Genomic DNA, 56,475 nt, shown 5'->3' on the forward strand with positions numbered 1-56,475 from the left:
CCGTCTTCATATTCCTCGATCCCACCATCCCAGAGGAAGCGAAAGAAGTAGTTGAACAGCGTCACCAAGTCTTTCTCCAGCCGGTCGGGTTGGATGACGATGACGTTGTAGAGATATTCATACTTGTTCAGCAGGCGGGAGAACTTTGCCAGGTTGCGGGCCGGGCGGCTATCCCGCACACCCGCATGGGCTACATCCTCTCCCAGAAAGCCGCTGAACGTGGGGAACTGGATCAACTGATAGAACAGCCCGGCGAAGGAGTAGTTGGTGTTCTCCCTCAATGTCAGATGGGCCTTTGCCTTATCTTTTAGCCAGGCAGCTATCTGGTCATCCGATCCGGACTTCAAATGGGCGATGAAATCCCCGAGGCAGCTATCGTAATAGGACCAGACGGCTAGGTTCATCCCAGGCGTGGTGACTCTGACCTGCCCATATTGCGGAAACAGGAACATATAAGCCCCGATCAACAGCCTGATCTCCTCCCGGTCAAAATACATATTTGAGCGGGGGGCGAAGATCGGGATTCCCGCCGCCTCTAGGTCGTTGGCGAAGGCCACCACCTTGTCATTGCGGACAGAGCGGAACAGGAAGGCGACTTGGTTCCAATCCTTGATGATGCCGTCACCCCGCAGCTTAGTCAGGAAGTCGACCGTTTCACTGGCCCAGTTATCCTGCCCGTCCTGGCCAGATACTTTGAATACGACCGGGCGCTCGGCACGATCATCGCCCGCCGCTTCGATGGTCTTGGGAAAGCGATAGTTCCGCTCTGCCCCCGTCCAATCGGCCAGCCCCATCCAATCGTTGTAGAAGTGCACAATGTCGGGGTGGGAGCGGTAGTTCTTAGTCAGGTAAATCTGCTTGCAGGCACCTGTCGGGAAGCGGGCGGGGAACTCCAGGATGTTGCGGATCGATGCGCCACGAAACCGATAGAGAGCCTGATCGTCGTCCCCCACCACACAGATATTGTTGTGCCGGGAGGCGAGCTTCAAAACGATCTTTTCCTGAATGGTGTTGGTGTCTTGGTATTCATCGATCATCAGGTAATCGAAGCGGGAGGTGAGTTGCTTCGCCACCTCCGGGAGATCGAGCAATCGCAGAATCTCGACCTGGATGGTCGAAAAATCGATGTAATTATATTGCTTGAGAAGCTCCTGGTAGCAGACATAGGCTTTACTGAGGAGCTGCAATTCTTCCGATGTAGCCTTGGCCAACGCCTCCGGGGTGACGGCCTCTTCCGAAATCTTGTTCAGATAGCCGCACAGCGTTTCCGCCGTCCTCCATGAAGATTGGGTGGCAGATTGCCTGAGGTAAGCCTCCAGGCCCTCTATTGCCCGGAACTCGCCAAGGCGCTGGAAGATGAAATACTGCTGATCGAACTGATCCAGGATCGTATAGTTACGCCGGATGGTCGAAAAGGCCCGGAACTCGTCAATGATATCGATAAAGATGGAGTGCAGAGTGCCGACCGTGAGATCAAGCGGATTGACCTTGATGCTAGTTCGCTGAAGCCGGTCTGTGATGCGGGTCTTCAATTCCTTCGCCGCCTTTTCAGTGAAGGTAGAGACTAGCACTCGCTCAGGCTGCACATCCCGAGAGGTCAGCAGATGCGCCGTCCGTTCAACCAATGAAAAGGTCTTGCCAGACCCAGGCCCTGCCACGATCAAGACCGGGCCGTCCAGGGAGTTGACAGCTTGTTGTTGTTCAGTGTTTGCAGCCACCTACCGCCCCCTCGGACCCAGCGGACTCAAATTTTCGAGTTGGTCCTGCCGGTCCAGCGGCGTCCGTAGCCTGATCAATTCAAAGTTCCCCATTAAGGGGACGATAACTTGCATGGCGCTCGAACAAAAGAGGTAAGTTTTCGGACCTGCGGCAGGTGAGGAAAGAGCAAGCAAGCCTGCGCCGCCGATGTAGTCGCGTTTTCGGCACACTGGCGGCTCACAGAGCGATCGCCATGCGAGCTGCCACCCGCCCCGTTCATCGCTATGTAGCGCACCGCACCGCCATGGTGCCGACCAGATTGACCGGAGAGGTGGCTGAGTGGTCGAAAGCACCGCACTCGAAATGCGGCATACGGGCAACCGTATCGTGGGTTCGAATCCCACCCTCTCCGCCATCATGTCCCTTTGGGGTTCACGAGGTTCTGGACGAGATCTTGTAACCTGCATCAAGCTCTGAGTCTGCGCCGAGGCAGGCTGTGCCCGCGCTTGAGGCACTCGTTTCCCGTCCCCGCACGGCATGAACTTCCGCTGATCCGCGTGCCGTTGACCCTGAAAATTAGGTTCATATTTGGGACGGAGATCCGGACAGAAGAGCCTGTCTGGTTGGAAGTAGCTTCGGAGTGGCGAGCCGATCGATCTCGCTCTCACTTCAAGCCTCGATGATGACAATCTCAGGCTGGCCATCGACCTCCAGTCTCAGCCGTCCGCGCTCCATGCTGATCAACCGGATCGGGCCACCTTTTTCTGCAAGCCGCCGTCGCAGGAGAATGAGGCGCGTTTCCAGATTGTCCTTGATATCGGGCAGCATCAGGCTTGCCTCGCGGCGAATCTCGCGGTTGCGGAATTCCTGTTTTCCCGATTTCAGGTACTCTTCGATCAGATGTTTGAGCAGGCGGCCTGGTACGCCGCGGATCAGGTAATCGTCTCCAAGAAACAGCGACCCGTCACGGGGGTAAAAGCGCAGCTGAAACAGACCGGCCGTGGCAACGCGTTCCGGCGGATGGAGGGGCACAATCTCGCCCGCATGCGGACGGTCCCGATCCTGTTCAGCCAGCCTCAGGGCCTGGGCAAGCTGTGCGCCAATCAGGCTCAGCGCCTGCTCATCGCGGTGGCGAAAGGCGAAACGCGCCTCGGATTCGGCAAACAGAAGGCCGACCAGCCGTCCCTGGGCAATCATCGGGAGGGCGATCTGGCTGAAGGGAAGCGCAAGGGACGGAAGCGGGATGCTGCCAGGACCTTCCATTCCGGCCATGGAGCGGACCGCCTCGACATAGCGCCGGCCACGGCTAAGGTCGGTGATGCGCACGGTCTGCCGCGTCGCCGCAGCAATGCCGATGATACCGTCGCCAAAGTCCACTTCAGCACCAATGCCGAAGCGCTCATAGCCGATAGTCGCAATCGTGATCATGCGTTTTCCGCTGTCGTCCGGCACCAGCACCATCGCGTGGCGAATGCCGAACAGCCGGGCAAGGCCGTCAAGGGTGGTATCCAGCAGGCTCTCCGTATCACCGGCTTCAGCCAACATCCGCGAGAGCTGCGCCGTGGGTTCCATCAAATCCGGAGCCTTGAGCGCGGTTGCAGCCTCCAGCGGGTGAGGGGCTGGCACCGCCCGGCAGTCGCGCACGCGATATATGTCCGCAGCCTTCAGCCGCATGATTCCTGCCATGTTTTGCTCAAGGATTGAAAGATGTGCCGAGAGCCGCTCGAACAACGGCCCCTCGGTCTCAGAGCGCTCGAAGGTGAGATCCAAAATGTGCTGGGCACCGGTCAAGCCATCGACAACCATCACCGTCGCCAGCCCGTTTGCCGCCACATTAACGGCAGTTTTTGAAAGAAACTGGTTGGAGAGTGCCACGTGGGTATCATCAATGATGTGCACGTGGCTGAGATAGGAGACATTCGGCAGTCCATCCGCATCGGTCGTTGCGATGACCGAGGGAATGACGCCTTCAAAACTGTCGCGCAGGTGAGCAAGCGGGATCACGCAACAGCCTCCGTCGTCTGGAAACGTCGCCCGGCACCTGGCCCCGGCGTCTGCTCGAAGATGTCGCTCGGGCGAAAGGTAATATGCCAGAGATCCCGATCACTCAGCGTGCTCGACAGTTGCAGGCGCGTGACGCCGAGCTGTGCCATCAGCGCGAGCTGTGTCTCTACATAGTGACGGCCCCAGGCGGTGGCTGCGTCGTCTGCCGGTCCGCTCGCGGTGATCTGGCCCTTGATCTGGAAAGACCGGTAGTTGTCGGGCTGCACGAAGGTGGTGGCAATCGGTCGGCCGGGCAGGGCATGCTCTACAGCCAGCGGCCACTGGCTCTGCGACACCAGCACGTGAACGAGCCCGGAGGCGCGGTCGTGCCGTGCGCCAGAGCCGCGCCCGATCATCGGTCGATGACCCTCGTCGCGCGTCGCCACCAGGATCATGACCTGCCCTTCAATGAACGCGGCGACCTCGGCTGCCAGCACTGCCCGTCCTCCCAAACCACGCTCGACGATAAAAGCTTAGGAAAGTCTTAGCAATCGGGGCGTGTGCTTAGGATGGATTTAGGAAGCTCCTCCTTTGGGCTTGGTTTATCCCGCTCCCATTCGCGCCGGATGAGGGTTCCGGCGGACTAACGAGAGGGACAAGATCATGACGCATACCCCCACTTCCATCACCGCGATCCCGGATTTGAACGGGCGCTTCGATCTCTACGGCGCCGTGCACAAGGGGCTGCGCAAGGCCGGTTGCGAACTTCTGGTTCGGCTCGGCTCAACGGATTTCGACCAAAGCGAAGACACCGAAGAGGTGCTGGCCTTGCTGCGCACCTATCTGACGCTCGCCGCCTCCCACGTATGCCATGAAGACGAGCACATTCACGCAGCCCTTGCCGCCCGCGGCGCTTCCACCGATACCGTCGATCACCAGCACGATGACCACCGCGAGGCCTTCGGTCAACTGGAAGCACTTGCCCGCGCGGTCGAAACGGCCTGGCCCATGCATCGCCGCGCCACCGGTCGCAAGCTCTACCTCGCCTTCGCCGCCTATCTCGCCGAGGATTTGGCTCATATGCACGAGGAAGAAACGGTTACCGCCCGGGCCCTCTGGAACCGCTTTACCGATGACGAGCTTTCGGCGATCGAAATGCGGATCGTCTCGTCGCTCTCGCCGGAGACGAATATGGCCTTCATGCGCATCATGATCCCGGCGATGAACCCGCTGGAACGCGCCGATATGCTCGGCGCAATGCAAAAGCTTGCCCCGCCGGAAATCTTTGACGCGGTCATCGAATTTGCCGTCCGTCCCGCGCTCGACACCAAAGCCTTCGGCGATCTCGCCGGCCGGCTGAAACGCGCCGCTTAAGGAGAAGAGCAATGCAACGGCTCGCACTCGCTTTTTTTCTCCTTGCCCCGGTTTCGCCTGTTCTCGCCGCCCAGGAAGCCACTACGCCGACCGGGGTCTATGTAACGGATCCTGCCCATACCAGCCTCACCTGGAAGATCAGCCATTTCGGCCTCTCCAACTACACCGCCCGCTTCACCGGGGTGGAGGCACGCCTCGACTGAATGCCGAGAAGCCGGAGACGTCGGACCTGACGGTGAAGGTCGATCCGCTCTCGGTGAAGAGGGATTTCCCCTTTCCTGACGTCGAGGATTTCGACGGCAAGATCGGCCGCGGCGAGGATTTCCTCGCGGCAAAGCCGATCGCCTTCCAAACTCGGGCGATTACGATCACGGGGCAGGGGCGGGCAACCGTCACCGGTGACCTCACCTTCCGGGGCAAAACACATCCGACAAGCCTCGACGTGCACTTCAATGGCTCGGTCGCCGAACACCCAATGGACAAGAAGCCCCGCCTGGGCTTCTCAGCCACAGGCGTCGTCCATCGCACAGATTGGGGCCTCGGTATTGCCGTGCCCGCGCTCGGCGAAGATGTCGATCTGCTGATCGAAGCGGAATTCGTCCCGCCCCAGCTCTAACCTATCCGCTGGTCAACTGTCGGCACGCCTTCTTCCCGCAGGAGAGACGATCCGTCCTGCGGGAAGAAAACCGGCTTCTTGATCGCGCACCGCTTTTACTGACCCCCTTCGAAAGTCATCAAGCTGCTGCCGGATGCGCGTCTGGCGAGGTATCGTGCATTGCCTCTCAACACATAACGGTTACACTCCGGATGGTGAGTGACGCAGAGCTTTGGGAGGAGCAAACCGTGAGACGGATGTGGCCAGATGAATATGCCGTTCTGCTGGATGAGGCGGAGGAGGTGGAGCTTCATATCCAGCCGGTGGCTGAGGACGGTTATCCGCCGGAAAAGGCGATCCCGCGCAAGGGCTTGAAAGTTCGGCTGCGGCAGCAGGATTTTGAGAGCATCTGGCCGCTGGCGGAAGCCCGGTATCGCCTCGGCGGGCGGTTTTCGGGCAAGGCGATCACGCTGATTACCACCAATCCGCATTACCGCAGCTGGCATCCCTCCGATGGTGGCAGCGTGGAAAGCGTATCCGATAGCGGTAAGCACTACACGACGCGCTATGTGATCGTGCATTTCCTGCTGGATGATGTGCGCGAAACCGTCGAGGCGTAAGCTAGTCTCGTCTCTATCGGCCGGTCCGTGAAACCACAGACCGGCCAATCGAGATGGTTCAGAAGGCGGCCCGCTTGTCGCGTTGGGCCAGCCGGGCGATGAGGTAGTCCACTTCGGCGCGGGCCGTCTCTGAGAGCGCCAGGCCCGGTTTGCGCTGCGCATCCGAGGTGATGACGCCGCGGCGTTTCAGCACGTATTTGCGCACGGCAAGGCCGATGCCGAGCTGCTGTTCGTAGCGGATCAACGGCAGATGCGCGTCAAAGAGATCATGCGCGGCGTCGCGCTTGCCGGCGGCAGAGAGATCGATGAGTTCGGTCAGCATATCGGGGAAACCGTAGCCGGTCATCGCCCCATCGGCACCGCGTTCCGGCTCGAAATCGAGGAACATGCCGCCATTGCCGCAGAGGATCGAGAAGGGCCGGAGATCGCCGGCCTTCTGCATTGCCCTGAGCTTCGAGATTTTCTCCAGCCCCGGCCAGTCCTCGTGCTTCAGCATCAGGCAGGAGGGGTGGTTGGAAATGATTTTTGCCACGACACCGACCGACATCACGACGTTGAGGGTCAGCGGGTAATCCTGCAGCACCCAGGGCACGTCGTCACCGACCGCCTCGATCGCCTGGCCGAAATAGGTGACGATCTGATCGTCGGTGCGCAACGAGGGTGTGGGCGCAATCATCACGCCGGCCGCGCCGAGATCCATCGCATCGCGGGCAAGCGAGCGCATGGCGGCAAAGCCCGGCGCCGACACGCCGACGATCACCGGAATGCGTGCGCGGGAAACGACCTGCTTGATGATCGCCCGGCTTTCAGCCGGCTCAAGCTTCGGCGCTTCCCCCATGATGCCGAGGATGGTGATGCCGCTGCAGCCGCTGTCCTGGTAGAAATCGGTCAGCCGGTCGATCGAGGCCGTGTCGAGCGACCCGTCCTGCAGGAAGGGGGTGGTGGCGATGGCATAAACGCCCCGGGAACTGGTGGAGAATGTCATGGTGTGTTGTCCTCACGCGCTTTTTCTTGTGCCGAGGCCTTAAGGCGCCGGTATTCGTCAACGGTCTGGGTCTTGATCTCGAACTGGTCCTGCGTTCTGGTATAGAGCGCGCCGCCCAGGCGGCCAACGGCATCCATCAGTCCCTGGTCCACATAAAACGTCTTTTCATCGACTGCATCGCTGCGGATGAAGGCACCGACGACCTCGCCAATCACGATGTCGCGGGCGGGGCTGACCTTGAGCACCGTATGGAGCCGGCATTCGAGGGCCGCCGGGGCCGCCACGATGCGCGGGCTCTTGACCATCCGGCCCGGCACGGTCGTCAGGCCAGCCTCCTGAAGTTCATCGACCTCGGGACCGAACTTGATGGCGCAGATTTCCATCTGCCGCATCAGCGGCATATCGGCGATGTGCACGGTGAATTCGCCGGTCTCGGCAATGTTGCGGGCCGTGTCCTTCGGCCGTCCGTCCGGATGATGTTCGATGCCGATCGCCAAAAGCGCCGGATCATGCGTCAACACATTGAAGAAGCTGAACGGACCGCCATTGGCGTGGCCATCTTGGCTGACGGTCGTCACGAGCGCGATCGGGCGGGGAATGACGGTGCCGATCAAAAGCTTGTAGCGCTCGCGTTCGGACAGCGCCTGAAAATCGAAATGGGTATGGGTCTCTGTCATGGATCTACCGGGGGCCAAAGATCGTCTGCATGCCGCCGGCGGCAAAATCCGTCAACGCCTTGCGCATTTCCGATATGAAGGCATGCTGCAGCCTGGAGCGGGGAATGCCCTTGCGGGTGATGAGGACCGCCGCCACTTCGATCGGCGGCAGGAAACCGCGTTCGATCACGCCAAGCCCGGCATTGAAGGCGGCCGTATAGGGATCGATGACGGCAGAGCCGATGCCCGCGCTGGCAAGAACCGCTGCGGTGGCGCAGTAGCGCACCTCGACGCGGGGTTTGTAGGCCACACCATCGCGCTCGAAGGCGGCCCGCACCTTCTGGCCGAGGTTCGATTCGATCTCCAGCCCGACAAAGTCACCTTTCGCCAGCGTCTCCGCACTCACCGTGCTGCCGGACACCTTCTCCGTCTTCGGCAGGACGGCAACCATGTGCGTGCGCGCCAGAACCTCGACATTGACGGCGGGATGCCGTTCCAGTGCAAGGGCAAGGCCAAGATCGGCATGGCCGCTCTGCACGGCCTCTACCACGTGTTCCAGCCGCCGCACATCATAGGCAACGGAGACATCCTTGCGCTCCTTGAGGAACCGCCGCATGGCAAGCGGCGCAACCGTATGCCCAAGCGGCGGCGTCGAGATCACCCGCAGCCTTCCGGACACACCCTGGCGCATATCCTGCGCGCGCGATGCAAACCCTCTGAGGAGACCGAAGACAGGCTTGATATCCTCATGCAGGGCAACGGCCTCTTCCGTCGGCTGCAGGCGGCGATGCAGACGCTCGAACAGGGTCACACCCGTCTGGGCCTCCAGCTGCCGGATGCCGTTGGAGACGGCCGGCTGGGAGATCCCCAGCTGCTCGGCGGCCTCCACGGTCGTGCCGCAGCGCATGATCGCATCGAAGATCTCGAGAAGCCGAAGCGACACGTCGGGTTTTGTCGGTGAATCGGTCATGCGGCTCCCGTGACGAGGTTGCCGAAGGCCATGGCGACCGCCGCCTGGGTGGGATCGATGACGGCACAGCCGACCTCTTCCTCCAGCCGCCGCCGATGACCGGACATGCCGGCACATCCCATCACAATGGCGCCAGCGCCAAGACCCTTCAGCTTCTGCGCCGCCTTCAAGAGAAGTCCGTAGCTTTCCTCGCCATGACCGCTCTCGGCAACGCTGACGGAACCCTCCAGCGCAACCTCGCCCGCCAGCCGCTGATCGACGCCGAGACGGCGCAGATTGCGCAGGTGGCGGGGAATGGAGGCTTCCGCAACGGCAATGACTCCGAACAGATCCGCCAGCGCCAGGGCCGACAGAACGCCGGCATCCTGGATGCCGTAGACAGGCCGGCTGGTGATCGAGCGGGCGAGATCGAGGCCCGGCTGCGAATAACAGGCAAGCACATAGGCCGCCGCATCCGGACGCGATTCGATCACCGCCGCGGTATGCAGCGCCGCCTCATCCACATGCCGTTGTGTCACGACACCGGGCGGCCCGTGCGCGATGGTCAGGCATTCGATGACCGGGCCACCGGGAAAGGAAAAGCCGGAAAGCGCCGTCCGCAGCCCTTCGGTGACGGTTTCGGAACTGTTCGGGTTGATCACCAGGATGGTCGGGGGGACGCTCTTCATCATGGTGCAATCTCCTGGCCGAATTCTGCCGCGATCTTGAACTCGACGGCACGATGGCCGGGCATGGCGCCGGTATCGACCGGCTTGCGGGCCACGAAACGTCCATCCCCCGCCTGCCCCTTGAGCGTGCCCTTCTCCACGACGATGCGGCCACGGTTCATCACCAATTCCGGCCAGCCGGTGATCTCGTTACCCTCGAAGGGCGTGTAGTCCATGTTGTCGTGCTGCATGTCGAGCGTGACCTTGCGGGTTTCCTCCGGGTTCCAAATGGCGATATCCGCATCGAAACCGGGGGCAATCGACCCCTTGCGGTCCAGCCCGAAGACGCGCGCAGCGTTGGAACTGGAGAGCTTGACGAAGTCACCGAGCGTGATCCGGCCTTTGGCTACGCCCTCGGAAAACAGATAGGGAAGCCGCATGGCAATGCCGGGCATGCCGTTGGCGATTTTCGGATAGGGCGCATCCATGCCGTTGAGAAATTTGCCGGAGGCATCTGCCCGGTAGGGAGCGTGGTCGGAAGAGACGCTTTCGAATGTGCCTGACCGGATATGCTGCCACAACGCTTCCTGCGTTTCCTGGTCGCGAAGAGGAGGGGAACAGATGTACTTGGCACCCTCCATGCCGGGGCGGTCGAGATCGGACCGTGTCAGCGCGAGGTATTGCGGGCAGGTTTCGGCAAACAGCTTCGTTCCGGCAAGCTTTTCGCGCCGCACGATTGCGGCACCGCCGCGGGTCGAGACATGCACGATGAAAAGGGCGGCATCGACAAGCTTAGCCAGCGAAACAGCCCGATTGATCGCCTCCTCTTCCGCGAGTTCCGGCCGGCTGAGAGCGTGGTATTTCGGCGCGGTGAGGCCGGCTGCCGCAAAGCGCCGGTTCATCCACTTCACCATCTCGTTGTTTTCCGCATGCACCATGGTCAGCGCACCGTGGGTCTTCGCCACCGTCAGGATGTCGAGCATGCCGCCATCGCCGATGTTCATCAGGTCATAGGTCATGAAGACCTTGAACGAGGTGATGCCGCGTTGAAAGACGCCCGGCAGCTCTTCAAGCACCGCCGGCGTCGGGTCCGAGATGATGAGGTGATAGGAATAATCGATGACGGAATTCGGTGCCGCCCGCCCGTCATAGGTGGCGATCACATCGGCAATCGACTGGCCGCGATGCTGGGCGGCAAACGGCACGAAACACGAATTGCCGCCGAAGGCCGCCGAGACAGAGCCCGAATAATAGTCATCCGCCGTCATGACACCGGACGAACTTTCCTGGGCGATGTGGCAATGCGCTTCGATGCCGCCCGGCAGGACAAGCCGGCCACCGGCATCGATCCGCCGCTCACCACCGTTGAGGCGTTCGGCGACAGCTGCAATCCGTCCCTCGGCAATGCCGACATCCGCCCTGAACGTCTCGTAAGGCGTAACAACTGTTCCGCCGTGGATGACCGTATCGTATTGCATCGGGAATTTCCTGCGAACTAGACGTCGATGATGGCGCCGGTCTGGGACGTGATGCGGCCATAGTGCTCTATCCGGCGATGGCGTGCAAAGTCGAAGATCGTCGTTTTTCCGAAGGCGCATTTGTCGAAATCGCAATCGGCCACGATCAGTTCGTCCTCTTCCGTTTCGGCCCGGGCCAGCACGAAGCCATCCGGATCCACGATGATCGAACCGCCGATCAGCGGATGCCCGTCCTCCACGCCGGCCTTGGCGACACCGACGACATAGGTGGCGTTCTGGTAGGCACCGGACTGCAGCGAAAGGTCCGAGTGGAACAGGCGCTTCTCCAACCCCTCGGCGCTCATCTGGCTGTTCACCGCCGGCGTGTTGTAACCGATGGTGATCAGCTCGACGCCCTGCAGGCCCATGCAGCGATAGGTTTCGGGCCAGCGGCGGTCGTTGCAGATCGCCATGCCCATGATCACGCCTTCGTTGCGCCAGACGTTGAAGCCGAGATCGCCCGGTTCGAAATAGCGCTTTTCCAGGTGCTGGAAGGCGCGCGACGTATCGTATTCGTCATGCCCCGGCAGGTGCACCTTGCGGTATTTGCCGACGATCTCACCCTTGCGGTTGGTGAGGATCGAGGTGTTGAAGCGGCGGCCTTCGGGCGTCAGTTCCGCATAACCGAAGGTCATGGCGATGCCGAGTGCGCGAGCCCGCTCGAAAAGCGGCATGGTGGCACCGTTCGGCATTTCCCGTTCGAACCAGGTATCGACCTCGTTCCAGTCGGGCATGTACCAGCGCGGGAAGAAGGTGGTGAGCGCCAGTTCCGGATAGACGATCATCTCCGCGCCGCGCGCCGCGGCCTGTTCCAGGAGGTCGATCATGCGAGAGACCACCGCTTCCCGGCTGTCGGCTTTCTGGATGGCGCCGAGCTGGGCGCCGGCAATGATCATGCGTGTCATGGGATAAGTCCTTCCGATGTTCGGTCGTCACGCCGCAAGCCGACGCTGGAAACGGCTGACCAGCCGCACCACGGGCCACAGGATGACGAGATAGATGAGCGCCGCCAGAACCAGCGGCGAGGCGTTATAGGTGATCGAACGCGCCATATTGGCGGCGTAGAGAAGTTCGGAGAGCGAAACGACCGAGGCAAGCGAGGTGAGCTTCACCACCTCGACCGTGTTCGACAACAGATCCGGCAATACGTTGCGGATCGCCTGCGGCAGGATCACGCTTCTGAGCGTCTGGGTCTGGCTCAACCCGGTCGAACGCGCCGCCTCCCACTGGCCCTTGCCGACGGAGAGGATGCCGGCGCGGTAGACTTCGGCGTAATAGGCGGAATTGTTGAGCAGAAAGGCGAGGGCCACGGCGGCAAAGGGAGAGATCTCGACACCGGCGAACGGCAGGCCGGAATAGATGAAGATTAAGAGCACCAAAGGCGGCAGGGCGCGGAAAATATCCGTGAAGAGGATGGAGGGCAGCCGGAGCCACCGGCGCGGGCTGAGATTGGCAAGCGCCACCAAAAGACCGCCGGCCAGCCCGAGCAGGATGACCGCCGCACACAACCGTGCCGTCATCCACAGGCCCGACAGCATCAGCGGCAGCGATTTCGCCATGATCGAGAGGTTGAAGAACTGGTCGATGAGGGTCTGCATGGTCAGCGCCCCTGGGCTTGGTCGCGTCGCCGTTCGAAGAGCCGTGCGGCAAACACGAGCGGCATGAACAGGACGAGATAGGCGATCGCCGCAAGCGTCAGCGGCGTGGCGCTGCCGGAAAAGCTTTGCGCGGTCGTGGCGGCGGAGAGGATCTCCGACACACCGATGACGGAGCCGAGCGCCGTCATCTTGGTGATCGCCAGAACCCGGTTGACGAGCGGTGGAATGGCAAGGCGCACGGCCTGGGGCAGGGCGACATAGAGCAGCGTCCGGCCAAAGCCGAGACCGGTGGAGATGCCGGCTTCCCACTGTCCGCGATCGACCGACAGAAAACCCGCCCAGAAGATCTCTTCGGCAAAGGCGGCGAGCGTCAGCGACAGCACGATGAACAGGACCATCGGGCCTGACAGCCGGATGCCGACGCCCGGCAGACCGAAATAGAGCAGCAGGATCAAGACGAGCGGCGGCAGCGCCCGGAAGATATCGGCAAAGCAGATGATCAGGAGATCAAAGATCCGGATACGGTAGGTTCTGAGGCAGGCGAGCGCGAGACCGAGAACGACACCCGCCACGACGACCGCAAGCCCGATCCAGACGGCGACCAGCATGCCGGACAGCACATCCGGCAGATAGCGTGCCATGACATCCGGGTTGAAGAAGGTCGTGAGGAAATTCGCCATCCCGATCACCGCGTGACGCGAGACAGGAAGGCGCGCGTGCGCTCGGCCTTCGGCGCACCGAAGATGTCTTCCGGCGCACCTTCCTCCACGACCACCCCGCCATCCATGAAGACGACGCGATCCGCCGTCTCGCGGGCAAAGCCCATTTCGTGGCTGACGACCAGCATGGTCATGCCCTTGGCCTTCAGATCCTTCATAACGGAGAGCACGGAGCCCACCAGCTCCGGATCAAGCGCCGAGGTCGGTTCGTCAAACAGCATCACGAGCGGATCGAGCGCCAGCGCCCTGGCGATCGCCACGCGCTGCTGCTGGCCGCCGGAAAGTTCGGCAGGCATGGCGCTTTCCTTGTGGGCAAGGCCGACGCGGTCCAGCATGTCCATGGCACGCGCGCGCGCTTCTTCGGTCGAGCGACCCAGGGCCTTGCACTGCGCGAGCATGACGTTCTTCACCACGCTCATATGCGGGTAGAGGTGGAAACCCTGAAACACCATGCCGACCTTCAATCGCATGCGATCGAGATCGCGGCTGGTGCCGCTCATGATGTTGCGTCCGTCAACGATGATGTCGCCGCCCGAGGGTTCCTCCAGGCGGTTGCAGCAGCGCAGCATGGTGCTTTTGCCCGAACCGGACGGGCCGATGATAAAGACGAGTTCGCCTTGCGCGACCTTCAGATTGATGTCGCGCAGGACGACGGTGTCACCAAACCGCTTCTGAAGCGAAACGATCTCGAGCATGGGACGGTGGGTCATCGACGGCTCCCGCATGCAGGGGACGGCAGGCGAACCCGCCGTCCAACTCCACTCATTTCAGATCGCAGGAGGGCTTGTGATCATCCTCGGCATAGCCTTCGAAACCGGGAACGCCGTACCCCTTGGTCGGGGTCACGATAGTCGTCCCTGCGGTGGGCGTCACGCCAAACCACTTTTCGGACAGTTTTGCCATGGAGCCGTCGATCTTCAGGCATTCGATCGCCTTGTCGATCAGGTTGCGGCCTGCCACGTCGTCCTTGCGGAAGGCGAGACCCCAGACGAGGCCGGTCGGGTATTCATAGGAGAGTTTTACCTGCGGGTTCTGCTTGGCAGCCCAGGCGGCAACCGTGGCACCGGCAAGGTTGGCATCCGCACGACCGGCGATGACGGCGGCCACCGCATCGGTGTTCGTGCCGTAGCTTTCGACCTTCCAGCCGAACTCCGCCTCCCGTTCGCGCAGGAAGCTGTCATAGGCAGACCCCTTGTTCACGGCGATGGTCTTGCCCTTGAAATCGGCCAGCGTCTTGTATTCCGGGCCCTTGGCCGGCACGACGAAGGCGAAGTTGGTATCCATGAAACCTTCGGTGAAGAGGAGGTTGGCGGAACGCTCCTTGTTCACCGTCACCGGGGCTGCGAGAAAATCATAGGTCTTGGCCTGCAGCGCCGGGATGAGGCCGGAAAACTGGGCGGACGTCAGCTCCACCTTCTTGCCGAGGCGCTCGCCGATCAGGTTGACGAGATCGACATTGAAGCCTTCCACCTTGCCGTCGAGCGTCGGCATGGCGTGCGGCGCGAAAGTTCCGTCAAGCGCGGTCTTGATGGTGCCTTCGGCGTGGGCATGGGATAGGGCAAGCAGGAGCGTTAACCCGGCAAGGCCGGATTTCTGGAAGGTTTTCATCATTGTTCTCCACTGGAAGTGCCGTTTTCGGCTTGTTCTGAAGGAGATGATTTCACGGCGTTCGCCGCACCGCAATATAATTTAATATTATTATCCGAATTGAATTATTTGTTTCGCTGATACGAAAATCGGGGTGGCTCCGGAACGGCTCGCAAAATCCCCTCGGGAAATCAGGGCCTTGGAACCCGCTTCCAGACGACAAATCGGCAAACCCGGACCGCCCCGCCAGGGTTCCGGGGGCTTGCACCAGGATTGTCGCGATGCGAGACAGTCACATCCCCGATAGGCATGGACAGGCAGAGGCAGGATCATGAACAGGACCGTTTATCTCAATGGCGAATGGCTCGCAGAAACCGAAGCCAAGGTCTCGGTCTTCGATCGCGGGTTCCTGTTTGCCGACGCCATTTATGAAGTGACCGCGGTCATTGACGGCAAACTGATCGATTATCCGGGCCACGCCGCACGGCTGCGCCGCTCGCTCGATGCGCTGGGCATTGCCATGCCCGTCGAAGACGCCGAGCTGCTGACGCTGCACAAGGAGATCGCCAAGCGCAACGGCATCACGGAAGGGCTCATCTATCTGCAGATCTCCCGTGGCGTGCAGGATCGCGACTTCCTGTTCCCCGAGACGATGACGCCGAGCTTCGTGATGTTCACGCAGGCCAAGCGCGTTCTCGATAATCCGAAATGGAAGACCGGTCTTTCCCTGCAGACGGTGCCGGAAGGCCGCTGGTCGGAGCGGCAGATCAAGACGGTGCAACTGCTCTATTCATCAGTGCAGAAGACGCAAGCCCACCGCAACGGCTTCGATGACGTGCTGTTCGTCGAGAACGGCTTCATCACCGAGGCAAGTTCCGCCAATTTTCACATTGTGACGGCCGAGGGAGAACTGATCACCCGCGATCTGTCGAATGCGCTGCTGCACGGCATTACCCGCGGCTCCATCGTTGATCTCGCCCGCCAAGCCGGCGTTGTCGCCCATGAACGCGCCTTCACGGTCGAGGACGCCAAATCCGCCAGCGAAGCCTTTTTGACCTCGGCCACGAGCTTCGTCACCCCCGTCGTCAGCCTGGATGGCCAAGCGATCGGCACCGGCAATGTCGGCCCCGTCAGCCAGCGGCTGCTGGAGATCTATATCCGGGAGCAACTGTCGCGCGCCCTACCCATTGCCGATTAAGCACAAGTGGCACAGGACCGGCGCCGTCCAGGTCCTGTGCCGTCAAGCGATGAGACTCCAGAAGCCCGACTTCTTGCCGTGCTTCTTCTTCAGCGCCAAAACATACTCCTCATGGCTCGGCAGGCCGGCGTAATCCGTGATCCGCGTCGCAAAGCCGCAGCATTCCACATAGTGCCGGGCCGCGTGTTTGTAGCGGCTCGACCGCCCGTAATCGAGGGTGAAATCGATCATCGCGCGCAGGAGAAGGGTGGCTGCCAGCGGCTGCTTCTCCGATAACACCTCTGCAGCCGGCGACAGCAGTTCGTACCGGTCGCCATCAAGGTCTGTGTGCCGGGCCACGCACAGCTTTGCCGCTTCTGCCAGCGCTGGCCATTCAATGAAGAAGTGAAGCGCCTGGTGCACGTCCGCAAAACGATGCACATGCGCAAAGGCCTTTTCCTCGGCCTCGATATCATCGAAATCCGGCAGGCGGCGCAGATAGGCGCGCAGATGGTGGTGGTTGAGACTAGTTTCGAAGCAAGCCCAGCGGAAATCCTGTGCGTCGTCCAGCCGTTCCAGCGCCTCGAGCGCTTCCACCCGAGCCTCCTCCCATTCGAACGGCCAGCCGAACCGGGGGGAGTCCGCCGCATCCAGCGTGGACAGTGCCTCGGCGGCGCGCCCTGCAGAGAGAAGGCGGGTGGCGATCTCTGCGGCGATCTTCGGTACCTTGCGGGTCTTGGCCGGCTGCTGGGCGATGAAGGCATCCACATCGCCGGTCAGATCGGCAATCGTCTGCAGCGCGATCTTGGTCATGGACTCGTCGCGTCTGCCCTGGATCTCGTCCAGATAGACCGGCCCACTACTGCCCCAGCCGATAATCTCGCGTTCGCTGTCCTTCGGTTTGCGTTTCGGCGCGTTCTGGACTTCCATCAACAGCGTCTTCAGCCGCTCCAGACCTTTACGGCCGAGCGCCGGCGCCATTTCGACAATCAGCGGATCGTACTGGCCGTAATCATTGTCGTTGAGGGCAGCGAAGGTCTTGTCCGCCAGCACGTCTTCACCGAGGTCCGCGCCCTTGGCCAGGGTGCCGGCATCGGCGCAGGCCTGATAGAAGATGGCAACCAGCGTTCCGCTGCCGTCATCGCTGCGATCGAAGATCGACTCCGCCAAGCCCAGAAACTGCCACATCAGATCGAAGGCTTCACGCGGATCCTCCGGCGCCACCTTGGTGAGGATCGCAACGCGCTGGGTTTCGAGATCCTTCTTCGCCGCCTTCACCTTGCGCCAGTCGATGAAGGTTTTCGCCCGCTGCAGGCTGATGAGACGTTTGCGAATCTCGCGCGCCACCTCCGCCACACTCTGGCTTCCGGCCAGTTCCAGCCGCAGCCGCTGTTTATGCGCCGCACTTCCGGTGCTGATTTCGATCAAGAGTTCAGCAAGTCTTGGCGCGCCCAGCGCTTCCAGGTTCTTTGCATTCAGCGTCTTGGCGGCCATCGTTCCTCTCTCCGTCTTTGCAGCAACGCACGTTCCGGCACTTGTTTCGTCACGTTCGCCAAGTCTCTCCAGATGCGCACGCATCCGTCAAGAAATGACCTCCGCCCGACCGCTGGTCAGGTCGCGGATCAGGCCAAGGATAACATCCACGTCGGCATCGGGGATGAGAAGATCGAGAACGGCACCGTTTTCGGTAAAGGTTTCACGTGCGACACTGACATCGGAGAAACCGGAGAGCCGCGCCTTGACGAGAGCAAGATCGCTGAAGACCAGGGCAACGGATCGCTCCTGACGCAGAACAAACCGCCGTTTCTCCGCCGATTGCAGGCAGAGCGCCGCCGTGCCGCCATAGGCGCGGATCAGCCCACCGCTGCCGAGCAGCGTGCCGCCGAACCAGCGGGTGACCAGAACCACCACCTGATCGAGCTCCTGTCCGTCGATAGCCTGCAGAATGGGTTTTCCCGCCGTTCCGCTCGGCTCACCGTCATCGGTGAATCGGTAAGCCTGCCCGAGACGCCAGGCCCAGCAATTGTGATTGGCGTCGGGCACGCTGTGTTCGGCGAGAAAGGCACGCGCGGCCTCTTCATCACTGACCGGTGCCGCGACGGCCAGAAACCGGCTGCGCTTGATCTCCTGAGACTGGGTTGCAGGGGCGGCCAAGATGAACATGCTGCACGTCATACTGTCGAACGCGACCCTGCTCAAGGCATGGCGGAGGGCAGGGGGTGGCATTTTCGGGCATCGACCGGCTTTGCGACACCGATGGGAGACAACCGGGCCGGAGCGTGCCATAAGGACGCCGATTTTTCCTCCCGGCACCAGCCCCGCGACAAAGACCCTATGATCCGTATCGAAAACGTCTCCAAGCAGAACAGCCACCGGCTTCTCTACATCGAAGCCTCCGCGGCCCTCAACAAGGGCGAGAAGATCGGCCTCGTTGGGCCGAACGGTGCCGGCAAGACTACCCTCTTCCGCATGATCACCGGCGAGGAACAGCCGGACGAGGGGCAGATCGCGGTCGAGAAGGGCGTCACCATCGGCTATTTCAACCAGGATGTCGGCGAAATGGCCGGACGTTCGGCGGTGGCGGAGGTGATGGACGGTGCCGGCCCCGTCAGCATTGTGGCTGCCGAGCTGCACGAGCTGGAAGCCGCCATGTCCGATCCCGACCGCATGGATGAGATGGACGCCATCATCGAGCGTTACGGCGAGGTGCAGGCACGCTACGAGGAACTGGACGGCTATGGTCTGGAGGGCCGGGCGCGCGAGGTGCTGGCGGGCCTCTCCTTCAGCCAGGAGATGATGGATGGCGATGTCGGCAAACTGTCCGGCGGCTGGAAGATGCGCGTGGCGCTCGCCCGCATTCTGTTGATGCGCCCGGACGTGATGCTGCTCGATGAGCCGAGCAACCATCTCGATCTCGAAAGCCTGATCTGGCTTGAAAACTTCCTGAAGACCTATGACGGCGCGCTGCTGATGACCTCGCACGACCGCGAATTCATGAACCGCATCGTCAACAAGATCATCGAGATCGATGCCGGTTCGCTCAACAGCTATTCCGGCGACTACGGGTTTTACGAACGCCAGCGCGAGCAGAACGAAAAACAGCAGCAGGCGCAGTTCGAACGCCAGCAGGCGATGCTGGCGAAGGAAATCAAGTTCATCGAGCGGTTCAAGGCGCGCGCCTCGCATGCCGCCCAGGTGCAGAGCCGCGTGAAGAAACTCGACAAGATCGACCGGGTGGAGCCGCCGCGCCGCCGCCAGACGGTGGCCTTTGATTTCCTGCCGGCACCGCGCTCCGGTGAAGACGTTGTGACCCTCAAGGGCGTGCACAAGGCCTATGGCTCCCGCACGATCTACGAGGGGCTGGATTTCATGATCCGCAGGCGCGAGCGCTGGTGCATCATGGGTGTCAACGGCGCCGGCAAATCGACCCTCCTCAAGCTGGTCACCGGCTCGACGGAACCAGACCAGGGCGTCGTCAATCTCGGTGCCAGCGTCAAGCTCGGTTATTTCGCCCAGCACGCCATGGATGTTCTGGAGGGCGACAGCACGATCCTGCAGTGGCTGGAAGAACGTTTCCCGAAGGCCGGCCAGGCGCCGCTCCGGGCGCTCAGCGGCTGTTTCGGTTTTTCCGGCGATGACGTGGAAAAACGCTGCCGGGTGTTGTCCGGTGGCGAAAAGGCCCGGCTGGTAATGGCGGCCATGCTGTTCGATCCGCCGAACTTCCTGGTGCTGGACGAACCGACCAACCACCTCGACCTCGACACGAAGGAAATGCTGATCAAGGCGCTGTCGAGCTTCGAGGGGACCATGCTGTTCGTCAGCCACGATCGCCATTTCCTCGGCGCCCTCTCTAACCGGGTTCTGGAACTGACGCCGGACGGCATCCACCAGTATGGCGGCGGTTATCTCGAATATGTCGAACGCACCGGTTACGAGGCACCCGGCCTCACCGCCTAAAGGCGCTCTTGCCAAACACCGCTACGTTGCGTCTCCTGTGGCGACAACACCGGGCAGGGGCGTCGATGGTGGGGCAGAGGATTTTTGTGCCAAGCCTGGGGGCTGCAGATTGGCAGCGCCTGCTGGCCGAACCGGACAAACAGTGGCGGACCGGTTATTCCGCCCGCACGCTCGCGCACTGCTGGCAGGACCATGACGGCCTGCCGCCGGAAATCGCCACCTTTTTTCCGGAGAAGCCGACACTTCTGCTGGCGATCCCGGAATACAAGGTGCCTTTGCCGGGCGGTCGCCGCGACAGCCAGAGCGACATTTTTGCGCTTGTCCGTTTTGGCGAGACAGTCAGCTCGGTGATGGTGGAAGGCAAGGTGGAGGAACCCTTCGGTCCGACGCTGGGCGAATGGCTGGACAAGGCCTCTGACGGAAAGAAAACCCGTCTGGCCGCCATTTGCGACTGCCTGGGGCTCAAGGCACCGCTCGACCCGTCGATCCGCTACCAACTCCTGCACCGGACGGCGGCGGCCGTGATCGAGGCGAAGCGCTTCAAGACGGCGGAAGCGGCGATGATTGTTCATTCCTTTTCCCGCACCCGCGCCTGGCGGGGGGATTTCGAAGCCTTCTGCGCTCTGTTTCCCTCGACAACGGAGGGACCAGCACATTGCGTGACGCTGCCGGACGGGCGAAGGCTCCGGCTTGGCTGGGCGCAGGGAGAGGAAGCTTATCTCCGCGCTTGAACCCATGATAGGCCGTTATTCCTATTGACGGGTCTGGTAGCGACGGAATATATTCTTATCCATGATAGTCCAGCGCACGCTCATCGCTCTGCTTCTGCCTCTCCTTCCGGTCGCCGCTTATGCGGAAACGGTGGTGGAAGGCCCTGTTTCGGCAGACGTGGTGCGGGTGATCGATGGCGACACGCTGCTGGTTCTCGCCCGCCCCTGGCCGCAGCAGACGGTCGAGGTCTATGTGCGCCTCAGAGGCATCGACACGCCGGAACTCAGATCGGCCTGCGCGGAGGGTCGGCAGGCCGCGGATGAGGTCCGGCATTTGCTGGAGGAGATGGCGAGTGCCTCGCCCAAGGTGTCACTCACGAAGATTGCCGCCGACAAATATTTCGGTCGGATCGTGGCCGATGTGGCGCTGGCCGATGGCCGCAATCCGGCGCGCGAGATGATGGCCGCCGGACTTGCCACACACTATGCGGGCAAAGGTCGCAAGAACGATCTGTGTATCCAGCATTAAAGGATGGTCACGCGGCGGATGTGGGACACATCCGCCGCGATGATCGGTCAGGCGGCGGCTGGCGCCTTGTTCTGGCGGTTGGCGATCAGATCGTCCACGACGGCGGGATCGGCGAGCGTCGAGGTATCGCCGAGTGCGCCAAAATCGTCTTCGGCGATCTTGCGCAGGATACGGCGCATGATCTTGCCGGAGCGCGTCTTGGGCAGGCCCGGCGCGAACTGGATCTTGTCCGGTGTCGCAATCGGTCCGATTTCCTGGCGCACGTGCTTCACCAGCTCCTGGCGGAGCGCATCGGTGCCTTCGTTGCCCTCCATCAGCGTGACATAGCAGTAGATGCCCTGGCCCTTGACGTTGTGCGGATAACCGACAACGGCGGCCTCCGACACCAGATTGTGCGACACCAGCGCCGATTCCACTTCTGCCGTACCGAGACGGTGGCCCGACACGTTCAGAACGTCATCGACGCGACCGGTGATCCAGTAATAGCCGTCCTCATCCCGCCGGCAGCCGTCACCGGTGAAATACTTGCCCTTGTAAGTGGAGAAGTAGGTCTGGATGAAACGCTCGTGGTCGCCATAGACCGTGCGCATCTGCCCCGGCCAGCTGTCGGTGATGCAGAGATTGCCGTCAGCCGGACCGTCCAGCACATTGCCTTCGTTATCGACCAGCTGCGGCTGGATGCCGAAGAAGGGCAGGGTGGCGGAACCGGGCTTCAGATCCGTGGCGCCGGGCAGCGGGGTGATCATGTGGCCGCCGGTTTCGGTCTGCCACCAGGTATCGACCACGGCGCAGCGCTTGTCGCCGACGACGTTGTAATACCATTCCCAGGCTTCCGGATTGATCGGCTCGCCGACGGTGCCGAGCAGACGCAGGCTGGAGCGTGAGGAGCGCGTGACGAATTCGTCGCCCGCCCCCATCAGCGACCGGATCGCCGTCGGCGCGGTGTAGAAGATGTTGACCTTATGTTTATCGACCACTTCCCAGAAACGCCCCTGGTCCGGGAAGTTCGGCACGCCTTCGAACATCAGCGAGGTGGCGCAGTTCGCCAGCGGCCCGTAGACGATGTAGGAATGGCCGGTGACCCAGCCGACATCGGCCGTGCACCAGTAGATGTCGCCGTCGTGATAGTCGAAAACATATTCGTGCGTCATCGCGGCATAGACGAGATAGCCGCCGGTGGTGTGCAACACGCCCTTCGGCTTGCCCGTGGAACCGGAGGTGTAAAGGATGAACAGCGGGTCTTCCGCCTTCATCTTCACCGGTTCGCAGTGGCCCTTCACGCTGGCGATTTCCTGGTGGTACCAATGGTCGCGGCCCGGCGCCCAGTTGACCTTGCCGCCGGTGCGGCGCACCACGAGCACGTTGTTGACGGTGACATACTGGCGAGCCGCGATATGGATCGCCTTGTCGGTGTTTTCCTTCAGCGGCACCGGTTTGCCGCCGCGCACGCCCTCGTCGCAGGTGATCACGAAGGTCGATTCACAGTCGACGATACGACCGGCGAGCGCTTCCGGTGAGAAGCCGCCAAAGACAACCGAATGCACCGCGCCGATGCGGGCGCAGGCCAGCATGGCATAGGCCGCTTCCGGGATCATTGGCATGTAGATGGTGACGCGGTCGCCCTTCTTGACGCCGTGCTTCTTCAAGACGTTCGCCAGCCGGCAGACCTGATCATAGAGCTGGTTATAGGTGATCTTCTTGTCGATATACGGGTTGTCGCCTTCCCAGATGATGGCGGTGCGTTCGCCATGGGTCTTCAGGTGACGGTCGATGCAGTTGTAGGAAACGTTGGTCAGCCCGTCCTCGAACCACTTGATCGAGACCTTGCCCTTGAAGGAGGTGTTCTTGACCTTCGTGTACGGCTTGAACCAGTCGATACGCTTGCCATGCTTTCCCCAGAACTTGTCCGGGTTCTCGACGCTTTCCTCGTACCACTTGAGGTACTTGTCACGATCGATCAGTGCACGTGCCTTGACCTGTTTCTGGACCGGGTAGACTTTTTCCGACATCAAATCCTCCTCATTCCTCCACGACCTTCGCTTGAACCGCGCGGCCACCTTGGTATCTAGTTTTATCAGCTGGTTCGATGGCGGCAATTAGACAAAGGGTCATGCCGCTTGAACAATTGCAATTTCTGAGAATTGCAGTTATAGAGCCCGTCAATTCCCGGAACATTGTGGTACAGCCCACGGCCCGCGACACCGGCGCGGACGATAGAAGGATCATATCCATGGCTCAACAATTGCTCATGCCAAAGGCGACGGCGGTCTGGCTCGTCGACAACACAGCGCTGTCCTTCGATCAGATCGCCCAGTTCTGCAAATTGCATCCGCTTGAAGTGAAAGCAATTGCGGATGGCGAGGCCGCACAGGGCATCAAGGGTCTCGATCCGATCGCAACGGGCCAGCTGTCGCGCGATGAAATCGCCCGCGGCGAAAAGGATGTGAACTACAAGCTGAAGCTCTCCGACCCGAAGGTGCGGGTGCCGGAATCCAAGCGCCGCGGCCCGCGCTACACGCCGGTCTCCAAGCGCCAGGACCGCCCGAACGCCATCCTCTGGCTGGTGCGCAACCATCCGGAACTGAAGGACACGCAGATCTCGCGTCTCGTCGGCACCACCAAATCGACGATCGAGCAGATCCGTGACCGCAGCCACTGGAATTCGGCCAATCTGACGCCGATGGATCCGGTGACGCTTGGCCTCTGCAGCCAGATCGACCTGGACCTGGAAGTGGAACGCGCCTCGAAGAACCGTCCGCTGCCGACAACTGCCGAACTCGGCGCCACGCTGCAGGCCGCCGCCGAGACGGAAAACCTCGGCTATCGTTACGAGCGCGAAGAAGAGAAGGAAATCGACGCCAACGCCGTTTTCGCAAAACTCTCGTCGCTGAAGTCCACCCGCCGCGACGAGGACGAAGACGACAACTTCTAAGTCGCCGTTCTCCGAGACTGTCTGCTGAAAGCCGGGCCACATGCCCGGCTTTTGCGTATTCGGTCAAATCGCGTCAGGCGCTGAGGGCCTGCCGATTGCAGCTATAGCCATGCTTTGCGAGGATCTCGCCGATCTCGTCCAGGATGACCGGATCATCGATGGTGGCCGGCATTCTCCAGGGCAGGCCATCGGCCATCTTCTGCATCGTCCCGCGCAGGATTTTTCCCGACCGCGTCTTCGGCAGCCGGTTGACGATCATCACCGTGCGGAACGCCGCGACCGGCCCGATCTCGTTGCGTACCAGATCGACGATCTCGCGCGTGATGAGCGACGGGTCGCGCTCCACGCGGTTCTTCAGCACCAGGAAACCGCAAGGAATCTGACCCTTCAGCGCATCCGCCACGCCGATGACCGCGCATTCAGCCACGTCCGGATGCATGGCGCAGACCTCTTCCATAGCACCGGTCGAAAGGCGGTGGCCGGCGCAGTTGATGATGTCGTCCGTGCGCGCCATGACGAAGACATAACCGTCCTCATCCACCATGCCGGCATCGGCCGTCTTGTAGTAGCCCGGAAACTCGTCCAGGCAGGCAGTGCGAAACCGCTCGTCCGCCTTCCAGAAGCTGACGAGGCAGCCGGGCGGCAGCGGCAGCTTGATGACGATATTGCCGAGCGTTCCCGCCGGCACCGGATGACCAGCATCATCCACGACCTCGATCGCATGACCGGGCATGGGCAGCGTCGGCGACCCGTGCTTGACCGGCAGAAGGCCAAGCCCCAGCGGATTGGCGGCGATCGGCCAGCCGGTCTCGGTCTGCCACCAATGATCCACCACCGGCACCTTCAGCACCCGTTCGGCCCATTTCAGCGTTTCCGGATCGGCCCGTTCGCCAGCGAGGAAGAGCGCCCGCATGCCGGAGAGATCATGCTTCGCCACGAGATCGCCGTCCGGATCATCCCGGCGGATGGCGCGAAACGCTGTCGGCGCGGTGAACAGCACCTTCACGTCATACTCCTCGACGATGCGCCAGAAGGCGCCCGCATCCGGCGTGCCGACCGGTTTGCCTTCGTAGACCACGGTTGGATTGCCGGCGAGCAGCGGCGCATAGACGATGTAGGAATGGCCGACGACCCAGCCGATATCGGAGGCGGCCCAGAAGGCCTCGCCCCGTTCGACGCCGTAAAGATTGCGCATGGTCCAGTTGAGGGCCACCATATGTCCGCCATTATCCCGCACCACCCCTTTGGGCTGGCCGGTCGTTCCGGAGGTGTAGAGCACGTAAAGCGGATCCGTGGCCGCCACCGGCTCGCAGGCGACGACGGTTCCCTTCACCTTTTCGGCTTCCACCGCCTGGGCGAAATCCATGTCGCCATGTTCGTAGCGCAGCACCGCATGCATCTGGTCTCGCTGCAGGATCAGGCAACAATCCGGCTTGACCTTCGCCATATCGACCGCCTGGTCGAGCAGCGGCTTGTAAGCGACGACGCGGCCCGGCTCCAGGCCACAGCTGGCGCTGATCACCACCTTGGCTTCCGAATCATCCAGCCGTGTTGCCAGTTCATGCGCGGCAAAGCCGCCGAAGACCACCGAATGGATGGCGCCAAGGCGGGCACAGGCCAGCATGGAGAAGATCGCCTCCGGCACCATCGGCATGTAGATGATCACACGATCACCCTTGCCGACGCCGAGCCCCTTCAGGACTGCGGCCACCGCCTGCACTTCCACCAGCAGCTCGTCGTAGGTCAAGATACGCTTTTCGCCGGTCATGGCGCTGTCGAAGATCAGCGCCCGTTCGGCACCGCGCCCTTCGGCCACATGGCGGTCGATGCAGTTGTAGCAGGTGTTCGTTTCGCCACCGACAAACCAGCGGCCATAGACGCCCTGGTCCTTGTCGAAGATCGTCTCCGGCGGTGTGAACCAGTGGATGTCCTTGGCGGCCTCTGCCCAGAACGCCGCCGGGTCCTGCAGCCAGCCTTCATAGACCGAATGATATCGGCTCTTCATGTTTTCCTCCCTTGATCCGCCACGTCCTCCAGCGGCAGTTTAGGGAGGGATCAGACACGGGTGAAGCCCGACGAAAGGGGCACGCCTTCCGTCAAAAGTCTGGCATTTGTCAACGATGGCCGAAAATGGCAGAGCCGACGCGCACGCTGGTGGCGCCGAACGCAATCGCCGTCTCGAAATCACCGGACATGCCCATGGAGAGCCGCTCCACCCCGCATTGCGCCGCCAGCTTGGCAAGAAGCGCAAAATAGGGGCCGGGATTGCCCTCGGCCGGCGGAATGCACATCAATCCTTCGATGGTAAGCCCCAGTTCCTCGCGGCAGAAGCGGACAAAGGCGACCGTCTCCTTCGGCTTGATACCCGCCTTTTGCGGCTCCATGCCGATATTGACCTGCACATAGAGCCGAACGGTGCGCCCCTGCCTCTTCATCTCGTCGGCGATGGCGCGCGCGATTTTCTCGCGGTCGATGGTCTCGATCACGTCGAACAGGGCAACCGCATTGGCCGCCTTGTTGGATTGCAGCGGGCCGATGAGATGCAGTTCGAGACCGGGCGTTTCAGCCTTCAGTTCCGGCCACTTGCCTTCGCTTTCCTGCACGCGGTTTTCGCCGAACACCCGCTGACCGCTTTCGATCACCGGACGAATGGCATCGGCCTCGAAGGTCTTTGAGACGGCAACCAGCGTGACGCTGCCGGACGCGCGGCCCGCCTCGTCTTCGGCCGCTGCGATCTTGCGGCGGACATCCGCCAGTCGTTCCTCGACATCCATTGCGCACACTCCCTGAGATCGGACCCTTGGCGATTAGCCGCATGTCCCCCACATGCCAAGGGCGTGAAGCGGAAATTTGCCGGAAACGCCGCCAAAACTTGACGCTCCCTGCCATTCGTGGTGAAGGTCACCCATCTTATTCGTACCCGGAATTTCATTGAAATGGCGACCGAACGTTACAATCCGCGGGATGCCGAACCCCGTTGGCAAAAGAAGTGGGCCGAAGCGAAAACCTTCGAGACCGACAATGGCGACCCGCGCGACAAATATTACGTGCTCGAGATGTTTCCCTATCCGTCGGGACGCATTCACATGGGCCATGTGCGCAACTATGCGATGGGCGATGTGGTGGCGCGCTACAAGCGTGCCCGCGGCTTCAACGTTCTTCACCCGATGGGCTGGGATGCCTTCGGCATGCCGGCGGAAAATGCCGCCATGCAGAACAAGGTCCATCCCAAGGAATGGACCTACCAGAACATCGCCACCATGCGGGCCCAGCTGAAATCCATGGGTCTGTCGCTCGACTGGTCGCGCGAATTCGCCACCTGCGACGTCGATTATTACCATCGCCAGCAGCACCTCTTCCTCGACATGATGGAAAAGGGCCTGGTCTACCGCAAGCAGTCTAAGGTGAACTGGGACCCGGTCGATCAGACGGTTCTCGCCAACGAGCAGGTGATCGACGGGCGCGGCTGGCGCTCCGGCGCGCTGGTGGAACAGCGCGAACTGACGCAGTGGTTCTTCAAGATCACCGATTTTGCCCAGGATCTGCTCGACGCGCTGGATACACTCGATCAGTGGCCGGACAAGGTCCGTCTGATGCAGAAGAACTGGATCGGCCGTTCCGAGGGTCTCACGATCCGCTGGGAACTGTCCGAGCCGAGCCGCGCGGCGGCCGACTGCAGCGAGATCGAAGTTTACACCACGCGTCCCGATACGCTGTTCGGCGCCTCGTTCCTGGCCATCTCCGCCGATCATCCGGTGGCGAAGGCGCTTTCCGCCGCCCGTGCCGACGTGCAGGAATTCTGCGAGGAATGCCGCCGCCAGGGGACTTCGCTGGCTGCACTCGAAACGGCTGAAAAGAAGGGCATGGATACCGGACTGACGGTCAGGCATCCGCTCGATCCCTCCTGGGAACTGCCGGTTTACATCGCCAACTTCGTGCTGATGGAATACGGCACGGGCGCCATCTTCGGCTGCCCGTCCGGCGACCAGCGCGACCTCGATTTCGCCCGCAAATACGATCTGCCCGTGGTTCCCGTGGTCATGCCGGCCGATGGTGATGCGGCAAGCTTCGAGATCGGCGCGGAAGCCTATGACGGCGACGGCGTGATGATCAACTCGCGCTTCCTCGACGGCCTGCCGACAGACGAGGCCTTCCAGAAGGTGGCGGGCATGCTGACCGGGCAGACGCTCGGCAATGCCCCGCAGGCGGCCCGCAAGGTGAATTTCCGCCTGCGCGACTGGGGCATTTCGCGTCAGCGTTATTGGGGCTGCCCGATCCCGGTCATCCATTGCGATGATTGCGGCGTGGTTCCGGTGCCGAAGCAGGATCTGCCGGTGAAACTGCCGGACGACGTCACCTTCGACGTGCCGGGCAATCCGCTGGACCGCCATCCGACCTGGCGCAACGTGGCCTGCCCGCATTGCGGCAAGCCGGCCCGGCGCGAGACGGATACGATGGATACCTTCGTCGATTCCAGCTGGTATTTCACCCGCTTCACAGCCCCTTGGGAAAACAACCCGACGGACCCGAAGATCGCCGACCACTGGCTGCCGGTGGACCAGTATATTGGAGGCATCGAACACGCGATCCTGCATCTGCTCTATTCCCGTTTCTTCACCCGCGCTATGCGCGAGACGGGCCACGTGGGGCTGAACGAACCCTTCAAGGGCCTCTTCACCCAGGGCATGGTGGTGCATGAAACCTATCGCCTCGGCGAAGGGCAGAATGGTCACTGGGTGGCACCGGCCGAAATCCGCATCGATGAGGTCGATGGTGTTCGCAAGGCCTACATGATTGCCTCCGGCGAAGAGGTATCGATCGGCTCCATCGAGAAGATGTCGAAGTCGAAGAAGAATGTTGTCGATCCGGACGATATCATCGCCTCCTATGGCGCCGATACGGCCCGCTTCTTCGTGCTCTCCGATTCACCGCCAGACCGTGACGTGATCTGGTCGGAAGCCGGCGTCGAAGGCGCCCATCGGTTTGTCCAGCGAGTCTGGCGCCTGATCTCCGAAGCAGCACCGGTGTTAACGTCAGTGGCGGCGAATCCGGCTAAGGATGGTGCGGCGCTGGCTATCTCTCAGGCCGCGCACAAGACATTGCAAGCGGTCCAGGGCGATTACGACAAGCTGGCCTTCAACAAGGCGGTGGCACGCATCTATGAGTTGGTCAACACCCTTGCTGGGCCTTTGACAAAGGTCGCCGGCGGTGGCGAGGATGCGGCTTACGTTGCCGCTGTCCGCAACGCAGCGGAAATCCTGGTCCAGCTGATTGGCCCGATGACACCACACTTGGCGGAGGAGTGCTGGAACGTGCTCGGCCGCGATGGTTACGTCGCCGAAACGGCTTGGCCGATCTTCGATCCGGAGCTGGTTGCCGACGACCAGGTGCTGATGCCGGTGCAGATCAACGGCAAGAAGCGTGCGGAATTGACAATCTCGCGCGACGCGGATCAGAATGCCGTGCAGCAGGCAGCGCTGCAACTGGAGGCCGTTCAGACAGCTTTGGCTGGCGGGCAGCCGAAGAAGATCATCGTCGTCCCACAGAGGATCATCAACATTGTTGTCTGAGCTTTCGCCCGTCCTTCGGCGCGCTGGTCGCGTTTCTCTGTTCCTGGCAGCTGCCGCTTTGATGGCCGGTTGCCAGGTGCGCCCCATGTACTCCACAGACAGCGCCGTTCCGCAGAAGCTCGCAGCGATCAAGATTTCGCCGGCTGACGACCGGGTGGAGCAGGTGGTGCGCAACCGCCTGATCTTCCTGATGAGCGGAGGTGCTGGCGAAGCCGCAACAGCCGATTATCAGTTGCAGATGAATGTCACGTCAGTTCGTGCCGACATTCTCGATGACGAGATTTCGGCCGTACTGAAACCAAGTCGTGTCACCGTGACGGCAACCTACAGCCTGTCGTCGATAAAGGATCCAAAGGTGCTGAAGCAGGGCACGCGATCTGTGACGGCTCTGGTTGATATCGGCAATCAGGAATTCGCCAAGCTGCGGGCCTATCGTGACGCGGAGGACAGGGCAGGGCGCGAGCTTGCAGAGTTCATCCGTGCGGACCTCGCCTCTGTTCTTGGCCGTTAGGGCGAATGGCGGAAATCAAAGCCCATGAATTCGATCGCTTCTTGCCGAAAGCGATCGATCTCTACCGGATCTTCCTGGTCTATGGCCCGGATCGGGGACTTGTATCCGAGCGGGCAGCGGACTTGGCTGCCAAGGCCGGTGCCAAACCGGATGATCCATTTTCCTTTACGCGCATGGATCTGTCTGACCTGCAGGGCGACCCTGGCCGGCTGGTCGATGAGGTAAATGCACTCGGTCTGTTTGGCGGTGCGAAGGTGATCTGGGTCAAGGGTACAGGGTCCGACAAGGCCCTGACCGAGGGACTACAGGTTCTGCTCTCCTCGTCTTCGGCGGAAAATTTCCTGATCATTGAGGGCGGCGACCTCAAGAAGACGAGCCCGCTGCGCAAGATCTGCGAGCAGGGAAAGATCGTGGTTGCCATTCCCTGCTACGCCGACGATATCAAGGCACTCAATCAACTGGTCGATCAGGAGCTTTCTGCGGAAAACCTGAAGATCACCTCCGATGCCCGCGAAAGATTGCTGGAGGTGCTGGGCGGTGACCGTGTGGCCTCCCGCAACGAGATCCGTAAGCTTGCCCTCTATTGCCGCGGCACGGGAACCGTGACCGAGGACCATGTCCTCGATATCATTGGTGACGCGAGCGCCATTTCCACGGACGATGCGGTGGATTGTGTGCTGAAGGGCGATGTGGCCGGTCTGCACCGCGCGGTCCAAAAGATCACCGCATCGAAAACACCGATCTTCCTTGTTCTTCAATCCTGCCTGAAGCAGTTTCAGCTGCTGGACCTGATGCGGACGGAGATGGAGGAAAAGCGGACACCAGCAACACAGGTGATGCAGACCACCGGCCGCCATATCCACTTCAAACGCAAGCCGCTGTTTGAGGCAGCGCTGCGCAACTGGCCCGTGGACGCATTGGCTCGCGAAGCAAACCGCCTGCAGACGGCGGTCCTGCAATCACGCCAGAAGGCTGTGCTGGAGGATACGATCGCGTTCCAGACCTTGCTCGCCACCGCTCTTCAATCGGCGCGAGCCGCCGGGCGTCAGACCTGACGAAAGCAGGCGGTGCGCGCGACCACCGTCGAGCCGTCAGCGGCGCTCCAGAAGCCGGCAAATCTCTTCCAGCTGCTCCAGGGTGCGGTAGCTGATCTTGATCTGGCCACCCGTTCCCTTGTGGTTGATCTTGATATCGAGACCAAGCGAATCCGACAGGCTGCGTTCCAGCGCAAGCGTGTCGGAATCCTTTTCCTTGCTGCCATGGACACTCGTCGGCTCCGACTGGGCCTTAATATCGTTCTGCGCAAGACGTTCGGCATCTCGCACGGACATGCCCTTGGTGACGATCGTGCGCGCGAGCGACACGGGATCCGAGGTCGAGACGAGAGCCCGGGCATGACCGGCAGACAGATCTCCCGTCGCCAGCATGTCCCGCACGGGATCCGGCAGTTTCAGAAGACGCAGGCTATTGGCCACATGGCTGCGGCTCTTGCCGATGATTTCGCCAAGATCATTCTGGGTGTAGCCGTGTTCGGCAATCAGCTGCTCATAGCCCAAAGCTTCTTCGAGCGGATTAAGGTCGGACCGCTGAACGTTCTCGACAATCGCAATCTCGAGAGCCGTTCTGTCATCCACGTCACGAACGATGACAGGGATCTCGATCAACCCCGCCAGCTGGGCAGCCCGCCAGCGCCGTTCCCCGGCAATAATTTCGAAAGCTGATCCTCTGGGGCGCACGACGACCGGCTGAACGATGCCGTGTTGACGAATGGAGCTGGACAGATCCTGCAGCTCCGCTTCGTCGAACATGCGGCGCGGGTTGCGCGGGTTGCGCGTGATATGCTCGATCGGCACCATCCGGTCGGGACTGATCGTTTTCGCCGATGGCTCACCAAGGGGAACCGTCTGGTCGATTTCGCCGATCAATGCAGCCAGGCCGCGGCCCAGTCGCCGTTTGGAGGGATCGTCATTCATGTTTCATACCTTCGAACGAGTTCAGGCCGCCTTCCGGCGCCGTTCACGCTGGATGACCTCCGAGGCCAGCTGCAGATAGGCCTGACTGCCGGCGCATTTGAGATCATAGAGGATAGCCGGCTTACCATAGGAAGGCGCTTCTGACACCCGCACATTGCGCGGAATGAGCGTGTGGTAAACTTTTTCCCCGAGATAGGTCCGGACATCACTGACAACCTGCTGCGCCAGATTGTTGCGCGCATCGAACATGGTCAGCACCACGCCCTGGATATCCAATCGCGGATTGACCGTCTGACGGACCTGGTTCACCGTTTCCAGCAACTGGCTGAGGCCTTCGAGCGCAAAAAATTCGCACTGGAGCGGCACCAGAACGGAATGCGCCGCGGCCATGGCATTGATGGTCAGAAGATTGAAAGAGGGCGGGCAATCGAGCAGGATATAGCTATAGCTCGCCGCCTCCGGGCTCGTCAGCGCACGTCGAAGGCGAAAGGCGCGATCGGATTGCTGTGCAATCTCCATTTCCAACCCCAGAAGGTCCATTGTGGAGGGGATGATGGAGAGATTGGGAACGGCGGTCGCAACGGCGGCCTCCGAGAGAGTGCAGTTTCCCATCATGACATCAAAGGAAGAGATCTTTCTGTCGCGGCGGTCGATTCCCAATCCCGTGCTGGCATTCCCCTGCGGATCGAGATCGACGATCAGCACCTGTTCTCCGATCGCTGCCAACGCGGTGGCCAGGTTGATCGCCGTCGTGGTTTTACCGACGCCACCCTTCTGGTTGGCGATCGTAATGATGCGGTTAAGCTCGGTCATGGGGACACCTGCTGATGAGGTCAAACCTGGTGCTGCAAGTTGGAGATTTCCAGGATCACGGAATCGTCTTCAACCGCGCTGGCATGTTGTATCAAATCGAAAGACCAACGGCCATTGGCTTTGTTCACTTCGCTGGCGTAATCCCGCCCTTTGTGCAGAAATGCCTTGACGTCCGGCTTGGCAGCCATCCAGGGCGAACAGTAATCCAGCAGCAGAGGCAGCTCTGCCAGGGCACGGGCAGAGATTAGGTCGCAGGTCGGGATCAGCGACGGTGCCTGCTCGATGCGGACCGGATGGACACTTCCGCGTCCTCCGGTTTCCGTCAATGCGGTACGCAGGAAAGAGGCTTTCTTCTGGTTACTTTCGACCAGATGGACCCAGCCATTACCCAGTTCAGCCAGGAAGATCGCCGTTATTATCCCTGGGAAACCGCCACCGGATCCTAGATCCACCCAGGTGTGTGGATGCGGCGACAGCTGGAAAATCTGCGCGCTGTCTGCGATATGCCTTTGCCAAAAGTCGGCCTTCGTCGAAGGCGCCACAAGATTGATGGCTTTCGTCCAACGCTGGAACAGTGTCTCGAACCGTTCAAGACGCTGCACCGTTTCACGTGAAACACTTATCCCGTTCAGCTGCATCACGAGACTCGCAATTCGCGAATCGGCTCGCGCTTCTTAACCAGGGATATAATCAAAGCCAGGGCCGCCGGTGTCATACCGTCCACCTTCGCCGCTTGGGCGATATTGCGAGGCTTGGCACGATCCAGCTTCAACTTCAACTCGTTTGACAGACCAGAAACGTGGCTGAAATCGAAGTCATCCGGAATGCGCCGCTCTTCATCGCGCTGCACCGACTGAATATCTGCGCTCTGGCGCTCCAGGTAAACCGCATAGCCGGCTTCGATTTCCAGGGCCTCAGCGACCTTAGCGGGCAGGGTCTGCAAGTCCGGCCAGACGGATGATAGGACAGAAAGCGAAATATCCGGATAGGATAGAAGGTCGTAACCGCGGCGACGCTGTCCATCCTCATTCAGACGAATGGAGTGGCTGCGAGCTTCCTTCGGAGTCAAGGAAACGCTCTGCAGCAGTGTCCGCCCGCGATCCATCTCGGAGACATAGCCCTCAAATCGCTCTTTGCGATCCTTGCCCACCAGTCCCAGTTCGATGGCGGTGGGTGTTAATCGGATGTCCGCATTGTCAGCCCGCAGCGACAGACGATATTCTGCGCGCGAGGTAAACATCCGATAGGGTTCGGAGACGCCGCGGGATGTTAGATCATCCACCATAACGCCGATGTAGGAATCCGTACGGCTGAAGATGTGGCTCACCTGCCCAAAGGCACGCCGCGCTGCGTTGAGCCCGGCCACCAGGCCCTGGGCCCCAGCTTCCTCGTAACCCGTCGTGCCGTTGATCTGGCCGGCCAGAAATAGACCCGGCATCTTCTTCAACTGCAAATCGGCCGTTAGTTCGCGCGGATCGACATGATCGTATTCGATCGCATATCCGGGCTGGAGGATCTCCACCTTTTCGAGGCCGGGGATTGTCCGGATGAATTGCTCCTGCACATCTGCGGGAAGCGAGGTGGAAATTCCGTTGGGATAAACAGTCGGATCGTCCAGACCTTCCGGCTCCAGAAAAATCTGATGTCCATCCCGTTCGCCAAACCGGACAATCTTGTCTTCGATGGAGGGACAATAGCGCGGCCCGACGCCAGTGATCTGGCCGGAGTACATCGCGGATCTAGAGATGTTGTCCGCAATGATCTTGTGGGTCGCCTCCGTTGTCCGCGTCACACCGCAGGCAATTTGCGGCGTCATGATCCGATCGGTCATGAATGAGAACGGAACCGGATCTTCGTCCGCATCCTGTTTGCCGATGGCGTCCCAATCGATCGTCCGACCATCAAGACGAGCCGGCGTTCCGGTCTTCAGTCGTCCCAGCGACAAGCCGAGTGCGGTCAAGGTTGCAGAAAGGCCGAGGGACGGCGCTTCACCAACACGGCCCGCTGCAACCGTATCGGAACCGATATGAATCACACCCCTTAAGAAGGTCCCCGTGGTTAAGACAACGGAAGACGTCTGATACACTCGTCCGTCCGCCATCACGAGCCCAGTGATGGCGCTATCCGCATGCTGCAAATCGAAAGCATCGCCTTCGATAACATCAATGTTTTCGTGGTCAGCGATGGCCGCTTGCATGGCCTCGCGGTACAGACGTCGATCAGCCTGGGTCCGCGGGCCGCGAACAGCTGGGCCTTTCTTGCGGTTCAGCAGACGAAACTGGATCCCAGACACATCGGCAATCCGCCCCATGAGGCCATCGAGCGCATCGATTTCGCGCACCAGATGGCCTTTTCCGAGCCCGCCTATGGCCGGATTGCAGGACATGACACCAATGGTGTCGCGTCGGTGCGTTACCAGTGCGGTCTTGGCACCCAGTCGCGCCGCAGCCGATGCAGCTTCACATCCGGCGTGGCCACCGCCGATCACAATCACATCAAATTTGGTCATGGTGGTTCCAACTGCCCGGGCAGTGTTTCACGTGAGTCACTTCCCGATACAGAACTCCGAGAAAATGACGTCGAGCATATCTTCCACATCAACACGGCCGGTAATACGACCGAGAGCATCAGCCGCCAACCGAAGGCTTTCCGCGCGAAGATCAAGTTCGCTTCCCCTTAGCGCTTCCTGCAGAAAATGAAAAGCCTTCTGCAGATGGCTAACATGGCGCAAGCGACCGGCCCCGAGGCCGGCGATAGCGGCCCAGTTGACACCGGCACGCTCCACGATCGCCGCGCGGATCTGATCCAGTCCTTCTCCGGTCTCGACAGAAAGGCGGATATCAAACCCACCGGTCTGCGCAGGATGCTGATCTCCCTTGGTTCCGATACGAAGAACGGCTTGGTCCGGCTGTAGGCCCAACAAATGTTGCGGAGGCGAATCGATCTCTTGCAGCAGCAAAACAAGATCTGCATTCTCGGCCGCACGGTGAGCCCGCCGAATGCCTTCCTGCTCCACACGGTCGTCTGTCTCTCGCAGACCAGCGGTGTCGGAGAGGCGAACGCGAAAACCATCCAGATCGAGGTCAACCTCGATAACATCCCGCGTCGTGCCGGCAATCTCCGTTACAATCGCCACGTCGCGCTCGACCAACGCATTGAGGAAGCTCGACTTTCCGGCATTGGGAGGTCCAAGGATGACCACCTTGAAGGCGTCCCGCACGGAACCCGCCTTTTCGGTTGCGGCGATCTGTCGTTCGATCTCGCGCGCGATCCTGGCCACATCGAGCCACACCTGGTCCGAGACGGAACCGGGCACATCATCCTCATCGGCAAAATCGAGTTCCGCTTCGATCAACGCCCGAGCGCGGGTGAGGGCTGTTGCCCAGTCATGGTAACGCCTGGAAAGGCCGCCGGCGCTTTGTTCGATGGCGAGGCGACGCTGCATCTCTGTCTCGGCGGAGATCAGATCACCAAGACCTTCAACCTCCACCAGATCAAGCTTGCCATGATGGAAGGCCCTCTGGGTAAATTCCCCGGCTTCGGCCGGACGAAGTCCCAGGTCCCGCAATTCTGAGAAGATCGCGTTCACCACTGCGCGGCTACCATGAACCTGCAACTCCACGCAATCCTCCCCTGTAAAGGAGGCAGGGCCGGGGAAAACAAGAACCAGGCCGCTATCGATCAGCTCTCTGTTTCGTCGTCGAATCGACCGCAGGACCATGGAGCGGGTTTGCGGAAGGTTTTCAACGAGAAAACCGGCCGCGTGAAACGCAGCCGGTCCGCTGATCCTGATGAGCGCCACGCCGGAGGGCGTCGGGCCGCTCGACAGTGCAAAGATCGTATCGAGGTCTGTCATCCACCCAAACCAACGAAGTCAGCCGGACCTCGAACCATTGAGGCGATCCGAATCCGGCTATTCGTTACGTGTTCATCGAGTCGAAGAAATCACCGTTGTTCTTGGTCTGCTTGAGCTTGTCGATGAGGAACTCGATCGCGTCGGTCGTGCCCATCGGTGCAAGAATACGGCGAAGTACAAAGATTTTCTGGAGATCCTGCCGCGGCACGAGCAGGTCTTCCTTGCGCGTACCGGACTTGAGGATATCCATCGCCGGGAAGATGCGCTTGTCGGCGACCTTGCGGTCCAGCACGATTTCCGAGTTGCCGGTACCCTTGAACTCTTCGAAGATGACTTCGTCCATGCGGCTGCCGGTGTCGATCAGCGCGGTCGCAATGATCGTCAGCGAACCGCCTTCTTCGATGTTACGGGCAGCACCAAAGAAACGCTTCGGCCGCTGTAGCGCGTTGGCATCTACACCACCGGTCAGAACCTTGCCGGAAGACGGCACGACGGTGTTATAGGCGCGGCCGAGGCGGGTGATCGAATCGAGTAGGATGACAACGTCACGGCCGTGTTCAACGAGGCGCTTGGCCTTTTCGATGACCATTTCAGCGACCTGAACATGGCGGACCGCCGGTTCGTCGAAGGTCGAAGATACCACTTCACCGCGCACCGAGCGCTGCATGTCCGTCACTTCTTCCGGACGTTCATCAATCAGAAGAACGATCAGGTAGCATTCCGGATGGTTGGCAGTGATGGAATGGGCAATGTTCTGCAGCAGAACGGTTTTACCCGTGCGCGGCGGCGCGACGATGAGGCCACGCTGCCCCTTGCCGAGCGGTGCGACAAGATCGATCACTCGGGCGGACAGATCCTTCGACGTCGGGACATCGAGTTCCATCTTGAAGCGCTCATTGGGATAGAGCGGCGTCAAATTGTCGAAATGCACCTTGTGGCGGATCTTCTCCGGATCGTCGAAGTTGATCGTGTTGACCTTCAGAAGGGCAAAATACCGTTCGCCTTCCTTCGGCCCACGGATCGGGCCCTCCACGGTGTCACCGGTCTTCAGCGAAAAACGACGGATCTGCGACGGAGAAATATAGATGTCGTCCGGGCCCGGAAGGTAATTCGCATTGGCCGAACGCAGGAAACCAAAACCATCCTGCAAGACTTCGACGACGCCTTCGCCGATGATTTCCACGTCCTGGCTGGCAAGAACCTTCAGGATCGCGAACATCAGTTCCTGCTTGCGCATCGTGCTCGCGTTTTCGACCTCCAGGGATTCGGCGAAGGTCAGCAGGTCGGTGGGCGACTTGCTCTTGAGTTCTTGAAGCTTCATTTCAGCCATGAAGAAGGACCGCTTTGGACTTTTGAGGGAAGTGGCGTGTTTGTGAAGATGCTTCCGCGGCCTGCCGCGGATGTCTGATGTGCACACAAACTACGAGAGAGAAGTGCGGCGAAAATAACCGTTCGGACTTAGCATCGCAAGGGGGGATGAAAACAATTCTCCGAAAGTCAGAACGGCTTCACGATCACGAGAATGACGATCAGCATCATCAGGATGGTCGGCACCTCGTTCATCATGCGCCAGTAGCGTGCGGATTGGCGTGGGCCATCGACGCCAAACTGACGGACAGCCCGGCTCTGGTGCATGTGGGCGAGCGTCAGAAGCACGACCAGCAGGATTTTGGCATGCAGCCAGCCGCCCTGGAACCGGAAACCGTCATAGGCGAGATAGAGGCCAAGCGCCCAGCTGATCATCATGGCCGGGTTCATGATGACCTTTAGCAGCCGGCGTTCCATGACCTTGAAGGTTTCCGACTGTTCTGATCCAACCGGCGCATCCGTGTGGTAGATGAAGAGCCGCGGCAGGTAGAAAAGCCCCGCCATCCAGGCAATCACAGCGATGACGTGAAACGCCTTCAGCCACAGGTAAAGATCATCCGGGCGGAGCAGGTAGATGCCACCCAACAGACCGAGGAAGACGGCAAGCGCCACCGCAGCCCGCAACGCCGCCTTGTTACCGGGAATGGCATCCGTCTGCTTTTCCATCGCTCAACCCCTCACTCGCTGCACCAGCTGCGAGACGTGTTCGGGCTTGGCATCCGGCGTGATGCCGTGGCCGAGGTTGAAGACGAGGGGACCATTGCCGAGCACGGACAGGATCCGATCAATGCCGTCGTCCAGCGCCTCACCGCCGGCAACGACCCGCATCGGATCGAGATTGCCCTGCACCGGCCCATCCTTCTGGAGCTCGGCAGCAAAGCTCAGCGGCACGGACCAGTCGAGCCCGATCATGTCGGCGCCTGTTCTCTGGCGATAGTTCTTGAGGTTCATGCCGGCGCCTTTGGCAAAGGCGATAACCTTCGCCTGCGGACGCCGTGATTTGACCGAGCGGATGACGCGGGCGACCGGCTCCACCGCGAAAGCCTCAAATTCCGCCTCTCCAAGAACACCGGCCCAGCTGTCGAAGATCTGCACGGCGTCGGCACCGGCATCGATCTGTGCCACGAGATAATCCGCGGAAAGCTCCGCCAGCAGCGACAGGAGCTTGTCGAAGGCCTTCCGGTGACGATAACCGAACAGGCGGCCAGGGGCCTGGTCGGGCGTGCCATGTCCGGCGATCATATAGGTGGCAACCGTCCAGGGCGCGCCACAGAACCCGAGAAGCGTCGTTTCCGCCGGCAGAGAGGCACGGATCTGTCCCACCGTCTGGATCACCGGCCTCAGGTGCTCCTGCACCCCCTCTGCGCTCAGCGCCGCAATACCAGCCTCGTCGATCGGGTCCATACGTGGGCCGGAGCCTTCGACGAAATGCACGTTGCGGTTCAGCGCATCCGGAATGACCAGGATATCCGAAAACAGGATAGCCGCGTCAAAGCCGTAACGCCGGATCGGCTGAAGGGTCACTTCCGTTGCCAGATCCGGCGAATAACAGAGATCGAGAAAGCTCCCGGCTTCCGCCCGCGTCTTGCGATATTCCGGGAGGTAGCGGCCTGCCTGTCTCATCAGCCAGATGGGGGGTGGCGAAACGGTCGATCCGTTCAGGACCTCCATCACCTTGCGGCGTACTGCAGCCAAGAGGGTGTCCTCCAAAACAAAGAAATCTAGAAACTTCTGATTTGATGATTCTTAGAGTCGGTGAGTATCAAGGATCATTCTCTTTGCACAGTCCAGCGGGCTCCAGTGCGACAACACGGCTCAACCGGGAGAGAATTATGAGATGTCGGGATAAATGTGGTGGCCGGTCGCTTTTGGCGTTTTGAATCAGCATCTTCATCAATGGAACCGGTTCCTCGCTCTTGTGGATAACCTGTGAAGCGTTCGGAGCTTGCTATCCTCGCTTCGAGTTTCCCACAGCCGTGGAAAAAGCCTCGCCACAGTTGGGTCGAATGTGGATAAATTGCCACTTATCCTTCCGCCGCGGATCTCGCCGCAGAATCGCCCGACCTTTTCCCAGGTTATGAACAGAGGATGAAGATTAACGTGGAGAACCGCAAAAGCTTCTTCCATCTGCACCTGATATCTGACTCAACGGGTGAAACGCTGATCTCCGCTGGCCGCGCCGCGTCGGCGCAGTTTCGCTCCGCCCTGCCGATCGAACATGTCTATCCGCTCATCCGCAATCGTCGTCAGTTGATGCCGGTCCTGCAGGCGATCGATGAGAAGCCCGGCATCGTGCTCTATACAATCGTCGATCAGGATCTCGCCAATCATGTCGATCAACGCTGCAAGGAGTTGGGAGTTCCAAGTGTCAATCTGCTGGAACCGGTGCTCGCAACCTTCCAGGCCTATCTCGGCGATCGATCGCGGCGCCGTGTCGGCGCGCAACATGCCCTCAACGCAGATTACTTCCGCCGCATTGATGCGCTGAATTTCGCGATGGATCACGATGACGGGCAGATGGCGGACAGTTATGACGAGGCGGATGTGGTGATTGTCGGCATCAGCCGCACCTCCAAAACGCCCACCTGCATCTATCTCGCCAATCGCGGCATCAAGGCGGCCAACATTCCGATCGTGCCGGATGTGCCGCTGCCGGCCTCCCTGTTATCGGCCACCAAGCCGCTGATCGTCGGGCTGATCGCAACGACGGATCGCATTTCGCAGGTTCGGGAAAACCGCGAGCTCGGCACCGTCGCGGGCTTTGACCGCAGTCATTATACCGATCGCGCCAATATCAATGAGGAACTGAAATATGCGCGCGCCTTGTGCGCCCGCCATCAGTGGCCGATCATCGACGTCACGCGCCGCTCGATCGAAGAAACGGCAGCAGCCATCGTTGCTCTAAGACCGAAGCTGCGATAATGCCGAATCCATGCCGCAATCTCAGGAGTGCTCTCCGTGACCCAGCCGCTCGTGCTTGCCTCCTCCAGTCCGTTCCGACGTCTGCTGATGCAGAATGCCGGTCTGGATTTTGTCGCCCAGGCAGCGTCGATCGATGAACGGGCGATCGAGGCGAAACTGGCCGCGCAAAATGCCACGCCGGAAACCGTGGCGCTCGAATTGGCAAGAGCAAAGGCGCTGGATGTCAGCACCCGGTTTCCGGATGCCTTTGTCATCGGGTCGGACCAGACCATGTCGCTCAGTCACCGCGTCTATCACAAGCCGGCCTCCCTTCAGGAGGCGCGCGAAAACCTGTTGTCGCTCTCCGGCCAGACACATCATCTCAACAGCGGTGTTGCCATTGTTCGAAACGGTGCGGTGGTTTGGCAGATCGTCGCGAGGGCAGCCATGACGGTGCGGGTGCTGTCGCCCGATTTCGTTGATCGTTACCTGGCAAGCGTCGGGGATGCGGTGATGACGAGTGTCGGCGCCTATCAGCTGGAGGGCGAGGGAATCCGGCTATTTGAATCGATAGGCGGCGACTACTTTACCATCCTCGGCCTGCCGATGTTGCCTCTGCTGAAAGCGTTAAGGGAGCTTGGGGCTGTTAATGATTGATTCACGTGAAACACAAAAAAAGGCCTTCGTGATTGGAACGCCTATCCGCCACTCCCGGTCGCCGATGATTCACGGCTATTGGCTGAAAAATTTCCGGATTGCCGGCTCCTATCAGGCGATCGAAGTGCAGGCGACGGAGCTAGATGGTTTTCTCGGCGAGCTGAGAACAAGCGGGGAATTTCAAGGTGGCAATGTCACCATTCCCCACAAGGAGCGGGCCTGCGCACTTGCCGATGAGCCGGATGAGCTGGCAAAGGAACTGGGTGCCGCCAACACGCTCTGGTTGGACGAGGGCAGGCTGAAGGCCACGAATACCGATGGTTATGGCTTTGCCGCCAACCTGGATGAACGGGCGCGCGGCTGGGATGAGACGTCTCGTGCTGTCATCCTGGGTGCCGGCGGTGCGAGCCGGGCCATCATCCAGGCGGTGCGCGATCGCGGTGTCTCGGAGATCCATGTCGTCAATCGAACCGAGGCGCGGGCGCAGGAATTGGCGGACCGCTTTGGTGCCAGGGTGCACGCCCATCCGATGGGCGCTTTGACGGAGGTCATGCAGGGCGCCGGTCTCTTTATCAATACGACGTCGCTTGGCATGGATGGCGAAGGTTCGTTGGACATCGATTTTAGGGTGATGGACGCCAAGGCGGTGGTGACGGACATTGTCTACGTTCCTCTTGAGACTCCGACGCTGGCGCAGGCACGAGCACAGGGTTTCACCGCGGTCGATGGCCTCGGCATGCTGTTGCACCAAGCCGTTCCGGGTTTTGAGAAATGGTTCGGGCAGCGTCCAGTGGTCGATGACACCGTCCGCGCGCTGGTGATTGCCGATATGGACGCGCATTGATGATCAGGATCGGGCTCACCGGATCGATCGGCATGGGGAAATCCACCACAGCTGGCCTATTCGCCGCCGAAGGGATTGCGGTGAACGATGCCGATGCGGTGGTGCATGACCTTTACCGTGGCGAAGCGGTTCAGCCGGTCGAGGCGGCCTTTCCGGGTGTTGCTCGGGATGGGGTCATCGATCGGAGCGAGCTCGGGCGCCGTCTGGCCGCCGATCCTGGCGGCTTCAAGCGTCTGGAGGCGATCGTACATCCGCTGGTACGGGCGCGCGAAGAGGCGTTTTTGCGGGAGCAACAAGCGGCCGGTGCGGATATGGTCGTCCTCGATATTCCGCTCCTCTTCGAAACCGGAGCCGCGGATCGGGTGGATGTCGTGGTCGTGGTGACCTGCGATGCCGAGATCCAGCGCCAGCGGGTACTGGCGAGGCCTGGCATGACGGAAGAAAAATTCCAGCTGATCCTGTCGCGGCAGGTGCCGGATGGGGAAAAGCGTGCACGAGCCGATTTCCTGATCGATACGGGCGCTGGGCTGGACGCCGCCCGTGCTAGGGTCAAGGCCATTATTGCGGAACTTCGAAGCGGACAAGGGCAGGGAACAGCCGATGCGTGAGATCATCTTCGATACGGAAACCACCGGTCTCGACAACCGCTCCGACCGGGTCATCGAAATCGGCGGCATCGAGCTGCTGAACCATTTTCCGACGGGGAGGACCTTTCACGTCTACATCAATCCGGGCGATCGCAAGGTGCATCCGGATGCGCTTGCCGTGCACGGCATTACCGATGACTTCCTGAAGGATAAGCCGAACTTTGCGGAAATCGTCGAGGATCTGCAGGCCTTCTTTGAGGGCGCAAAATGGATCGCCCATAACGCGACCTTCGATATGGGCTTCATCAATGCCGAGTTTGCCAGGCTCGGCCTCCCACCGGTGCCGCAGGAACAGGTGATCGACACGCTCTCCATGGCGCGTCGCAAGAACCCGATGGGTCCGAACACACTGGACGCGCTCTGCCGCCGGTATGGCATCGACAATTCGCACCGCACGAAGCACGGCGCCCTGCTCGACTCCGAGCTTCTCGCCGAAGTCTACATCGAGATGATCGGTGGTCGACAGGCGGCACTGGGTCTTGGCGGAGCCGAGCGGGTAACGACGGTGGTCGAGGTGGAGGAGGTGGATATCACTGCGCTTGCCCGGCCAAGGCCGCTTGTCCCGCGGCTGACGCCGGAAGAGGTGGAAGCCCATCAGGCGATGGTCAAGAGCATGGGCGACAAGGCCCTCTGGGCCCGCTACCAGTAGCCACAAAAAAGCCCGGTCGAGCCGGGCTTTTTGATGTTTGCAGATGATGCCGTGAGCAATCAGCTGTTCAGCGTCTGACCCTGCGAGCGGGCCTGTTCTTCGGCAACGCGCTGGGCAAACATCTGGCCGAAATCGATCGGGTCGATCATCAGCGGCGGGAAGCCGCCATTGCGCGTCACATCAGAAATGATCTGGCGTGCGAAGGGGAAGAGCAGGCGCGGGCACTCGATGAAGAGAACCGGGAGCATGTGTTCCTGCGGGAAACCGGTGATGCGGAAAACGCCGCCATACACCAGCTCGGTGACGAAAACGACCTTGTCGCCGTCCTTGGCATCGGCGCTCAGCGTCAGGATCACGTCGAAATCCGTGTCGGACAGCGGATTGGCATTGACGTTCACATTGATATTGATCGACGGAGCCTTGTCGCGAGCCTGCAGCGAGCGGGGCGCACCCGGGTTTTCGAAGGAGAGGTCCTTCGTGTACTGGGCAAGGATCGTGAGCGACGGAGATTGCGTTTCAGTTTCGTTGGCCATTGGCTGTTCCTCGGCTTCGGTCGTTTCGGCCCTCTAACACTTCGCCGAAAGCCTTACAACCCTCCGGCCCCGCCGCAGGCCCTGCGCTCAGGGCTCATCCAGCCGACGATCCGACCAGGGGGACGAGGGATCCGGCTTGCGCTCGAAGTCTCCTTCGTCGAGGTCGATCGTCCTGGGGTCACCACCGCCTCGAGCGCCCGGATAACCTCCGCCGGCATACTGCGTCCGCACCACGACATTGCGACCGATGAGGTCCCAGAGCAACTGGCGCACCGGTGGCAGGAACAGCAGGATGCCGACGATGTCGCTGACGAAGCCGGGAATGATGAGCAGGATGGCCGCAACCACGATCATGGCGCCGCTGACGATCGCCTTGCCAGGAACACGGCCCTGGCGGCCTTCTTCGTTGATTTCGCGCAGAAGTGAAAGCCCTTGCAGGCGCAGGAGAACAATGCCGGCGAAACCGGACAGCATCACGAGCCCCAGAGTTGGCCAGAGGCCAAGCCAGTTTCCGACGATCACGAAACCGGCAATCTCGAGAAGCGGCAGGCCGAAAAACAGGAGCGGAAACAGAAAAAGGCGCATGAGCTCACGGTAAAGCGTTGATGATGTTTGCGCGAACACTCGCCACGGTATTTGAATGATCGCCAGATATGACTATATGAGGATGAACCTTTCCAATTCCAACGACATCCCGGGTGAAAATGGGCGCGAACGACTTCATCACTCTTTTTTTCCTCGTGGCAGCCGTCCTGATCTTTTTGCAGTTGCGCAGCGTGCTTGGCCGGCGGACGGGGCACGAGAAGCCGCCCGTTGATCCGTTCAGCGCCCGTGATGCTGCAAAAGCGCCGGCAAGCGACGACGGCAAGGTCGTGACGCTTCCGCGGCGCGACCAGGCCGATGATGAAAGCCGTTGGACCGAGATCGATGCGGTCTCCAAGCCGGGCACCGCATTGAACGATGGCCTTCGTGAACTGGTAAAGGCTGATCCGACCTTCCGCCCGAAGGAGTTTTTGAATGGCGCCCGCATGGCCTACGAGATGATCGTGATGGCCTTTGCCGATGGCGACCGGAAGGCATTGAAAAACCTTCTGTCAAAGGAAGTCTTCGAAGGCTTCGAAGCGGCGATTGCCGATCGGGAATCGCGTGGCGAAGTGGTCAAGTCGAGTTTTGTCGGCATCGACAAGGCGGACATCACCCAGGTACTGGTCAAGGGCCATGAGGAGCAGGTGACGGTGCGCATCGTCAGCCAGCTGATTTCGGCCACCTATGACAAGGCCGGTACGCTGGTGGATGGTGACGCGGAAACCGTGGCCGAGGTGATCGATATCTGGACCTTTGCCCGCGACATGCGCTCCCGCGACCCGAACTGGAAACTGGTCGCCACTGAATCCGAGCAATGATCGTGACGGAGACCTTTTCTCTCCGGCGGATGGACTTCTCCGAATTGAGGGGGTGGGGGATCGATGATCCCCGCCCCCTCTTTGCCGTCATGCAGCGCTGTCTTGAACATATCCGTCAGAACAAGCCCTATCGAACCGGCTCTCTCGGTCTGACGGCCGCGGATCTTCTACCCCTGCTGTCCGCTGCGATCGAAGCGGCACCCGCCGATGCGGCAGCGGCACGCGCTTTCTTCGAGGCGCAAACCGTGCCGTTCCTGATCGAGCGGACAAGCAACCAGAAAGGTTTCGTGACGGCGTTCTATGAGCCGGAAGTGGAGGTCTCCGATAAACCGGACTCCGGCTACCGATATCCCTTCTACCGTCGCCCGGCAGATCTCGTCGATCTCGACGATGCCAATCGACCACAGGACATGGATGCGTCCTACGTCTTTGGCCGAAACCATGATGGCCAGATCTCCCCCTATTTCGATCGCAGGATGATCGATGAAGGCTGTCTGGACGGGCAGGGTCTGGAGATCGCCTGGGCGAAATCGAAGGTAGATGTATTCTTCGCCCATGTTCAGGGCGCGGCGCGGCTCCGCTATCCCGACGGTCGGCTGTGCCGGATCACCTATGCGGCCAAGGCGGGCCATCCGTTTTCTGCCATCGGCAAGTTGTTGATTGATCGAGGAGAGATCGATCCCGCCCGGATCTCGATGCAGTCGATCCGCGCCTGGCTCGCGGAGAATCCGGCTAAGGTCGATGGCGTGCTCTGGCACAATCGGTCTTACATCTTTTTCCGCGAAGCCGCCGTGGACGATCCCTCTCTTGGGCCGATTGCCGCCGCCAAGGTGCCGCTGGTGGCCGGGCGGTCTCTTGCCGTCGATCGGCTCATTCACACCTTCGGCTTTCCTTTCTTCATCCGCTCCGAAACATTGACGCATCTGGACGAGCGCCGGCCTTTCGCCCGCCTAATGATGGCGCTCGATACGGGGTCCGCCATCGTCGGCCCGGCGCGCGGCGACATTTTTACCGGATCGGGGGATGAGGCGGGAGAACTGGCCGGCACCGTGCGCAACAGCGCGGATTTCCATATTCTCATCCCGAAAGCGGCAGCGCCGAGGTTTGCCGGATGAAGAAGGAACGCAAGCTTAGTTCGGACGAGCGAATCCTGTGGGGCAAGGTCGCCAAGACGACGAAGCCGATGCCGGGGCGCCTGGAAGAACTCCTGGAGTTCGAGGAGGAGTTCCTGCACGAGCAGGAGATGGCGCCGTCCTCCTCTTCGCCTGTCTCCAAGACCATCCCGATTGCTGATTCCGAACAGAACACCGACCCGGCCAAGTGCGGCAAGGGCGTTCATCATCCGCTCGAGCGACCGGTCAAGCGCAAGATCGCCCGCGGCCGTCTGGCGCTGGAGGCGCGGATCGATCTGCACGGCATGATACAGAGCGAAGCGCATGGCATGTTGCTCGATTTTTTGATGCGCGCGCATGAACGCGGCATGCGCCATGTTCTCATCATCACCGGCAAGGGCAGTTCGCTCGGCAGCGAAGGCGCGTTGAAACGGGCGGTTCCCTTGTGGTTCTCGAAGCCGGAATTCCGCTTTCTTATCTCGTCTTATGAGCCGGCCGCGCGTCACCATGGCGGGGAGGGTGCGCTCTATGTGCGTCTCAGCCGACGGGGAGGCGAAATGTGACGCCCTTCGGAGAGGCCCTGCGCGAACTGCGTCGGCAGAAGGGGGTGAGCCAGCAGGAGATGGCGGCGGCCATCGGCGTCTCGGCTGCCTATCTGTCCGCCTTGGAGCATGGCCGTCGCGGGCGTCCGAGCTTCGATTTTCTGCAGCGCGTCTGCGGCTATTTCAACATCATCTGGGATGAAGCCGAGGAACTGTTTCGCCTGGCGGAAGGCTCCGATCCGAGGGTGACGGTCGATACTGCCGGCCTGCCGCCGGCCTATACGGCGCTTGCCAATCTTCTCGCACGCAAAATTCGCCATCTGGAACCGGACATGGTAGACGAACTGACGAAGCTGCTGGAAAATGCCGCAAACCGTGGCTAGTGGTCCTGTCATCCCCGATTTTTCGTCTCTCACGCTTTGGAATGAGGCACGGAACTCCCTATAGTCCGCAGGAAGGACAACGGTGATTCGCCACGCACCGTGGGCAGTCAAGAACTAGAAAGACAAAAATGAGCGATACACCCGTCAGCGATAGCGCGAGTGCAGAATATGGCGCCGACTCCATCAAGGTTCTGAAGGGCCTTGATGCCGTACGCAAGCGGCCTGGCATGTATATCGGCGACACGGATGACGGCTCCGGCCTCCATCACATGGTTTACGAAGTGGTCGACAACGCGATCGATGAATCGCTTGCCGGACATGCGGATCTGGTGACGGTGTCGATCAATGCCGATGGCTCGATCACGGTGACGGACAATGGTCGCGGTATCCCGACCGACATCCACACCGGCGAAGGCGTGTCTGCCGCCGAAGTCATCATGACGCAGCTGCATGCCGGGGGCAAGTTCGACCAGAACTCCTACAAGGTGTCCGGCGGTCTGCATGGCGTGGGTGTCTCGGTGGTCAACGCGCTGTCGGTCTGGCTGAAGCTGAAGATCCGCCGCGCCGGCAAGATCCACGAGATGAGCTTCACGCATGGCGTTGCCGATGCGCCGCTGAAGGTGACGGGGGATTATGAAGGCCGCTCCGGCACGGAAGTCACCTTCCTGCCGAGCACGGACACCTTCACCAAGACCGAGTTCGATTACGGCACGCTCGAGCACCGGCTACGCGAACTGGCCTTCCTGAATTCCGGCGTCCGCATTCTGCTGACCGACCGGCGCAAGTCCGATATCCGCCAGGAAGAAATGCTCTATGACGGCGGTCTGGAAGCCTTCGTGCGGTATCTCGACCGCGCGAAGAAGCCGCTGGTCGACAAGCCGGTGGCAATCCGCGGCGAAAAGGACGGCATCACCGTCGAAGTGGCTTTGTGGTGGAACGACAGCTACCACGAGAACGTGCTCTGCTTCACCAACAACATTCCCCAGCGCGACGGCGGCACGCATATGGCCGGTTTCCGCGCGGCGCTGACCCGCCAAGTCACATCCTATGCCGATACCTCCGGTATCCTCAAGAAGGAAAAGGTTTCGCTGCAGGGCGAAGACTGCCGTGAAGGCCTGACCGCCGTTCTCTCCGTCAAGGTGCCGGATCCGAAATTCTCGTCGCAGACGAAGGACAAGCTGGTTTCCTCCGAAGTCCGCCCGGTGGTGGAAAACCTTGTCAACGAGGCGCTCAGCACCTGGTTTGAGGAACATCCGTCGGAAGCCAAGATTCTTGTCGGCAAGGTGGTGGAAGCCGCCATTGCTCGCGAGGCGGCCCGCAAGGCGCGTGAACTGACCCGCCGCAAGGGTGCACTCGATATCGCATCACTGCCGGGCAAGCTCGCCGACTGTTCCGAACGCGATCCGTCCAAGTCCGAACTCTTCCTCGTCGAGGGCGATTCCGCCGGTGGGTCGGCCAAGCAGGGCCGGTCGCGCGAAAGCCAGGCGATCCTGCCGCTGCGCGGCAAGATCCTCAATGTGGAACGCGCGCGTTTCGACAAGATGTTGTCCAGCCAGGAAATCGGCACGCTGATTACCGCGCTCGGCACATCGATCGGCAAGGACGAGTTCAACGCCGACAAGCTGCGTTACCACAAGATCATCATCATGACCGATGCTGACGTGGACGGCGCGCATATCCGAACCCTGTTGCTCACCTTCTTCTTCCGCCAGATGCCGGAACTGATCGAACGCGGCCATCTCTACATCGCCCAGCCGCCGCTCTATAAAGTCACGCGCGGCAAGTCCGTTCAGTACCTGAAGGATGAAAAGGCGCTGGAAGATTACCTGATCGGCCAGGGCCTGGACGAAGCAACGCTGACGCTGGGGTCCGGCGAAGTGCGTGCGGGGGCAGATCTGCGCGAAGTCATCGGCGATGCGCTTCGCCTGCGCACCCTGCTCGACGGATTGCACTCCCGCTACAGCCGCGCCATCGTGGAACAGGCTGCTATTGCCGGCGCGCTCAACCCGGAACTGACCGACAATCCGGAACGGGCCCAGGAGACGGCAAACGAAGTGGCCCAGCGTCTCGACCTGATTGCCGAGGAGACCGAGCGCGGCTGGAGCGGCCATGTGACGACCGAAGGCGGCCTGCGTTTTGAGCGGATGGTTCGTGGCGTCAAGGAAGTGGCGGTGCTCGACGTCGCGCTGATCGGTTCGGCCGATGCGCGCTACATTGACCAGATGACGGCCCGCCTGCGCGAGATCTATGCGATCCCGCCGAAGCTGACGCGCAAGGAAGGACAGATCGAGATTTCCGGACCGCGGGCGCTTCTGGACGCCGTCTTCGCCGCCGGCCGCAAGGGTCTTTCCATGCAGCGGTACAAAGGTCTTGGCGAGATGAATGCCGAGCAGCTTTGGGAAACCACGCTCGACCCGAACGTCCGCTCCCTGCTGCAGGTCCGCGTCAATGATGCGACCGATGCCGACGGGCTGTTTGCCCGCCTGATGGGGGACGAAGTCGAACCCCGTCGCGAGTTCATCCAGGACAACGCGCTGAGCGTTGCCAACCTCGACATCTAATCAAGATTTGTTTCACGTGAATCTTTTCTGTGGATTGATTCACGTGAAACATCAGAGCCGGCGTCAGTCACAATTCGACCAAGCGCAGCCAACCCTCCAATTTCTCTTTAAACTTCAATGATAGGCCGCAGACGAAACCCGTTTTCGTGCGCGGAACAATTGCGCGCCGCAAGTCTTGTTCCAGCCACCTGTCGCACAATGGCGATAAGTGCAGTTCTGTCAGTCAATGTTGCACTGCACTTGTAACCTGTTAGTTTACCCCTTGATGCTAGACACTCAGGCAGGTCCGGTCGGCGGGTCCGGAAAGAAACACCCGAAAGAAAACCAACACGAAAGGTGGCCTTGCATGTTCTACCAGCTCTATGAGTTGAACCACGCGGCCATGGCTCCGTATCGCGCGGCGACGGAAGCTCTTCGATTTTTCTATACCAATCCTCTAAACCCCCTTGCAGAGACGACGTTCGGACGCACGATGGCGGCGGGGCTGGAAGTGTTTGAACGCGCCACGCGGCGTTATGGCAAACCGGAATTCGGACTGCCGACGACCACCGTCAGCGGCCAGAGCGTCAAGGTGACCGAGAAGGTGGTCTGGTCGAGACCCTTCTGCGATCTTCTCCGTTTTGAGCGTGATCTGCCGAAGGGCACCGATCTCGGTCCGAAGATCCTGATCGTGGCGCCCATGTCCGGCCATTATGCGACGCTGTTGCGCGGCACGGTCGAGGCGCTGATCCAGGGTGCGGATGTCTACATCACCGATTGGCAGGACGCCCGCACGGTCCCGGTGACCGAAGGTCTGTTCGATCTCGATGATTATATCGACTACGTCATCGACATGATCCATCACCTCGGTCCGAACACGCATGTGGTGGCCGTCTGCCAGCCGTCGGTTCCGGTTCTGGCCGCTGCGGCGGTCATGGAAGGCGCCGATGATCCGCTGGCACCTGCGTCCATGACGCTGATGGGCGGGCCGATCGATACGCGCATCAACCCGACGGCGGTGAACCAGCTAGCCCAGGACCGTCCGCTGAAGTGGTTCAAGGACAATGTCATCATGACGGTGCCGTGGCCGCATGCTGGTTTCATGCGTCCCGTCTACCCGGGCTTCCTGCAGCTCTCCGGCTTCATGTCGATGAACCTCGACCGGCACCTCAACGCCCAGAAGGACTTCTTCCAGCATCTCGTGAAGAACGACGGCGAGTCCGCCGAGAAACATCGCGACTTCTATGACGAATATCTGGCGGTCATGGATCTGACGGCGGAGTTTTATCTGCAGACGGTCGATACCGTCTTCATCAAGCATTCCCTGCCGAAGGGCGAGATGATGCATCGCGGCAGCCGCGTCGATACGACGAAGATCCGCAAGGTGGCGCTTCTCACCATCGAAGGCGAGAATGACGATATTTCCGGCGTCGGCCAGACCAAGGCGGCGCAGACGATCTGCACCAACATTCCAGACGACATGCGCCTGCATTATGTTCAGCCGGATGTCGGCCACTACGGGGTGTTCAACGGCTCGCGCTTCCGCCGGGAAATTGCGCCGCGGATCCTGAAGTTTGCCGCCGAACAGACCAAGGGTGTTCGCAAAACGGTGGTGCCGCGGGTGATCAAGGGCGGCAAGAGCGCCTGAAAACCAGGCTATATTACGTTTTCCTTGAATGTATTCAGAGCCTTCGCCGATTTGAGAGAAGGCTTTCTTGAAGGCGCATTGCGGGGCTACCACATCGATTGTGAGCGGGAAGCATTCGGGCCTCCCGCCCACAAACGAGGTAACGCGACCGATGAACCAGTCTGCATGGATCCGGCCGGATTGGACTCCGGCAACGATCGCCCTGATGGTCCTGGGCTTCGTGGTGTTCTGGCCCCTTGGCCTCGCCATGCTTGCCTATATTCTCTACGGCGACCGCCTGCGCGATTTCAAGCGCAGCGCCAATGAACGCGCCGACGGCTTCTTTAACAGCTGCCGCAGCTATCGCCGCTCCAGCCGTCCCGGTTTCTCGACCGGCAACGGGGCCTTCGACGATTGGCGAAAGGCCGAGCTCGACCGCATCGAAGAACAGCGCCGCAAGCTCGACGAGATGCGCGAGGAATTCGACACCTATCTTCGCGAGCTTCGCCGCGCGAAGGATCAGGAAGAGTTCGACCGCTTCATGCGCGAGCGTGGCAACCGCGGTCCAGACACGTCCTATCCCGCCGTCTGACGGGCAAGAGACGCACGAAACAGTCCGCCGGCACCTTTGGGTGCCGGTTTTTTCTTGCTCTCCGCATCGCCGAATCGGATAGAAGAAGCCCATGTTCTCCCTGCTCGCCAAGCCCAAACGCAAGCCGAAACCGCTCAAGAAGGAAGAGCGTGTTCTCTCCGTGGGTGACAAGGTGCTGCCGCTGACGATCCGGGAACATGCCAAGGCGACCCGCATCACGCTGCGCATCGAACCGGGCGGCCGCGCGTTGCGCCTCACGGTGCCGACCGGTCTGCGTTCCCGCGAAGTGGATGCCTTCCTCACCCGCCATGATGGCTGGCTGCGCACGAAGCTTTCCAAGTTTTCGGATGAAAACACGCTTCGCCCCGGCGGCATGATGGCACTGCGCGGTGTGCCGCACCGGATTGTCCATACCGGCACCTTGCGAGGACTGACGGAAGTCAGCGAGGAGGATGGACAACCGATCATCCGGGTCAGCGGTCTGGAGGATCATCTCGGACGACGCCTGGAAGCCTTCCTGAAAAAGGAGGCGCGCTACGATCTGGAGCGGCTGTCCGCTATTTATGCCGGGCGCATCGGCAAACCTGTCAAGTCTGTCAGCATGAAGGATACCCGCAGCCGCTGGGGGTCCTGCTCCTGGGATGGCAATTTGAGCTTTTCCTGGCGCATCGTCATGGCGCCGCCCTTCGTCATCGATTATCTCGCGGCGCATGAAGTGGCACATCTGAAGGAGATGAACCACGGTCCGAAGTTCTGGGCGCTTTGTGCCGACCTGTGCCCGGACATGGACAGAGCCCGCCACTGGCTGAAGACCCACGGCTCGCAACTGCATGCGATCGACTTCAGCTAAGGCGCTGTCGCCGGCACCCGGCATCAAAGACCCTCGACTTGGCGCGCGATTCGTGCAACTTCGCCTTCCATGATACCAGACATCAAAATCTGCGGCCTCAAGACGCCGGAAGCGATCGACCTGGCGGTGGAACGGGGCGCAAGCCATGTCGGCTTCATCTTCTTCGAAAAGAGCCCGCGGCATATCGATCCGCTGACGGCAGGTGCGCTGGCGGACCGGGTGAGGGGACGTGCGAAGATCGTCGCCGTCACCGTGAATGCGGATAACGAGGAACTGGAAGAGATCATCGCCTTCCTGAAGCCGGATATCCTGCAACTGCACGGGACGGAAACGCCGGAACGGGTGTTGAACATCAAGGCGGTCTTCGGCCTGCCGGTGATGAAGGCCTTTTCCGTGCGCGTGAAGGAAGACCTGCGCAAGCTGGAAGCCTATGAGGGACTGGCGGATCGGTACCTGCTGGACGCCAAGGCGCCGGAACATTCGGATCTTCCTGGCGGTAACGGCGTTTCCTTTGACTGGACCATCCTGTCCGCGCTTGACGAAAATGTGGATTACATGCTTTCCGGTGGCCTGAACAAGGACAACGTTCTGGAAGCGATGTCCGTCACTAAGGCGCGTGGTCTGGATCTGTCGTCCGGCGTGGAAAGTGCACCTGGGGTCAAGGACCTCGCAAAGATCAACGCCTTTTTTGATGTGATCGACCAATGGCGTTCCAGCGTTTCTAAGGGAGTGAAGTCGTGAACCAGCCGCTCAAACCAAATTCCTTCCGGGCCGGTCCCGACGAAGACGGTCGTTTCGGGATCTATGGCGGCCGCTTCGTCGCCGAGACCCTGATGCCGCTGATCCTGGATCTCGAGGCGGAGTGGAACAAGGCCAAGACCGATGCGGAGTTCCAGGCGGAGCTTGCCCATCTCGGCACGCATTATATCGGCCGCCCGAGCCCGCTCTATTTCGCCGAACGCCTGACGGCCGAACTCGGCGGCGCGAAGATCTATTTCAAGCGCGACGAGCTGAACCATACGGGCAGCCACAAGATCAACAACTGCATCGGCCAGATCCTGCTTGCCAAGCGCATGGGCAAGAAGCGCATCATCGCCGAAACCGGTGCCGGACAGCATGGCGTGGCCTCTGCCACCGTTGCCGCCCGTTTCGGTTTCCCCTGCGTCGTCTACATGGGCGCGACCGACGTGGAGCGCCAGGCGCCGAACGTTTTCCGCATGAAGCTTCTCGGTGCCGAGGTGAAGCCCGTCACTTCCGGCCATGGCACGCTGAAGGATGCCATGAACGAGGCGCTGCGCGACTGGGTCACCAATGTCGATGACACCTATTACATCATCGGCACCGCAGCCGGTCCGCATCCCTATCCGGAAATGGTCCGCGAATTCCAGTCGGTGATCGGCAAGGAAGCCCGCGAGCAGATGATGGCGGCCGAGGGCCGTTTGCCGGACATGCTGGTGGCCGCCGTCGGTGGTGGATCGAACGCAATCGGCCTCTTTCATCCCTTCCTGGATGACGAGAGCGTGCGTATCGTTGGTGTCGAAGCCGGTGGCAAGGGCCTGGACGGCGAAGAACACTGTGCCTCGCTGACGGCAGGTCGTCCGGGTGTTCTGCATGGCAACCGCACCTATCTGCTGCAGGATGGCGATGGCCAGATCAAGGAAGGCCATTCGATCTCGGCCGGCCTCGATTATCCGGGCATCGGGCCGGAGCATTCCTGGTTGAAGGACAGCGGTCGCGTCGAATACGTGCCGATCAAGGATGACGAGGCGCTGGCCGCCTTCCAGCTGCTGACCCGCACGGAAGGCATTATTCCGGCGCTCGAGCCCAGCCATGCGCTGGCCGAAGTCGTCAAGCGCGCACCGACGATGGATAAGGACCAGATCATCCTGATGAACCTCTGTGGCCGCGGCGACAAGGACATTTTCACCGTTGGCAAGATTCTGGGAATGGGCCTCTGATCATGACTGCACGTATGGACAAACGTTTTGCCGATCTGAAGGCGGAAGGCCGCCCGGCGCTGATCACCTACATGATGGGTGGCGACCCGGATTTTCAGACCTCGCTCGGCATCATGAAGGCGCTTCCCGCCGCCGGCGCCGATGTGATCGAGCTCGGCATGCCCTTTTCCGATCCGATGGCCGATGGCCCGGCGATCCAGCTGGCCGGCCAGCGGGCGCTCGCCCATGGTCAGACGCTGGCAAAGACGCTCGATCTCGCCCGCGAGTTCCGCAAGGACGACCAGGACACGCCGATCGTGCTGATGGGGTATTACAACCCGATCTACAACATGGGCGTCGAGACCTTTCTGGACACCGCGCTCGAAGCCGGCATCGATGGCCTGATCGTCGTGGACCTGCCGCCGGAGATGGATGACGAGCTGTGCATCCCGGCGCTGGCCAAGGGCGTCAACTTCATCCGTCTCGCGACGCCGACGACCGACGAGAAGCGCCTGCCGACCGTGCTGCGCAACACCTCCGGTTTCGTCTATTACGTCTCGATGAACGGCATCACCGGCTCGGCTCTGCCCGATCCGTCGCTCGTCGGTGCCGCCGTGCAGCGCATCAAGGCGCATACCGACCTGCCGATCTGCGTCGGTTTCGGTGTGAAGACGGCTGATCATGCCCGTGCGATCGGTGCCGCCGCCGATGGCGTTGTCGTCGGGTCCGCGATCGTCGCGCAGGTTGCCGGTAGCCTGACCGCTGACGGAAAGGCCACCGATCATACCATTTCTGCAGTCACGACGCTGGTCAGCGGTCTTGCGACCGGCGTCCGTTCGGCCCGCCTTGTTGCTGCCGAATAAAGTCACCACATTGACGATGGTCAATCAGGAGTTACGTCCGTGAACTGGAT

General features: G+C 60.8%; 57 protein-coding genes and 1 tRNA gene (2 of these 58 only partly in view). 30 read left to right on the forward strand and 28 right to left on the reverse strand.

From position 1 onward, the window contains the following. Positions 1-1,718: the 5' portion of an ATP-dependent helicase gene (locus G6N78_RS07715; protein WP_165217144.1), read on the reverse strand. It extends 1,165 nt beyond the left edge of the window; 1,718 of the gene's 2,883 nt are visible here — the first part of the coding sequence; the start codon lies at positions 1,716-1,718; its stop codon lies off the left edge, out of view. A 305-nt stretch (positions 1,719-2,023) separates the two neighbouring features. On the opposite strand from G6N78_RS07715, the gene G6N78_RS07720 reads away from it, so the two are divergent. Continuing rightward, positions 2,024-2,113: transfer RNA gene (locus G6N78_RS07720), tRNA-Ser, on the forward strand. Between the two features lie 254 nt (positions 2,114-2,367). On the opposite strand, the gene G6N78_RS07725 is transcribed toward G6N78_RS07720, so the two are convergent. Further along, positions 2,368-3,702, reverse strand: a complete 1,335-nt coding sequence (locus G6N78_RS07725; protein ID WP_165217145.1) for a GAF domain-containing protein — start codon at positions 3,700-3,702, stop codon at positions 2,368-2,370. Continuing rightward, positions 3,699-4,178, reverse strand: a complete 480-nt coding sequence (locus tag G6N78_RS07730) for a hypothetical protein (RefSeq protein ID WP_165217147.1) — start codon at positions 4,176-4,178, stop codon at positions 3,699-3,701. The genes G6N78_RS07725 and G6N78_RS07730 overlap by 4 nt, the downstream gene beginning before the upstream one ends. A 166-nt stretch (positions 4,179-4,344) precedes the next feature. Between G6N78_RS07730 and G6N78_RS07735 the strand changes: the two genes are divergently transcribed. The 4 genes from G6N78_RS07735 (at position 4,345) to G6N78_RS07750 (ending at position 6,270) form a co-directional block, all read left to right on the forward strand. Further along, the gene (locus tag G6N78_RS07735; RefSeq protein ID WP_165217148.1) at positions 4,345-5,055 is read left to right on the forward strand and encodes a hemerythrin domain-containing protein; all 711 of its coding nucleotides are present in this window, start codon (positions 4,345-4,347) and stop codon (positions 5,053-5,055) included. Positions 5,056-5,066: 11 nt separating this feature from the next. After that, the gene (locus G6N78_RS07740) at positions 5,067-5,258 is read left to right on the forward strand and encodes a hypothetical protein (RefSeq protein WP_165217150.1); all 192 of its coding nucleotides are present in this window, start codon (positions 5,067-5,069) and stop codon (positions 5,256-5,258) included. A 32-nt stretch (positions 5,259-5,290) separates the two neighbouring features. Beyond that, positions 5,291-5,671 (forward strand): YceI family protein, encoded by a 381-nt coding sequence (locus tag G6N78_RS07745; protein WP_165217152.1) that lies wholly within the window; start codon positions 5,291-5,293, stop codon positions 5,669-5,671. Positions 5,672-5,907: 236 nt separating this feature from the next. Beyond that, positions 5,908-6,270 carry a hypothetical protein gene (locus G6N78_RS07750; protein ID WP_165221472.1) on the forward strand — a complete coding sequence of 121 codons (363 nt, stop codon included), beginning with the start codon at positions 5,908-5,910 and terminating at the stop codon, positions 6,268-6,270. 58 nt (positions 6,271-6,328) lie between these two features. Here the strand turns inward: G6N78_RS07750 and G6N78_RS07755 are convergent, their stop codons facing one another. Genes G6N78_RS07755 through G6N78_RS07800 form a run of 10 tightly spaced genes read right to left on the reverse strand, consistent with a single transcriptional unit; the run spans position 6,329 to position 14,970 of the window. Beyond that, positions 6,329-7,255, reverse strand: a complete 927-nt coding sequence (locus tag G6N78_RS07755) for a dihydrodipicolinate synthase family protein (protein ID WP_165217154.1) — start codon at positions 7,253-7,255, stop codon at positions 6,329-6,331. After that, positions 7,252-7,932, reverse strand: a complete 681-nt coding sequence (locus G6N78_RS07760) for a flavin reductase family protein (RefSeq protein ID WP_165217156.1) — start codon at positions 7,930-7,932, stop codon at positions 7,252-7,254. The genes G6N78_RS07755 and G6N78_RS07760 overlap by 4 nt, the downstream gene beginning before the upstream one ends. 4 nt (positions 7,933-7,936) lie before the next feature. Beyond that, positions 7,937-8,881, reverse strand: a complete 945-nt coding sequence (locus G6N78_RS07765) for a LysR family transcriptional regulator (RefSeq protein WP_165217158.1) — start codon at positions 8,879-8,881, stop codon at positions 7,937-7,939. Beyond that, complete coding sequence (locus G6N78_RS07770; RefSeq protein WP_165217160.1) at positions 8,878-9,552, reverse strand: aspartate/glutamate racemase family protein; 675 nt, start codon at positions 9,550-9,552, stop codon at positions 8,878-8,880. Before G6N78_RS07770 ends, G6N78_RS07765 begins: the two co-directional genes overlap by 4 nt. Next, positions 9,549-11,006, reverse strand: a complete 1,458-nt coding sequence (gene hydA / locus G6N78_RS07775) for a dihydropyrimidinase (protein ID WP_165217162.1) — start codon at positions 11,004-11,006, stop codon at positions 9,549-9,551. The genes G6N78_RS07770 and hydA overlap by 4 nt, the downstream gene beginning before the upstream one ends. Positions 11,007-11,023: 17 nt before the next feature. Then, positions 11,024-11,950 (reverse strand): N-carbamoyl-D-amino-acid hydrolase, encoded by a 927-nt coding sequence (locus G6N78_RS07780; protein ID WP_165217163.1) that lies wholly within the window; start codon positions 11,948-11,950, stop codon positions 11,024-11,026. A 27-nt stretch (positions 11,951-11,977) separates the two neighbouring features. Then, positions 11,978-12,643 carry an amino acid ABC transporter permease gene (locus tag G6N78_RS07785; protein ID WP_165217165.1) on the reverse strand — a complete coding sequence of 222 codons (666 nt, stop codon included), beginning with the start codon at positions 12,641-12,643 and terminating at the stop codon, positions 11,978-11,980. A 2-nt stretch (positions 12,644-12,645) separates the two neighbouring features. Beyond that, positions 12,646-13,323 (reverse strand): amino acid ABC transporter permease, encoded by a 678-nt coding sequence (locus G6N78_RS07790; protein WP_165217167.1) that lies wholly within the window; start codon positions 13,321-13,323, stop codon positions 12,646-12,648. Between the two features lie 5 nt (positions 13,324-13,328). Continuing rightward, positions 13,329-14,072, reverse strand: a complete 744-nt coding sequence (locus G6N78_RS07795; RefSeq protein ID WP_272955636.1) for an amino acid ABC transporter ATP-binding protein — start codon at positions 14,070-14,072, stop codon at positions 13,329-13,331. A 52-nt stretch (positions 14,073-14,124) separates the two neighbouring features. Next, positions 14,125-14,970 carry a transporter substrate-binding domain-containing protein gene (locus G6N78_RS07800; protein ID WP_206531619.1) on the reverse strand — a complete coding sequence of 282 codons (846 nt, stop codon included), beginning with the start codon at positions 14,968-14,970 and terminating at the stop codon, positions 14,125-14,127. A 310-nt stretch (positions 14,971-15,280) separates the two neighbouring features. Between G6N78_RS07800 and G6N78_RS07805 the strand changes: the two genes are divergently transcribed. Beyond that, positions 15,281-16,147: a D-amino-acid transaminase gene (locus G6N78_RS07805; protein WP_165217170.1), complete on the forward strand. Its 867-nt coding sequence runs from the start codon at positions 15,281-15,283 to the stop codon at positions 16,145-16,147. A gap of 42 nt (positions 16,148-16,189) precedes the next feature. Here the strand turns inward: G6N78_RS07805 and G6N78_RS07810 are convergent, their stop codons facing one another. Together G6N78_RS07810 and G6N78_RS07815 are read right to left on the reverse strand one after the other, a co-directional pair. After that, positions 16,190-17,620, reverse strand: a complete 1,431-nt coding sequence (locus tag G6N78_RS07810) for a DUF6880 family protein (RefSeq protein ID WP_165217171.1) — start codon at positions 17,618-17,620, stop codon at positions 16,190-16,192. Between the two features lie 87 nt (positions 17,621-17,707). Then, the gene (locus G6N78_RS07815; RefSeq protein WP_165217173.1) at positions 17,708-18,289 is read right to left on the reverse strand and encodes an IMPACT family protein; all 582 of its coding nucleotides are present in this window, start codon (positions 18,287-18,289) and stop codon (positions 17,708-17,710) included. A 171-nt stretch (positions 18,290-18,460) separates the two neighbouring features. Between G6N78_RS07815 and G6N78_RS07820 the strand changes: the two genes are divergently transcribed. The 3 genes from G6N78_RS07820 (at position 18,461) to G6N78_RS07830 (ending at position 21,322) form a co-directional block, all read left to right on the forward strand. Continuing rightward, positions 18,461-20,083, forward strand: coding sequence for an ABC-F family ATP-binding cassette domain-containing protein (locus G6N78_RS07820; RefSeq protein ID WP_165217175.1), 1,623 nt, complete (start codon positions 18,461-18,463; stop codon positions 20,081-20,083). An 86-nt stretch (positions 20,084-20,169) separates the two neighbouring features. After that, positions 20,170-20,814 carry a DUF6946 family protein gene (locus G6N78_RS07825; RefSeq protein ID WP_165217177.1) on the forward strand — a complete coding sequence of 215 codons (645 nt, stop codon included), beginning with the start codon at positions 20,170-20,172 and terminating at the stop codon, positions 20,812-20,814. Between the two features lie 61 nt (positions 20,815-20,875). Further along, positions 20,876-21,322: a thermonuclease family protein gene (locus G6N78_RS07830; RefSeq protein WP_165217178.1), complete on the forward strand. Its 447-nt coding sequence runs from the start codon at positions 20,876-20,878 to the stop codon at positions 21,320-21,322. A gap of 47 nt (positions 21,323-21,369) precedes the next feature. On the opposite strand, the gene acs is transcribed toward G6N78_RS07830, so the two are convergent. Next, entirely contained in the window at positions 21,370-23,331 is a 1,962-nt protein-coding gene (acs, locus tag G6N78_RS07835; RefSeq protein ID WP_165217180.1) for an acetate--CoA ligase, read from the reverse strand. A gap of 221 nt (positions 23,332-23,552) precedes the next feature. On the opposite strand from acs, the gene G6N78_RS07840 reads away from it, so the two are divergent. Then, positions 23,553-24,254, forward strand: coding sequence for a DUF1013 domain-containing protein (locus G6N78_RS07840; RefSeq protein ID WP_165217182.1), 702 nt, complete (start codon positions 23,553-23,555; stop codon positions 24,252-24,254). 73 nt (positions 24,255-24,327) lie between these two features. On the opposite strand, the gene G6N78_RS07845 is transcribed toward G6N78_RS07840, so the two are convergent. Together G6N78_RS07845 and G6N78_RS07850 are read right to left on the reverse strand one after the other, a co-directional pair. After that, complete coding sequence (locus G6N78_RS07845) at positions 24,328-26,259, reverse strand: propionyl-CoA synthetase (RefSeq protein ID WP_165217183.1); 1,932 nt, start codon at positions 26,257-26,259, stop codon at positions 24,328-24,330. Between the two features lie 109 nt (positions 26,260-26,368). Continuing rightward, positions 26,369-27,028, reverse strand: coding sequence for a YggS family pyridoxal phosphate-dependent enzyme (locus tag G6N78_RS07850; RefSeq protein ID WP_165217185.1), 660 nt, complete (start codon positions 27,026-27,028; stop codon positions 26,369-26,371). 162 nt (positions 27,029-27,190) lie between these two features. Here G6N78_RS07850 and leuS point away from each other — a divergent pair, with 162 nt between their 5' ends. The 3 genes from leuS to holA all read left to right on the forward strand — a co-directional run bounded on the left by leuS (position 27,191) and on the right by holA (position 31,390). After that, positions 27,191-29,824, forward strand: a complete 2,634-nt coding sequence (leuS, locus tag G6N78_RS07855) for a leucine--tRNA ligase (protein WP_165217187.1) — start codon at positions 27,191-27,193, stop codon at positions 29,822-29,824. A gap of 85 nt (positions 29,825-29,909) precedes the next feature. Then, positions 29,910-30,335, forward strand: a complete 426-nt coding sequence (locus G6N78_RS07860) for an LPS assembly lipoprotein LptE (protein ID WP_234905908.1) — start codon at positions 29,910-29,912, stop codon at positions 30,333-30,335. 5 nt (positions 30,336-30,340) lie between these two features. Further along, positions 30,341-31,390 (forward strand): DNA polymerase III subunit delta, encoded by a 1,050-nt coding sequence (holA, locus tag G6N78_RS07865; RefSeq protein WP_165217189.1) that lies wholly within the window; start codon positions 30,341-30,343, stop codon positions 31,388-31,390. A 36-nt stretch (positions 31,391-31,426) separates the two neighbouring features. On the opposite strand, the gene G6N78_RS07870 is transcribed toward holA, so the two are convergent. The 8 genes from G6N78_RS07870 to hemE all read right to left on the reverse strand — a co-directional run bounded on the left by G6N78_RS07870 (position 31,427) and on the right by hemE (position 40,040). Then, positions 31,427-32,308 carry a ParB/RepB/Spo0J family partition protein gene (locus G6N78_RS07870; protein ID WP_165217191.1) on the reverse strand — a complete coding sequence of 294 codons (882 nt, stop codon included), beginning with the start codon at positions 32,306-32,308 and terminating at the stop codon, positions 31,427-31,429. A 21-nt stretch (positions 32,309-32,329) separates the two neighbouring features. Continuing rightward, a complete protein-coding gene (locus tag G6N78_RS07875; protein WP_165217193.1) occupies positions 32,330-33,121 on the reverse strand; it encodes a ParA family protein in 792 nt (263 codons plus the stop codon). Between the two features lie 20 nt (positions 33,122-33,141). Then, positions 33,142-33,759, reverse strand: a complete 618-nt coding sequence (rsmG, locus tag G6N78_RS07880) for a 16S rRNA (guanine(527)-N(7))-methyltransferase RsmG (RefSeq protein ID WP_165217195.1) — start codon at positions 33,757-33,759, stop codon at positions 33,142-33,144. Next, entirely contained in the window at positions 33,759-35,630 is a 1,872-nt protein-coding gene (gene mnmG / locus G6N78_RS07885) for a tRNA uridine-5-carboxymethylaminomethyl(34) synthesis enzyme MnmG (protein ID WP_165217197.1), read from the reverse strand. Before mnmG ends, rsmG begins: the two co-directional genes overlap by 1 nt. 36 nt (positions 35,631-35,666) lie before the next feature. After that, positions 35,667-36,977, reverse strand: coding sequence for a tRNA uridine-5-carboxymethylaminomethyl(34) synthesis GTPase MnmE (mnmE, locus tag G6N78_RS07890; RefSeq protein ID WP_165217199.1), 1,311 nt, complete (start codon positions 36,975-36,977; stop codon positions 35,667-35,669). Between the two features lie 64 nt (positions 36,978-37,041). Continuing rightward, positions 37,042-38,307 (reverse strand): transcription termination factor Rho, encoded by a 1,266-nt coding sequence (rho, locus tag G6N78_RS07895; RefSeq protein WP_139346276.1) that lies wholly within the window; start codon positions 38,305-38,307, stop codon positions 37,042-37,044. A gap of 167 nt (positions 38,308-38,474) precedes the next feature. Next, positions 38,475-39,011, reverse strand: coding sequence for a protoporphyrinogen oxidase HemJ (gene hemJ, locus G6N78_RS25695; protein WP_206531620.1), 537 nt, complete (start codon positions 39,009-39,011; stop codon positions 38,475-38,477). Between the two features lie 3 nt (positions 39,012-39,014). After that, positions 39,015-40,040 carry a uroporphyrinogen decarboxylase gene (gene hemE / locus G6N78_RS25700; RefSeq protein WP_206531621.1) on the reverse strand — a complete coding sequence of 342 codons (1,026 nt, stop codon included), beginning with the start codon at positions 40,038-40,040 and terminating at the stop codon, positions 39,015-39,017. 405 nt (positions 40,041-40,445) lie between these two features. On the opposite strand from hemE, the gene G6N78_RS07905 reads away from it, so the two are divergent. Genes G6N78_RS07905 through dnaQ form a run of 5 tightly spaced genes read left to right on the forward strand, consistent with a single transcriptional unit; the run spans position 40,446 to position 44,043 of the window. Beyond that, the gene (locus tag G6N78_RS07905; protein ID WP_165221481.1) at positions 40,446-41,267 is read left to right on the forward strand and encodes a pyruvate, water dikinase regulatory protein; all 822 of its coding nucleotides are present in this window, start codon (positions 40,446-40,448) and stop codon (positions 41,265-41,267) included. 36 nt (positions 41,268-41,303) lie between these two features. After that, entirely contained in the window at positions 41,304-41,903 is a 600-nt protein-coding gene (locus G6N78_RS07910; RefSeq protein ID WP_165217201.1) for a Maf-like protein, read from the forward strand. After that, positions 41,896-42,747 carry a shikimate dehydrogenase gene (locus tag G6N78_RS07915; RefSeq protein ID WP_165217203.1) on the forward strand — a complete coding sequence of 284 codons (852 nt, stop codon included), beginning with the start codon at positions 41,896-41,898 and terminating at the stop codon, positions 42,745-42,747. The genes G6N78_RS07910 and G6N78_RS07915 overlap by 8 nt, the downstream gene beginning before the upstream one ends. After that, positions 42,747-43,355 (forward strand): dephospho-CoA kinase, encoded by a 609-nt coding sequence (gene coaE, locus G6N78_RS07920; RefSeq protein WP_165217205.1) that lies wholly within the window; start codon positions 42,747-42,749, stop codon positions 43,353-43,355. Before G6N78_RS07915 ends, coaE begins: the two co-directional genes overlap by 1 nt. Then, entirely contained in the window at positions 43,348-44,043 is a 696-nt protein-coding gene (dnaQ, locus tag G6N78_RS07925; protein ID WP_165217207.1) for a DNA polymerase III subunit epsilon, read from the forward strand. The genes coaE and dnaQ overlap by 8 nt, the downstream gene beginning before the upstream one ends. A 59-nt stretch (positions 44,044-44,102) precedes the next feature. Here the strand turns inward: dnaQ and secB are convergent, their stop codons facing one another. Both secB and G6N78_RS07935 read right to left on the reverse strand, forming a co-directional pair. Then, entirely contained in the window at positions 44,103-44,576 is a 474-nt protein-coding gene (gene secB, locus G6N78_RS07930) for a protein-export chaperone SecB (RefSeq protein WP_165217209.1), read from the reverse strand. Between the two features lie 87 nt (positions 44,577-44,663). Further along, entirely contained in the window at positions 44,664-45,161 is a 498-nt protein-coding gene (locus G6N78_RS07935; RefSeq protein WP_165217211.1) for an FxsA family protein, read from the reverse strand. 119 nt (positions 45,162-45,280) lie between these two features. Between G6N78_RS07935 and G6N78_RS07940 the strand changes: the two genes are divergently transcribed. From G6N78_RS07940 to accD, 12 genes are all read left to right on the forward strand, one after another. Continuing rightward, positions 45,281-45,979, forward strand: a complete 699-nt coding sequence (locus G6N78_RS07940; RefSeq protein ID WP_165221484.1) for a Tim44/TimA family putative adaptor protein — start codon at positions 45,281-45,283, stop codon at positions 45,977-45,979. After that, the gene (gene mltA, locus G6N78_RS07945) at positions 45,976-47,094 is read left to right on the forward strand and encodes a murein transglycosylase A (RefSeq protein WP_165217213.1); all 1,119 of its coding nucleotides are present in this window, start codon (positions 45,976-45,978) and stop codon (positions 47,092-47,094) included. Before G6N78_RS07940 ends, mltA begins: the two co-directional genes overlap by 4 nt. Further along, entirely contained in the window at positions 47,091-47,654 is a 564-nt protein-coding gene (locus G6N78_RS07950; protein WP_165217215.1) for a Smr/MutS family protein, read from the forward strand. The genes mltA and G6N78_RS07950 overlap by 4 nt, the downstream gene beginning before the upstream one ends. Further along, positions 47,651-48,016: a helix-turn-helix domain-containing protein gene (locus G6N78_RS07955; RefSeq protein ID WP_165217217.1), complete on the forward strand. Its 366-nt coding sequence runs from the start codon at positions 47,651-47,653 to the stop codon at positions 48,014-48,016. The genes G6N78_RS07950 and G6N78_RS07955 overlap by 4 nt, the downstream gene beginning before the upstream one ends. 128 nt (positions 48,017-48,144) lie before the next feature. After that, on the forward strand, positions 48,145-50,577 hold the full coding sequence (gene gyrB / locus G6N78_RS07960) for a DNA topoisomerase (ATP-hydrolyzing) subunit B (RefSeq protein ID WP_165217219.1): 2,433 nt from the start codon (positions 48,145-48,147) through the stop codon (positions 50,575-50,577). A gap of 346 nt (positions 50,578-50,923) precedes the next feature. Continuing rightward, the gene (locus G6N78_RS07965; protein ID WP_165217221.1) at positions 50,924-52,204 is read left to right on the forward strand and encodes a polyhydroxyalkanoate depolymerase; all 1,281 of its coding nucleotides are present in this window, start codon (positions 50,924-50,926) and stop codon (positions 52,202-52,204) included. A 151-nt stretch (positions 52,205-52,355) separates the two neighbouring features. Further along, positions 52,356-52,775: a DUF2852 domain-containing protein gene (locus tag G6N78_RS07970; protein WP_165217223.1), complete on the forward strand. Its 420-nt coding sequence runs from the start codon at positions 52,356-52,358 to the stop codon at positions 52,773-52,775. A gap of 91 nt (positions 52,776-52,866) precedes the next feature. Beyond that, complete coding sequence (locus G6N78_RS07975) at positions 52,867-53,625, forward strand: M48 family metallopeptidase (protein WP_165217225.1); 759 nt, start codon at positions 52,867-52,869, stop codon at positions 53,623-53,625. A 69-nt stretch (positions 53,626-53,694) separates the two neighbouring features. Continuing rightward, positions 53,695-54,366, forward strand: a complete 672-nt coding sequence (locus G6N78_RS07980; protein ID WP_165217227.1) for a phosphoribosylanthranilate isomerase — start codon at positions 53,695-53,697, stop codon at positions 54,364-54,366. Then, positions 54,363-55,583: a tryptophan synthase subunit beta gene (gene trpB, locus G6N78_RS07985; protein WP_165217229.1), complete on the forward strand. Its 1,221-nt coding sequence runs from the start codon at positions 54,363-54,365 to the stop codon at positions 55,581-55,583. The genes G6N78_RS07980 and trpB overlap by 4 nt, the downstream gene beginning before the upstream one ends. Before the next feature lie 2 nt (positions 55,584-55,585). Then, complete coding sequence (gene trpA / locus G6N78_RS07990; RefSeq protein WP_165217231.1) at positions 55,586-56,425, forward strand: tryptophan synthase subunit alpha; 840 nt, start codon at positions 55,586-55,588, stop codon at positions 56,423-56,425. Between the two features lie 39 nt (positions 56,426-56,464). Further along, a protein-coding gene (gene accD / locus G6N78_RS07995; protein ID WP_165217233.1) for an acetyl-CoA carboxylase, carboxyltransferase subunit beta crosses the window boundary here: on the forward strand, positions 56,465-56,475 show its beginning. 874 nt of this gene lie beyond the right edge of the window; only the first 11 of its 885 coding nucleotides appear in the window; its start codon is at positions 56,465-56,467; its stop codon lies off the right edge, out of view.

The organism is Allorhizobium pseudoryzae (assembly GCF_011046245.1).
Taxonomy (GTDB): Bacteria; Pseudomonadota; Alphaproteobacteria; order Rhizobiales; family Rhizobiaceae; genus Neorhizobium; species Neorhizobium pseudoryzae.

Bases quoted from the DNA above. Each gene is read 5' to 3' on its own strand.
- G6N78_RS07810 (WP_165217171.1), bottom strand. From the start codon at position 17,620: ATGGCCGCCAAGACGCTGAATGCAAAGAACCTGGAAGCGCTGGGCGCG.
- G6N78_RS07970 (WP_165217223.1), top strand. From the start codon at position 52,356: ATGAACCAGTCTGCATGGATCCGGCCGGATTGGACTCCGGCAACGATC.
- trpA (WP_165217231.1), top strand. From the start codon at position 55,586: ATGACTGCACGTATGGACAAACGTTTTGCCGATCTGAAGGCGGAAGGC.
- G6N78_RS07800 (WP_206531619.1), bottom strand. From the start codon at position 14,970: ATGAAAACCTTCCAGAAATCCGGCCTTGCCGGGTTAACGCTCCTGCTT.
- G6N78_RS07950 (WP_165217215.1), top strand. From the start codon at position 47,091: ATGAAGAAGGAACGCAAGCTTAGTTCGGACGAGCGAATCCTGTGGGGC.
- coaE (WP_165217205.1), top strand. From the start codon at position 42,747: ATGATCAGGATCGGGCTCACCGGATCGATCGGCATGGGGAAATCCACC.
- G6N78_RS07935 (WP_165217211.1), bottom strand. From the start codon at position 45,161: ATGCGCCTTTTTCTGTTTCCGCTCCTGTTTTTCGGCCTGCCGCTTCTC.
- G6N78_RS07870 (WP_165217191.1), bottom strand. From the start codon at position 32,308: ATGAATGACGATCCCTCCAAACGGCGACTGGGCCGCGGCCTGGCTGCA.
- G6N78_RS07975 (WP_165217225.1), top strand. From the start codon at position 52,867: ATGTTCTCCCTGCTCGCCAAGCCCAAACGCAAGCCGAAACCGCTCAAG.
- rho (WP_139346276.1), bottom strand. From the start codon at position 38,307: ATGGCTGAAATGAAGCTTCAAGAACTCAAGAGCAAGTCGCCCACCGAC.
- holA (WP_165217189.1), top strand. From the start codon at position 30,341: ATGGCGGAAATCAAAGCCCATGAATTCGATCGCTTCTTGCCGAAAGCG.
- mnmG (WP_165217197.1), bottom strand. From the start codon at position 35,630: ATGACCAAATTTGATGTGATTGTGATCGGCGGTGGCCACGCCGGATGT.
- G6N78_RS07805 (WP_165217170.1), top strand. From the start codon at position 15,281: ATGAACAGGACCGTTTATCTCAATGGCGAATGGCTCGCAGAAACCGAA.
- G6N78_RS07820 (WP_165217175.1), top strand. From the start codon at position 18,461: ATGATCCGTATCGAAAACGTCTCCAAGCAGAACAGCCACCGGCTTCTC.
- G6N78_RS07830 (WP_165217178.1), top strand. From the start codon at position 20,876: ATGATAGTCCAGCGCACGCTCATCGCTCTGCTTCTGCCTCTCCTTCCG.
- gyrB (WP_165217219.1), top strand. From the start codon at position 48,145: ATGAGCGATACACCCGTCAGCGATAGCGCGAGTGCAGAATATGGCGCC.
- G6N78_RS07915 (WP_165217203.1), top strand. From the start codon at position 41,896: ATGATTGATTCACGTGAAACACAAAAAAAGGCCTTCGTGATTGGAACG.
- G6N78_RS07735 (WP_165217148.1), top strand. From the start codon at position 4,345: ATGACGCATACCCCCACTTCCATCACCGCGATCCCGGATTTGAACGGG.
- leuS (WP_165217187.1), top strand. From the start codon at position 27,191: ATGGCGACCGAACGTTACAATCCGCGGGATGCCGAACCCCGTTGGCAA.
- dnaQ (WP_165217207.1), top strand. From the start codon at position 43,348: ATGCGTGAGATCATCTTCGATACGGAAACCACCGGTCTCGACAACCGC.
- G6N78_RS07965 (WP_165217221.1), top strand. From the start codon at position 50,924: ATGTTCTACCAGCTCTATGAGTTGAACCACGCGGCCATGGCTCCGTAT.
- acs (WP_165217180.1), bottom strand. From the start codon at position 23,331: ATGTCGGAAAAAGTCTACCCGGTCCAGAAACAGGTCAAGGCACGTGCA.
- G6N78_RS07840 (WP_165217182.1), top strand. From the start codon at position 23,553: ATGGCTCAACAATTGCTCATGCCAAAGGCGACGGCGGTCTGGCTCGTC.
- G6N78_RS07845 (WP_165217183.1), bottom strand. From the start codon at position 26,259: ATGAAGAGCCGATATCATTCGGTCTATGAAGGCTGGCTGCAGGACCCG.
- G6N78_RS07980 (WP_165217227.1), top strand. From the start codon at position 53,695: ATGATACCAGACATCAAAATCTGCGGCCTCAAGACGCCGGAAGCGATC.
- G6N78_RS07785 (WP_165217165.1), bottom strand. From the start codon at position 12,643: ATGCAGACCCTCATCGACCAGTTCTTCAACCTCTCGATCATGGCGAAA.
- G6N78_RS07750 (WP_165221472.1), top strand. From the start codon at position 5,908: ATGTGGCCAGATGAATATGCCGTTCTGCTGGATGAGGCGGAGGAGGTG.
- secB (WP_165217209.1), bottom strand. From the start codon at position 44,576: ATGGCCAACGAAACTGAAACGCAATCTCCGTCGCTCACGATCCTTGCC.
- G6N78_RS07760 (WP_165217156.1), bottom strand. From the start codon at position 7,932: ATGACAGAGACCCATACCCATTTCGATTTTCAGGCGCTGTCCGAACGC.
- G6N78_RS07815 (WP_165217173.1), bottom strand. From the start codon at position 18,289: ATGTTCATCTTGGCCGCCCCTGCAACCCAGTCTCAGGAGATCAAGCGC.
- rsmG (WP_165217195.1), bottom strand. From the start codon at position 33,759: ATGCAGCTGAACGGGATAAGTGTTTCACGTGAAACGGTGCAGCGTCTT.
- G6N78_RS07795 (WP_272955636.1), bottom strand. From the start codon at position 14,072: ATGACCCACCGTCCCATGCTCGAGATCGTTTCGCTTCAGAAGCGGTTT.
- G6N78_RS07875 (WP_165217193.1), bottom strand. From the start codon at position 33,121: ATGACCGAGCTTAACCGCATCATTACGATCGCCAACCAGAAGGGTGGC.
- mnmE (WP_165217199.1), bottom strand. From the start codon at position 36,977: ATGACAGACCTCGATACGATCTTTGCACTGTCGAGCGGCCCGACGCCC.
- G6N78_RS07860 (WP_234905908.1), top strand. From the start codon at position 29,910: ATGTACTCCACAGACAGCGCCGTTCCGCAGAAGCTCGCAGCGATCAAG.
- G6N78_RS07850 (WP_165217185.1), bottom strand. From the start codon at position 27,028: ATGGATGTCGAGGAACGACTGGCGGATGTCCGCCGCAAGATCGCAGCG.
- hydA (WP_165217162.1), bottom strand. From the start codon at position 11,006: ATGCAATACGATACGGTCATCCACGGCGGAACAGTTGTTACGCCTTAC.
- G6N78_RS07740 (WP_165217150.1), top strand. From the start codon at position 5,067: ATGCAACGGCTCGCACTCGCTTTTTTTCTCCTTGCCCCGGTTTCGCCT.
- G6N78_RS07780 (WP_165217163.1), bottom strand. From the start codon at position 11,950: ATGACACGCATGATCATTGCCGGCGCCCAGCTCGGCGCCATCCAGAAA.
- G6N78_RS07755 (WP_165217154.1), bottom strand. From the start codon at position 7,255: ATGACATTCTCCACCAGTTCCCGGGGCGTTTATGCCATCGCCACCACC.
- G6N78_RS07765 (WP_165217158.1), bottom strand. From the start codon at position 8,881: ATGACCGATTCACCGACAAAACCCGACGTGTCGCTTCGGCTTCTCGAG.
- G6N78_RS07770 (WP_165217160.1), bottom strand. From the start codon at position 9,552: ATGATGAAGAGCGTCCCCCCGACCATCCTGGTGATCAACCCGAACAGT.
- G6N78_RS07940 (WP_165221484.1), top strand. From the start codon at position 45,281: ATGGGCGCGAACGACTTCATCACTCTTTTTTTCCTCGTGGCAGCCGTC.
- mltA (WP_165217213.1), top strand. From the start codon at position 45,976: ATGATCGTGACGGAGACCTTTTCTCTCCGGCGGATGGACTTCTCCGAA.
- G6N78_RS07790 (WP_165217167.1), bottom strand. From the start codon at position 13,323: ATGGCGAATTTCCTCACGACCTTCTTCAACCCGGATGTCATGGCACGC.
- hemJ (WP_206531620.1), bottom strand. From the start codon at position 39,011: ATGGAAAAGCAGACGGATGCCATTCCCGGTAACAAGGCGGCGTTGCGG.